The organism is Acerihabitans sp. TG2 (assembly GCF_035013185.1).
In the GTDB taxonomy this organism is placed as follows: domain Bacteria; phylum Pseudomonadota; class Gammaproteobacteria; order Enterobacterales; family Enterobacteriaceae; genus Acerihabitans.
Map to the genome: position 1 here is coordinate 57,672 of NZ_JAYGJO010000021.1, position 41,741 is coordinate 99,412.

The following is a 41,741-nucleotide window of genomic DNA, read 5'->3' on the forward strand; positions in this document are numbered from 1 at the left end:
GCAACAATGGAAATAGCCCGCCGGCCGCCGGTAGACGCCTGCTGGTCCACTTCACGGATTAGCCCCCGTTCGAGCAGTTGGCGGGTAATTTTTGTAATGCTGGCGGGCGCCAACTGACTTATATCGGCAATCTGGATGCGCGATATCGGACCGGATTGATCGATCAGGCGATATACTGCCGCGCTATTCAGTTGTTTGACCAGGTCAACATTTCCTATCGGGGCTTGTCCGCCTAGGGTCATAGCTTTGCCACTCACTCATTAAAAAACATCGTCGCCATTAACGATAGTTTTGGTTATCCGGTAATCCCGGTTAAACGCGGTCAGATTGGCAACCCTGCCCACCCTAATCACGCCCAGTTGTGATTCAATGCCCAACGCCTGGGCCGGATAGAGTGTTGCCATACGTAGCGCTTCATCCAGCGCAATACCGACGTGTTCGACGCTGTTACGTATTGCTTCAATCATCGTTAGCGCCGAGCCGCTAAGGGTGCCATTTTCATCCACGCACAAACCGTCACGATAGTATATTGTTTTACCGGCAAAAATGAACTGATCAATCGCGGGGTCGGCGCCAGCAGGGGCGGTAGCATCGGTAACCAGCAGCAGCTTTTCACCCTTGATGCGCTTGGCGTTGCGGATATTGGCATAATTGACGTGCAGCCCGTCGGCGATAACGCCGCAATAGAGTGCGGGCGTGTCGAATATGGCGCCGATAAGCCCTGGTTCACGACCGGACAGCGGTTGCATGGCGTTAAACAAGTGGGTGGCGATGCCGATACCGGCGGCGAATCCTATTTTGGCCTGATCGTAGGTTGCGCTGGAGTGGCCCGCCGAGACCAGAATGCCCGCTTGCGTCAGTTGGTGGATCACCGCAGCGTCGACCATTTCCGGCGCCAGGGTTATCTTGGCGATCACATCGGCATTGGCGCATAGATAATCGATCATCGCCGGTTCTGGGCGGCGCATCAATGCGGGATCGTGCGTGCCTTTTTTAATCGGATTCAGATATGGGCCTTCCAGATGCAGGCCCAGCGCCTGATGTTTATGCTGCGCTAAAAAAGCGCGCATCACATCTATCGCAAGGTGCATAAATTCATCGGTGCTGGTAATCAGGGTAGGTAAAAAACTGGTGCAGCCGGATTTTATGTTGGCGCGTTGCATGATTTCCAGTGTTTCAACCGACAATGCACCAAGCGAATCATTGAACTGCACGCCGCCGCAGCCGTTAAGCTGCAGGTCGATAAACCCTGGGGTCAGCGTCGCACCGGCTAAGTCACGTTGTTCAATACCCGCCGGCAATGCCGTCACCGGGCAGATCCGCTCAATAAGACCATCGGCAACCACTACCGCATGGTCATCAAGTACTTGATAACCGGTGTAAACCCGGCTATTGGTTAATGCGTACATCGTTTACTCCCGGTTATGTATTATGCTTTTATCTGCAGCGTTGCATCCGTCGCTTCCAGGTCGCGGAAGTATTTAACGGTTTTAATTTTTAGTTCCATTGTGGACGGCTCATCGCACACCATTACCGCTTTAGGATGGAGCTGCAGGCAACTTATGGTCCATAGATGATTGACGTTACCTTCAACTGCGGCTTGCAACGCTAGGGCTTTTTTGCGGCCAATGACCAGGATCATCACTTCTTCGGCATCCAACAAGGTGCCTACTCCGACCGTCAGGGCAAAACGCGGTACCTGCTCAATATCGTTATTAAAAAAACGCGAGTTGGCTAAGCGTGTTTCCTGGGTCAATGTCTTAATTCGGGTACGTGACGCCAAGGATGACGCGGGTTCATTAAAGGCGATATGTCCATCGTTGCCCACGCCGCCCATAAACAGATGGATTTTGCCGTAGGCGCGAATTTTTTCTTCATAGCGGCGGCATTCATCATCGATATCTGTCGCGTTGCCGTTCAACAGGTTGATGTTTTCTTTGGCGATATTAACATGATCGAAGAAGTTATGGTGCATAAAGGTCGAGTAACTTTCCGGATGATCGGTGGGCAGGCCGACGTATTCATCCATATTAAACGTCACCACATTTTCAAAGCTTACCTGGCCCGCTTTATGCATCAAAATAAGATATTTGTAGGCTTCCAGTGGCGTGCTGCCAGTAGGCAGACCAAGAATAAACGGACGTTCAGGGGTAGGGTTAAACGCAGTGATACGCTCAACAATATGTTGAGCAGCCCATTTGCCAACGTCGGCGGCGGTTTCTAAAGGAATCAGTCTCATATTTTGACCTCTTGTTCAGTTAAAAGCGGTTGCTAGGGACGGTATTAACCAGTATAGCGTCAGCATTGATAGCAAAAAATAGCCGGTTATAATTCTTCAGCCTCACGGCATAAGTATAGGTTGATTATTTGCGTTGCAAAATAAGTTTGACATAATTAGCAGGTAAAGTCACAAGTCATAGTGATTCATGGTGATAATAATCACAAATATCCACAATTAATTTGCGTAGAAAATTAATTGAAATACACTGCGTATGAGAGGTCTTCAGGCGCGATTTGACAGCAATCAACAGGTTAAACAGCCTAGGTTGCAGGTTGGATGAGCAAGGTTAATAGGGGAATCAAGGTGAGTATACTCAGTTATCTTCAGAAAATCGGCCGCGCATTGATGGTACCGGTGGCAACATTGCCCGCTGCCGCCATCCTGATGGGCATAGGGTATTGGATTGATCCGGTGGGCTGGGGGGGCAGCAGCGCGTTGGCCGCCTTCTTTATCAAAGCGGGATCGGCAATCATAGAAAACATGTCGGTGCTGTTCGCAGTTGGTGTCGCGTACGGTATGTCAAAAGATAAAGATGGCGCGGCGGCGTTATCCGGTCTGGTGGGTTTTTTGGTGGTGACCACGCTGTGCGCACCTGCGGCAGTGTCGATGATCCAACACATTCCTTTGGCCGATGTTCCGGCGGCCTTTGGCAAAATCAACAATCAGTTTGTTGGTATTCTGGTGGGGATAATCTCTGCCGAGTTGTACAATCGCTTTAGCCAGGTGGAATTGACCAAGGCGCTGTCGTTTTTTAGCGGGCGTCGTTTGGTGCCAATCCTGGTGTCTTTCGTCATGATCCTGGTCGCGTTTGTTCTGATGTATGTTTGGCCGCTGGTGTTTAATGGTCTGGTCTCTTTCGGCGAACATATTCAGCGGCTGGGTTCGGCTGGCGCAGGTATTTATGCCTTCTTCAATCGGTTGTTGATTCCGGTCGGGCTGCATCATGCACTCAACTCGGTCTTCTGGTTTGACGTGGCCGGGATTAACGACATTCCCAAATTCTTTGGTGGTCAACAGTCCATTGACGCGGGCACTGCCATCGTTGGCATTACCGGTCGTTATCAGGCAGGTTTCTTCCCGATCATGATGTTTGGTTTGCCCGGCGCAGCATTGGCTATTTATCATTGCGCCCGCCCGGAAAATAAAAGCAAGGTTGCCGGTATTATGTTGGCCGGGGCATTTGCCTCCTTTTTTACCGGCATCACCGAACCGCTGGAATTCTCGTTTATGTTTGTGGCGCCGGTGCTGTATTTTCTGCATGCCGTATTGACCGGTCTGTCGGTATTTATCGCCGCACAGATGCATTGGATGGCCGGCTTTGGCTTTAGTGCCGGTCTAGTCGATATGGTGCTCTCCTCGCGCAACCCTCTGGCGGTACACTGGTACATGTTGATTCCACAGGGCTTGGTGTTCTTTGTGATCTATTACGTGGTGTTCAGCTTCACCATCAAACGTTTCAACCTGTTAACCCCAGGGCGTGAACTGGCGGTCGCCGGTAATGAATTTGACGGCTACAATGTGGATATTGAACCGGCTACCACCGCTACCGGCAAAGCTGGCGAGACCCAGGCCTTGGCACGGCGTTATATCAGTGCTGTCGGCGGCTCTGACAATCTGACCGCTATCGATGCCTGTATTACCCGTCTGCGGTTAAATGTTAAAGACTCATCGCTGGTTAACGAATCTTTAGCCAAAAACCTGGGTGCCCAGGGTGTTATTCGTCTCAATAAAGAAAGTGTGCAGGTTATCGTGGGCACCCGCGCGGAAATTATCGCCGGCGCCATGCGCACCGTACTGGCTGAAGGGCCGGTAGCAGCGGCAACATCGGTTTCTCAAGCCGTGCCGGTGCAGCCTAAGGTTACACCAGCCACCAGCGAGCGGTCGCCGCACCCGGTGGTGGTGAGCCTAATATCCCCTATCAGCGGTGAGATAGTACCGCTCGATCAGGTACCTGACGCTGCCTTTGCCTCCAAAGCGGTAGGCGAAGGTCTCGCCATTCGCCCGACCGGTAAACAGGTGGTGTCGCCGGCCAGCGGCACGTTGGTAAAACTGTTTGGAACCCATCACGCCTTTTGCCTGGAAACCGACTCTGGTGCCGAAGTTATCGTGCATATCGGCATTGATACCGTTGAATTACAGGGCCGAGGTTTTACCGCCCTGGTGGAAGAGGGGAGCAAGGTTACCCAAGGACAACCGATCCTGGAACTGGATCTCGACTATCTTAACGCCAATGCCCGTTCGCTGATAAGTCCGGTAGTCATCAGTAATATGGATGAGTTTGGCACCATTGAGGCCCTCGCCAGCGGTACAGTGGTCGCCGGTGAGACCTTGTTACTGGAGCTTACCGCTAAATAAATTCACCCAGGCGGCCGATGCGGGTCGCCTGGAAATTTATGATGCCGTATTCCGGCGCGTTTCTCGCGGCGGAATGTTGTGGCTCGTTTGAGTTTCCACGCAGAATCCCTTCCCAGAGTGCCCCGTCAGCGGGGCACTTATGGTAATATACCCGTCATACTTCACGTTGCAGGTGCGTTGGCTGTCCTCGCTCACCCCAGTCACTTACCGATGTAAGCTCCTGGGTTTCGCTGCGTTGCCGCCTTCCTGCCACGGGAATTATTTAGGGTATTCCGTCATACTTCACGTTGCAGGTGCGTTGGCTGTCCTCGCTCACCCCAGTCACTTACCGATGTAAGCTCCTGGGTTTCGCTGTGTTGCCGCCTTCCTGCCACGCGAATTATTTAGGGTATTCCGTCATACTTCACGTTGCAGGTGCGTTAGCTGTACTCGGCCCGTCCCTGGGCCTCGCCCTTAGCGGGGCCGCGACAAGTCGCGTTCAAATCTGTTCCAGACAGATTTGTCCTCGCTCACCCCAGTCTTTTACTGGAGTAAGCTTATGGGGACGCTGGGGTTATGATAAGAAATTTTGCAAGTATCGGTTGTGCAGGACTCTGGCATGTTGGAACATATGAGCGATAAATGTCGTGCTTTCGCGTAGAGGAATAGAAATATGAGTGAGGCAGAAGCCCGCCCAACTAACTTTATTCGTCAAATTATTGACGAAGATTTGGCCTCGGGTAAGCACCATACGGTGCATACTCGTTTTCCGCCGGAACCAAACGGTTATTTACATATTGGTCATGCGAAAGCGATATGCCTGAATTTTGGTATCGCTCAGGACTACCATGGACAATGCAATTTGCGTTTTGACGATACCAATCCGGCAAAAGAAGATATCGAATTCGTCGATTCCATCAAGCAGGATGTTCAATGGTTAGGATTTACCTGGAGCGGTAACATTCATTACTCCTCTGACTATTTTGACCGTCTACATGACTATGCTGTGGAATTGATCAAGAAAGGATTAGCGTATGTGGACGAGCTTTCCCCTGACGCTATCCGGGAGTATCGCGGTAATCTGACGACACCTGGCAAAAACAGTCCATTTCGCGATCGTACCGTCGACGACAACCTGGCGTTGTTCACGATCATGCGCAACGGTGGCTTCTCAGAAGGTAGTGCCTGCCTGCGTGCCAAGATAGATATGGCCTCCTCGTTTATGGTCATGCGCGACCCGGTATTGTACCGGATCAAGTTCGCTGAACATCATCAGACCGGCAGTAAGTGGTGTATCTATCCGATGTACGATTTTACCCACTGTATTTCCGATGCTCTGGAAGGGATCACCCATTCTTTGTGTACCCTGGAGTTCCAGGATAATCGCCGGTTGTATGATTGGGTGCTGGATAACATTAGCATTGATTGCCATCCACACCAGTACGAGTTTTCCCGCCTCAATCTTGAATATGCCATCATGTCCAAGCGCAAGCTTACCCAGTTGGTGGCGGAACAGATCGTTGAAGGATGGGATGACCCGCGGATGCCAACCATTTCAGGTTTGCGACGTCGCGGTTATACCGCAGCGTCGATCCGCGAGTTTTGCCGGCGTATTGGCGTGACCAAACAGGACAACAACGTGGAAATCGCCGCGTTGGAAGCCTGTATCCGCGAAGATTTGAACGACAGTGCTCCTCGGGCAATGGCGGTTATTGATCCGCTCAGAGTGGTTATCGAGAATTTCCCCGTTGATGAGCAAGAGTTGGTGACCATGCCGACCCATCCTAATAAACCTGAGATGGGCCACCGTGAGGTTGCGTTCAGCCGTGAGATTTATATCGATCGCGCGGACTTTCGTGAAGAGGCCAACAAGCAATACAAACGGCTGGTGTTGGGCAAAGAAGTGCGCCTGCGCAATGCCTACGTGATCAAAGCGGATCGGGTGGAGAAAGATGCCCAAGGTGAAATCACCACCCTTTATTGCAGTTATGATCCTGAGACCCTAAGCAAAGATCCGGCGGATGGCCGCAAGGTCAAGGGTGTGATCCATTGGGTATCGGTCACGCATGGGGTTGCAGCTGAGTTTCGGTTATACGATCGGCTGTTTAGCGATGCCAATCCTGCTGCGGCGGAGGATTTTCTTTCGACGCTGAATCCGCAATCGCTGGTGATTAAGCAAGGTTTTGTGGAAGCCAGCGTCTTAAACGCAGAAATAGGCCAGCCGTACCAGTTTGAGCGTGAAGGCTATTTCTGTGCTGATAGTCGTTATTTCACCAAGCAGACGCCGGTGTTCAACCGCACCGTCGGCCTGCGAGATACCTGGACGAAAACCGGCGCCTGATGGCTGGTTACCTTCGTGCTAATACCAACGCTGCCGAGGCAGCGTTTTTTATGTGCGCTGGTCATGGCGCGTAGCGCCTTTGGGTATTTTGATCTGTGGCACTGGGATCGGTATATCCATTACAGCCAATAAGTTACGCGGTATCCGGGCGGTAGTATGCCGCGAACCTTACTCGGCCCGGTTGTCGCGCCAGCATAACGATACCCATATTCTGGCATTTGGCGCGCGGGTGGTGGGCTGTGGGTTAGCAAAAATGATCGTGGATAGCGGGTTGACGGCAGGATTTGAAGGGAAGCGGCACCAGCGACGGATTGATCTTATAAGTCAAATCGAACGCGAAGAAGAGGGTAACAACTAACAAAACGCCGCCTGGTTGCTGGTTGCCTGGCGGACGTTGGGATGATTGGCGTAGCCTTTTAAGTAAACAAGTTAAGCAAACAAGTTAAGCAAACAGGGTTACGTTTGAAGACCTGTTACTCTTGGGTGCTATTTAGCACATCTTTATGATCGTGCAGAGTTTCGTCTTCACGGCAGTTGCCGTCTTCACAATGTCCGTAAAGATATAAACTGTGGTTAGTCAGTTTGATATTGTGTTTTTTGGCGATATCACGCTGGCGCGCCTCAATGAATTCATCACGGAATTCGATCACTTTGCCACAGTCCAGACAGATCAAATGATCATGATGATATTGCTGGGTTAATTCAAAAACGGATTTACCGCCTTCAAAGTTATGGCGGGTGACGATACCGGCGTCATCAAACTGATTCAGTACACGATACACCGTAGCCAAGCCAATTTCTTCACCCATATCAATGAGTTTTTTGTAGAGATCCTCCGCACTGACGTGATGGCATTCCGGAGCTTGCAACACTTCCAGAATCTTCAGTCTGGGAAGGGTGACTTTCAGGCCGGCCTTCTTCAATGCAATATTATTGTCAGTCATGCGGGTATAGTCCTGTTACTTTGAGAATCTGATTGTAGGCTAACATAGCCTATAACATCGGTCGGCCCGAAAAATATGACGTCACCTCATTATAAGACTGCCTGTCCAAAATGAAAACTACGCCTTGTTAACCACTATAGCCCGTTTTGTGGGGCACATTTTGCAACATTTTAATGAAAAAGGCGAAACTGCTGCACTATTGTACCGCTTTGTGAGCGAAAGCTAAAAATTTGTATCTATTCATTCGACAGGGAGAACCTATCGACAAGTAAGACTGGCCGCCACAATGGATGACGGCCGACGTATTTTGTCAGTGCCGGATGATCAATTAACCGAGTTTCAATTCCTGGCTAATATGTTTAACCCAGCCATCAACACGTTCGTTGGTCAGTTCAGGCTGGCGATCTTCATCAATGGCCAGTCCGATAAAATGAGTGTCGTCCGCCAGCCCCTTTGAGGCTTCGAAATGATAACCTGCAGTCGGCCAGTGACCGATGATAGTGGCACCGTTCGGTTCGATAATGTCGCGGATAGTGCCCATGGCATCACAAAAATACTCTGCATAGTCTTCCTGGTCACCACATCCGAACAGGGCGACGGTTTTACCGGAGAAGTCAATTTCCTCAAGTGTAGGGAAAAAATCATCCCAGTCACACTGTGCTTCACCGTAATACCAGGTAGGGATGCCCAACAACAGCGTATCGAACCTTGCCAGATCTTCCTTACTGCTTTTGGCAATGTCATGAACTTCAGCAACGTCAGGCCCAAGTTGCTTCTGGATCATTTTGGCAATATTTTCGGTATTGCCGGTGTCACTGCCAAAAAAAATGCCTACAGTTGCCATGAATTTGAAAACCTCTTAAATATTAAGGATATGTTCTGTAATAGGATCATTTAGGTTCCCGGGCAATGATAGCAGACCATATCAACAGGAGGAACTCGTTCTGCCAGGGTTTTGTTGCAAAATCCGTCTCTTTAGGCGCGCAGTACCGACAAAGCGCGTCGCCGCCGGGCGGTAGTCGGTTACTCTTCCCGCTCGGCCGCTGCCTGTTGCCGCTCCAGCTCGGCCAGTAAAATCAATTCAATCAGTTCACTGCGCGACAGATTTTGCCGACAGGCCAACTCATTTAACGCATCCACCGCCTGGGCGTTGATTTTTAGTTCGACCCGGCGCAGGCCACGTACTTTATCTCGTCGCAGCTGGTTACGCTTGTTGATGCGCAACTGTTCATCGCGGGACAGTGGGTTGGTCTTCGGGCGGCCCGGACGTCGCTCATCAATAAACAAATCCAGGGTGGTGCGGTCCGTTTGTTCTTTTGCCATAGGTCATGAAGGGATTGTGCATCAAAAAGCGGGCGGGCAATGGCCGCGACGGCAAACCTGCTGCTGGTTTCACCGTTGGGGAACGATCACCCGTTACGTTATTTTCCCCGACTTCAGGCCTGGAAAAATAAATACCCTAAATAATTCGAGTAGCAAGAATGCGGTAACCTCAAACATCCCCAATGCGTACTGAGCGGCTGGGGGATGGCAAAATCAACGCACCTGCAACACAAACTATGACGGTACAGCGCGCCATGTTACCCCACCCCGACCTGATACGACAATAATAAACTCAAGCTTGTCCAGTGTACCGTCCATAACGGCCAACGAGGCTTACCGGTAGCTCATCATGTTACGCCTCTAATCCGTCCAAAAAACGCTCAATGGCGCGCAGCGTCGCTGCGGGTTTTTCCGCATGGACCCAGTGACCTGCACCGGCCACCACATGGGCCCGCGCCTGTGGAAACTGTCGTTGGATCGCACTTCGATAGCCATCGTCCAAATAAGCGGATTTTTCACCACGGACAAATAATACCGGGCCATTCCAGGGTGCCGATTCCCGCCAATTGATGAGCGCAGGGTAATTCTGCCATAGGGCCTCAAGGTTAAACCGCCATTCTCCCTGATGAAATGATTTCAGCAGAAATTGGATCGTGCCGGGATCGGCGATATCCTCGCGCATCAACGCTGCCGCTTCAGTCCGGTGGGTCACACCGGCGGCACTGACGTTGCGCAGTGCGGTGAACACATTGTCGTGATGGCGCTCGGCATAGGCCACCGGGGCCATATCAATGACCACCAGTGCGTGGATGCGTTCGCCAAGACGTGCGGACAATCTCATCGCCACCTTACCGCCCATGGAATGGCCTATCACAATACAGTTTTCCATGGCCAATTGGTCCAGCAAGGCCGCCACGTCACTGCTCATGGCATCATAACCGGCGTCGGCATCGTGAGGTGATAGCCCATGGTTGCGTAGATCAATTTGCAACGTGGTGTGGCGCTCTTGCAGTGGCCGGGCCAACACACCAAGATTATCCAGGCTGCCGAACAGACCGTGCAATAACACTACCGCTGGACTACCGTCGTCACGTAGGGCCGGTTGCAGACGATAATGTAATTTCATCATAATCCTCTTAACGACGGGAAAGTCAGTAAGCGTATCATGAGTTTCCACCCCTTGCGCCGCAAAAAAACGCCTTTGTCGGCCATCCTCGTCGGGGGTTAATCCGACTTTTTACACAAGTCCGCTACTAGCGCTATTCGCCGGAGCGGTTTAGCTTGTATAATCCTGTTGATTGATTTATGAGAAGAAAGCCCCGGGAAAAGATGAAAACTATTGAAGTCGACGAAGACCTGTACCGCTATATCGCTGGTCATACCCAACATATTGGCGAAAGCGCCTCGGATATTTTGCGCCGCATGCTCAAGTTTGACGCGCAAAACCGTAGCGTAGCTCAAGCCAAACCGGCGCAGCAACAGATGCAGCAACCGGAGCCGTCCCAACCGGATGCCGTCACGCCGCTGCGCGATCGGGTGAGGACGATGCGCGAGTTGTTGCTCTCCGATATCTATGCGGAACAGCGCAAGGCAGTCGATCGCTTTACGCTGGTGCTGACCACCCTATATCAGATCTCTCCCGCGCAGTTCGCTGAGGTGGCAGATCTCCTCCATGGCCGGACTCGCACCTATTTTGCCGCTGATGAACAGACACTTTTGCAAAATGGCAGCCATACTAAACCAAAGCAGGTGCCTGAAACGCCGTATTGGGTGATTACCAATACAAATACCGATCGTAAACGGAGCATGGTGGAACACATTATGCTGGCCATGCAGTTCCCGGTGGAACTGACGGATAAAGTTTGCGGTACCATTTGATCATTTAAATATATACCCTGAATAATTCGCGTTGCAGGAAAGCCAGCACACCAGCAACCTGAAGCATGACGGGTATAGCAGCCAAGGGAGAAGTACCGATGGCTAATAGCCCCCGCGCTGGGCAACCCGCCCAGCAAAGCGATTTAATTAATGTCGCGCAGTTGACCTCTCAGTACTATGTATTAAGTCCAGAACCGGGCAATCCAGCCCATGCGGTAAAATTCGGTACCTCGGGCCATCGTGGCAGCGCGGGGCGTCACAGTTTCAATGAAGCGCATATTCTGGCAATTAGCCAGGCGATAGCCGAACAGCGTCGTAGCCAGGGCATCACCGGGCCCTGTTATGTTGGCAAGGATACCCATGCTTTATCCGAACCGGCATTTATCTCCGTGTTAGAAGTGCTCAGCGCCAACGGCGTTGAGGTGATTATTCAGCAGGATAACGGTTTTACGCCGACGCCCGCGATCTCCAATGCGATCCTGACGCACAATCGTGCTGGTGCCCCCCAGGCTGATGGCATCGTGATCACTCCCTCCCATAATCCTCCAGAAGATGGTGGGATTAAATACAACCCACCTAACGGCGGACCGGCCGACACCAATCTGACCACGGTGATTGAAGAACGCGCCAACGTTCTGCTGGCCGAAGGTTTGCGCGGCGTGAAACGCCAGACACTGGATGCGGCTTGGCAAAGTGGACATATTCACGCACAGGATTTGGTTCAGGCGTACGTTGAAGGGCTGGCTGAGGTCGTGGATATGGCAGCCATTCAAAAAGCCGGGCTCAAGCTGGGAGTCGATCCTCTGGGCGGCTCAGGTATCGCCTACTGGCAGCGGATTGCGGAATTTTACCAGTTGGATTTGACGTTGGTAAATGAAGAGATTGATCAAACCTTCCGGTTTATGCATCTCGATCATGACGGCATTATCCGTATGGATTGCTCCTCGCCATGGGCCATGACCGGCCTGCTGGCGCTGCGTGATAAATTCGACCTGGCGTTGGCCAACGATCCAGACTACGACCGTCATGGCATCGTGACGCCTGCGGGGTTGATGAACCCCAACCATTTCCTGGCGGTAGCGATTAATTACCTCTTTCAGCACCGTCCGCAATGGGGCGCCGACGTGGCGGTGGGTAAAACCCTGGTATCAAGCGCGATGATTGACCGCGTGGTGGCTGATCTGGGGCGTCGACTGGTGGAGGTTCCGGTCGGATTTAAATGGTTTGTCGACGGTCTGTTTGACGGCAGCCTGGGTTTTGGCGGAGAAGAGAGCGCCGGCGCGTCGTTTTTGCGTTTTAACGGGCAGCCTTGGTCCACGGATAAGGACGGCATTATTATGTGCCTACTGGCCGCGGAAATTACGGCGGTTACCGGTAAAAACCCGCAGCAACATTATGATGAGCTAGCACAACGTTTTGGCGCGCCCAGCTATAACCGCATTCAGGCCTCTGCCACCCATGCCCAGAAAGCCATCCTGGGAAAACTGTCGCCGGACAGGGTCAGCGCCAGTACCCTGGCGGGTGACCCCATTACCGATCGCCTGACCGAAGCCCCGGGCAACGGTGCCTCTATTGGTGGCCTAAAGGTGATGACCAAGAATGGTTGGTTTGCGGCGAGGCCATCAGGCACCGAAGAAGCTTACAAAATCTATTGTGAGAGTTTCCTCGGCGCTGAACATCGTGCCCAAATTGAAAAAGAAGCGGTGGACATTGTCAATCAGGCGCTGGCAGGAGCTAAGTAACGCCCCATGCCGGACGGTCAGCGACAGTGTCAACCTACAACCGGCGGGCCCAATTTGGGCCGCCGGTTTTTTATTGATAATGACGTGCCGGCCCCGGATTAACCAAGAGCGACCATCAGCGCGCCGGCGGTAATTAACACCACCCCGGCACCGGCTATCAGCGACACTTTTTCCCCAAACAGGATCACGGCCATGATCACCGCAAACACCACACTGAGCTTATCGATGGGCGCCACTTGTGAAACATTGCCAAATTTAATCGCCATAAAATAAAATAACCATGACAGGGCGCCTGCCACTCCGCTCAGTACAATACATCCCAGGGCCTTTTTATCCGCGAGTATATCGCTGACCAAATGTATTTTTCCCTGTACCACCACCACTCCAATCAAAAAAACCGCCATCACCACCGACCGGATTGCGGTAGCACTGTTGGCGTCCAGGTGCTGCAAACCTATTTTGCCAAAAATCGCCACCAAAGAGGCTGTCAGGGCGGAAAGTAACGCATAAATCAGCCAAGTACTCATGAAAGATCTCCACCACGGATGTGCTACTGCAGAAAACGATATAATTCAGCCCGAGCAAACAAGACTACAACCTTAGTCGGCGGTAACCCAACGAATTTAAAGCATAAAACGATAACCAATGCCGGTTTCAGTGAGCAAATGGTTGGGTTGGGCTGGGTCGGACTCCAGTTTTTGCCGCAAATGGCCCATATAAATGCGCAGATAGTGGCTATGCTCCACCGCGTTAGGCCCCCATACCTCGCGTAGTAAGTGGCGCTGGGTCAATACTTTGCCTTGGTGGGCTATGAGCGTGGCCAGCAGGCGAAACTCAATCGGGGTCAGATGAAGCAGCTCTCCTTTCCGGCTCACTTGGCGGTTGACCAAATCGACGCTAATCGCGCCAAAACAGACCAACTGTGATTTTTCCTCGCCGCGCAGCGGGCGGCGCAGAGCCACGCGCACCCGTGCCAGCAGTTCGCCGATACCGAAGGGTTTGGTTAAATAATCATCCGCACCCGCATCTAGAGCATCGATTTTATCCTGTTCATCGCTTCTGGCCGATAAGACCAGGATACCGATGGCACTCCATTGGCGCAGATCGCGGATAAAATCCACGCCGTTGCCATCGGGCAGTCCGAGATCAAGTACGATAAGATCCGGTTTACGGGTGGCGGTTTCTATTAGACCATTGGCCATGTTTTCCGCATCAAAAACCCGATACCCCTCACGCTCCAAGGCTTGGCGGACAAAACGGCGAATGGCATCTTCATCTTCGATTATCAGGATATTGGCAGTCAACGTGCTCACGTTTCCTCCGTTTGCGCCAACTCTGGCGTGTAGTAGCGTACCGGCCAGGTACCCACCTCTTACAGTGGGATGCGCCCACCACGTTATACCTATTCTACTACCGTCCATTAAGTGCAAAAATAGCGGGGGTGATGGTGGCCCTGAACCTGCGACCCACCGTGGTCAATAATGGGATACAGCCTAGCGCAATCTGGTGCTTTTATCAGGAAAATAGCGCACTCTGCAGATCATCATTTATTCGCTGGTTGTCACCCAAGCCGGGGTGACTTAACTGGCGCGACTTATGAAAAAAACCGTCGATCGGTCAGAACCAGATCGTCTACGCTTTGCTAATGGATTATTGGAGGGCGAAGCATGAGCAATAAGATTCCTATCGGCATCAGCGCGTGCCTGATGGGTGAAAAGGTGCGTTTTGATGGGGGGCACCGGCGTTTGGCTTTCGCTATGGATGACCTGGCGCCTTTTGTCCATTTTGAGCCGATCTGTCCGGAAATGGCCATCGGTTTGCCCTCACCGCGCCCGGCGTTGCGGCTGGTCAAAGACCAAGAGGGCCAGATCGGCATGTACAGCGGAAAAAGTCCGGATGAACACGATCTTACCGAGGCCATGGTGACGTTTTCCGCGCGTCAAAGTCTGCAGTTGGCGCATTTATCCGGTTATATCGTCTGCGCTAAATCACCCAGCTGTGGTATGGAGCGGGTCAGGGTTTATGATCGAAGTGGTTCGCAAAAAAATGGCGTTGGGCTCTTTACTCAGGCGCTAATGCGACAACTGCCCTGGCTGCCGGTGGAGGAAAATGGTCGGTTAAACGATCCCGCACTACGGGAGAATTTCGTTGCCCGGGTGTTTACGCTATTTGAGTTCAATCAGCTCATGGCACAGCCGTTAACGCGCGGCGGATTAATGGCTTTTCATCGCTGCTACAAGCTGCTGCTGCTGGCCCATTCTCAGCCGTTGTATCGCCAACTTGGGCCATTTGTTGCAGCCATGGATCAATGGGACTCGTTGGAGCTGTTTGCCATGGAGTACCGTAACCGGCTGATGGCCCTGCTGGCCAACAGCGCCACGCGGCCAAATCACACCAACGTACTGATGCATGTGCAAGGTTATTTTCGTCGTCATCTGACGTTCAAACAGCGGCAAGAACTGGCGCTGTTGATTGACAGTTACCGGCAAGGACTACAGCCGCTGCTGGCGCCGATCACGTTGTTAAAGCACTATATGGCTGAATACCCGGACGCCTGGCTGGCACAACAACGCTATTTTGAACCTTATCCGGAAGCGTTGCGGTTGCGCTATGGTCATTAACATCAAGGAAGAGACAATGAAAACCCATCTTGTGTGGTTGCGTGCTGATCTGCGCGTGCATGATAACCCAGCGCTGTACGCTGCTTGCCGGGATCCTGGTGCCAGGGTACTGGCGGTCTATATCGCCACGCCAGCGCAATGGCAACAGCATGATATGGCGCCACGCCAGGCGGGTTTTATCCGTAACAATCTGCTGGTGCTAAGACAGTCATTAGCCCAGCGTGGCATACCGTTGCATTACCAGCAATGTGCCGACTTTCAGGCATCAGTCTCCTGGCTAGTGGACTTTTGCCGACAGCAACGGGTGGACGCGCTGTTTTACAACTATCAGTATGAACTTAATGAGCGCCAGCGCGACCTTGCTGTGGAGCGGGGGTTGGCCGGCGGTGTGCTGTGCCAAGGGTTTGACGATGGCGTACTGTTGCCGCCCGGTACGGTGCAAACTGGCGGCGGCATGTACCGGGTATTTACGCCATTTCGCAACGCATTTTTGCGCCGGCTTATTGACGCCGACCCGCAGTGTGTGCCGGCACCGCCATCGCGCGCGAGTACTCTCCCGGACATGACTGGGGAACTGACGCCGTTTGATTATCCAACCCAGGAGCCGGGTGATGATTATCCGGCTGGAGAGGCGGCGGCACTGTCGCGACTGCGCACTTTTTGCCATCAGCAGATGCAAGATTACCGCACGGCGCGAGATTTGCCGGCGTTAGATGCCACCAGTCAGCTTTCCGCTTACCTGGCAATCGGTGTGATCTCGCCTCGCCAATGTTATAACCGTCTGCGCCAGGCCTATCCTGACGTGCTGTCCGCTCCTGACAGCGGTGCGTTTACCTGGTTAAACGAACTGATTTGGCGCGATTTCTATCGTCATCTTATTGTCGCTTTCCCGGCATTGTGTCAACGACAACCGTTTATCCGCTGGACGCGTCACGTCGCGTGGCGGCGCGATGCCGAGCAGCTAAATGCCTGGCAACAAGGCCAGACCGGTTATCCTATTGTCGATGCTGCCATGAGGCAGCTCAACCATAGTGGTTGGATGCATAACCGGCTACGTATGATCACCGCCAGCTTTCTGGTGAAGGATCTGCTGATAGACTGGCGTGAAGGGGAACGCTATTTTATGTCTCGGCTGATTGACGGCGATTTTGCCGCCAATAATGGCGGATGGCAGTGGGCCGCGTCCACCGGCACCGATGCCGCGCCCTATTTTCGGATTTTTAATCCCACCACCCAGGGACGGCGCTTTGATCCGCAAGGGGTCTTTATCCGTAAGTGGTTGCCGGAATTATCCGTAGTGCCGGACACCTATGTGCACGAACCGCACCTTTGGCCGGATAAGGGCCACGATGGACTGGATTATCCGCATCCTATCGTGGATCATGGCCGCGCTCGCCTGTCTACCCTGGCGGCATATAAGACCGCGAAAGCCCTTGGGTAATCGAAGGTCGCAATAATAAAAAAATCATGGCTGAAATAAGGTTTTACCGTTATGCGTAACATTGATCTGGAACAACTCATCAACCAACAGCTTAATACCACCACTTTCCAAGACTATGCTCCCAACGGGCTGCAGGTCGAAGGTCGGACGGATGTCAAGCGTATCGTCACTGGCGTTACTGCGTGTCAGGCGCTGCTAGACGCCGCTGTGGCGAGGGGTGCCGATGCGGTATTAGTGCATCACGGCTATTTTTGGAAAGACGAGCCACCGTCGATTCGCGGAATGAAACAACGTCGGCTGAAAACCCTGTTAAACCATGATATTAACCTGTACGCGTGGCATCTTCCCCTGGATGCGCATCCCACCTTAGGCAATAATGCTCAGTTGGCCGCGTTGCTGGGTATCGACATTAAGGGACAATTGGTGCCGTTAGTCCCTTGGGGCGAATTCTCCCCGGCTATTGACCCGCTGGCGTTGCTTGAGCTTTTAGAAACGCGCTTGGAACGATCGGTCCTTCACTGCGGTGATAACGCCCCGAAGAAAATATCCCGACTGGCGTGGTGCACCGGTGGCGGCCAAAGTTTTATCGAACAGGCGGTCAAGGCCGGGGTGGATGCGTTTATCACCGGTGAGGTTTCTGAGCAAACGATTCATATCGCACGGGAGATGGGACTGCATTTTTACGCAGCCGGTCACCATGCGACCGAGCGTGGTGGTATCAAAGCGCTTGGGGAATGGTTGGCCAGGTTCCACGGTATGGATGTCACTTTTATTGATATTCCGAATCCAGCGTAATCCTGCTCACTATTACATTTTCCCGCTAAACGCATTACATTACCTGCAATACATCACCGGTTAACCAGATTTGTTTCTCAGGAGGCGGTATTGCAACGGGCTCGATGTTACTTATTGGGTGAAAGCACGGTCGTGCTTGAGCTAGAACCTCCCATCACCGTGGAGAGCCAACAGCGTATCTGGGGCCTTGCCGCGCGGATAGCGGACTACGAAGAGGTGCGGGAGGTCATTCCGGGTATGAATAACCTGACCGTTTTGCTGGCTAATCCACAGCGTTCGGCGCTGGATGCTATTGAGCGTTTGCAAAATTGGTGGGAAGAAAGCGAGGCTGTGGTTCCCGCGTCGCGCGAGGTGAATATCCCGGTGGTTTATGGGGGCGAGATGGGCCCGGATTTGACCTGGGTGGCGGACCATGCCGGCATGTCGACGCGTCAACTGGTAGAGTGCCATTCCAGCGTGACCTATGTGGTTTATTTTCTCGGTTTCCAACCGGGATTTCCTTATCTGGCCGGGCTGCCGGAAAGCATAACCGCACCGCGTCGTGCCGAACCCCGCCTGAGTGTGCCGGCCGGCTCGGTCGGTATTGGTGGCAAACAGACTGGCATTTATCCACTGGCGACGCCGGGAGGGTGGCAAATTATCGGACGGACCACGTTGGTGATGTTCGATCCGCGTAACGATCCACCCACGTTGCTATTGCCCGGTGATAACGTGCGCTTTGTGCCACAACGGGAGGGCATATGCTAAAGGTACTGCATGCCGGTATGATGACCGCCATTCAAGATGGCGGCCGTAACGGTTTTCGTCATCTCGGTATTAGTCTGGGTGGTGTGTTGGATCTTCCTGCCATGAAAACGGCTAATTTGCTGGTGGGCAATGACCAGGATGATGCGGTGCTGGAAATTACTCTCGGCCAATTCACTGCGCAAATAACCGCCCCTGGCTGGTTAGCACTGACCGGCGCCGATTGCCATGCGCTGCTCGATGGCAAACCATTGTGGACCGGTTGGCGTTTTCAAGTGCGTCCGGGGCAGACGATCACACTGGCAACACCAAAACATGGCATGCGCAGCTACTTGGCCGTTTCGGGTGGATTTGATGTGCCGAAGGTGCTGAATTCGCGCAGTACCGATCTTAACGGTGGTTTTGGCGGTTATCTGGGACGGAAAATCATGGAGGGCGACCTGCTGATTGCCGGTGAGTCCCGCACCATACTGTCCCGGCAAATCGGCATCAGGCAGCTGTTATTTGGCAATCGTGTGCGGGCGCTGCCCGGCCCGGAATATCGTGAATTCTCCGCTGATTCGCAAGAGGCCTTTTGGCGCTTGAGTTGGCAACTTAGCCCGCAGAGCAACCGCATGGGTTATCGGTTACAAGGCCGGGCGTTAAAGCGCAACACCGATCGTGAACTCTTTTCCCATGGGTTGTTGCCCGGAGTGGTGCAGGTACCCCATGGTGGCCAGCCGATTGTGCTGATGGCCGATGCCCAAACTACCGGTGGTTACCCGCGGATTGCCTGTGTTATCGCCGCTGATTTGTTTCATTTGGCACAAATTCGTCTGGGTGAGCCGATTCACTTTATCCACTGCACACTAGAAGAAGCCCACGCCGCCTGGCTTGAGCAAGCCCGCTATTTCGAGCAAATCGCCTGGCAGTTGGATCCTGCCAATCAGCCTGCCATCACCGCGTAAAAAAAAACGCCGCATTATGCGGCGTCAGACTGCTTACAAATGTGTCCCTGAACTAACGGCGGGTATGATGGGTAAGAAGAGTAAAGCGTAGTGCGCCAGGGATGGCGCGCACGAGCCTACATGGATGTATTCATGGCGTCTTTACGATCTTGCCCATCATGCCCGGCTTTGTCATCAAACTCAAAAAAACGCCGCATTATGCGGCGTTGACGTTTATACGGCAGTGGCAAACGGGCTATTTAATCTGTGAAACAAACTCGCGTTTATCATAACCAGTATAGAGCTGGCGTGGTCGGGCAATTTTGACCCCGTCATCATGCATCTCTTTCCAGTGGGCAATCCAGCCGACGGTACGCGCCATGGCGAAAATAACCGTAAACATGGTGGAAGGGATACCCATGGCTTTAAGAATGATGCCGGAATAAAAATCCACGTTCGGATAAAGCTTTTTCTCAATAAAGTAGGGGTCGTGCAAGGCGATGTGTTCAAGTTCCATGGCGACCGCCAGCAGATCGTCGGATAGCTTCAGCTCTTTTAACACTTCGTGGCACGTCTCGCGCATCACGGTAGCGCGCGGATCGTAGTTTTTATAAACCCGATGGCCGAAGCCCATCAAACGAAACGAGTCGTTTTTATCTTTGGCCCGTTCAATAAAGGCCGGTATATGTTCGACGCTGGATATTTCCTCCAACATACGCAGCGTGGCCTCGTTGGCACCGCCATGGGCCGGTCCCCACAAAGAGGCAATCCCGGCCGCGATGCAGGCAAACGGATTGGCGCCGGATGATCCGGCAGTGCGCACCGTGGAGGTGGACGCGTTTTGCTCATGATCGGCATGCAGAATCAATATTCGATCCATCGCACGTTCCAGGATTGGATTGATCACATACTCCTCGCACGGCGTGGAAAACATCATATGCAGGAAGTTGCCAGCATAAGAGAGATCGTTGCGGGGATACACAAAAGGCTGACCAATGGAATATTTATAACACATGGCGGCCACGGTCGGCATTTTAGACAATAAACGGAACGCTGCGATTTCGCGATGGCGTTCAACGTTTACATCCAGCGAATCATGATAGAACGCCGCCAACGCGCCGGTTACGCCACACAGTACCGCCATCGGATGGGAGTCGCGGCGAAAACCGTTAAACAGGCGTGTGATTTGCTCATGCACCATAGTGTGACGGGTCACTATGTCGCGGAATTCTTCGTATTGCTTCAGCGTTGGCGATTCGCCGTTCAATAGGATATAGCAAACTTCGAGAAAATTGGAATGCAGTGCCAGTTGATCAATAGGAAAACCACGGTGCAGTAAAATGCCTTCATCGCCGTCGATATAGGTAATTTTGGATTCACAGGACGCGGTGGAGGTGAAACCGGGATCGAAGGTGAAGTAGCCTTTACCACCCAGCTTACGGATATCAATTTCCTTTGCGCCGAGCGTTCCGGTCAATACATCGAGTTCAATCGGCGCTTCACCCGGTAGGTTCAGCGTTGCTTTATTGTCAGCCATTATAATCTCCTTAGCGCTTATATGATAAATCTTTGACCATAGGGTACCGACACGCCTGCGGGACCTTGCGCGTTTATTGTCAACCCATCGCTCCGGCTTAACGTCTCACCCAACATCTTTCTCGTCGCAGGTGCATTGGTTATGCGCTTTCACCCCAATCACTTACCTGAGTAATTTCATGGAGTTGTGTTACTTACCGCTAACCTGCAGCTCAAAATCTATAGGGTATCTGCAGGATACAGAGCTTAAGGATGGTGCAAGTTGTTCCCGGCGAGGATGAAAAAACGGCTTTCCTCGGTTATTAAAGATCTACAGGTATTAATTTTAGCCATTTATAAAGGCACCTTACCCCTTAAGAATAGGATGCGCCTCACACTGTTGCATAATCTTTGTCATGGCGGAAGTTTTCTATGCCAATAGTTCATCATTTATAGCATATTGGGTAGTTCACTTGTAATGAATATGTTGCTTTTTTGTCAATGTGGTTGTATGGAATTGGGGTAAATGTAAAATTCGTGAGCCAAGTCACTAAACGACCCAAATGTTACCAAACAAATTGTAGGGGAATTGTAATCATAATGTGAAAGCCATATACTTCCCTAAGGTCTCCGGAACCCCCTGTAGTAGGAGCACCCAGCGTTATTTAATGCGTCATTTAAGCACAAAGGATTGGTACTGTTGAGCACATGTCGCGTCATGGTTACCCGTTAACGCTGTCTGACCCACCCAGGACCGGAGGAAGGAAAAATAATAATAGCTGTGTGGGCAAAACCGTGAAAAAACAAAGGCCTGTCAACTTGGATCTGCAAACGATCCAGTTTCCCGTTACTGCGATAGCTTCTATTCTCCACCGCGTTAGCGGAGTCATCATGTTCATAGCCATCGGTATCCTGCTCTGGATATTGGGGCTTTCCCTTTCCTCCGCCGAAGGTTATATCCAAGCAACGGCTATCATGGATAGCTTCATCGTCAAGTTCATCATGTGGGGCATTTTGACCGCGCTGGCCTATCATGCCATCGGGGGTATTCGGCATATGCTGATGGATTTTGGCTACCTGGATGAGACATTAGCCGTGGGGAAATTATCGGCAAATGTTACATTTGTGATCACTATCGTGCTTTCAATTCTGGCGGGAGTACTCGTATGGTAAGCAATGCTTCGGCACTAGGACGTAATGGAGTGCATGAGTGGTTATTGGTTCGGGCTTCCGCCATCGTAATCTGCCTTTACATTCTTTATATGCTGGGATTTATCGTTTTTGCCGATAACCTTAATTATGAGATTTGGCGCGGTTTTTTTTCTTTACCCATGACGAAGGTCTTTACCCTGCTGACGCTGTTTTCCATCCTGGTGCATACCTGGATCGGCATGTGGCAGGTATTAACGGATTACATCAAACCGGTGGCGCTTCGGCTGTCATTGCAACTGGCTATAGTTATCGTGCTGTTGGTGTATTTTTTTTATGGAACTGTCGTGGTGTGGGGTGCATAAATGAGTTTGCCAGTAAGAGAATTTGATGCTGTGGTTATTGGTGCGGGTGGTGCGGGAATGCGCGCTGCGCTGCAGATTTCACAGATGGGCCTCTCCTGCGCCCTGGTTTCCAAAGTTTTCCCTACTCGTTCCCATACGGTTTCCGCACAGGGTGGTATCACTGTTGCCTTGGGTAATACCCATGAGGACGACTGGCAGTGGCATATGTATGACACCGTAAAAGGTTCCGATTATATCGGTGACCAGGATGCCATTGAGTATATGTGTAAAACCGGTCCGGAAGCGGTGTTGGAACTCGAACATATGGGGTTGCCATTTTCCCGCCTGGACGATGGACGCATTTATCAGCGTCCGTTCGGTGGTCAGTCGCGTAATTATGGCGGTGAACAGGCGGCGCGTACCGCCGCCGCCGCCGACCGTACCGGTCATGCGTTACTTCATACTCTTTATCAGCAGAACCTCAAAAACCACACCACTATTTTTTCCGAATGGTACGCGCTGGATTTGGTAAAAAACCAGGACGGTGCGTTTGTCGGTTGCACGGCGCTATGCATTGAGACCGGTGAAGTGGTCTATTTTAAGGCGCGGGCTACCATTCTGGCCACCGGCGGGGCCGGGCGTATCTATCAGTCCACCACCAATGCCCACATCAATACCGGCGACGGTATTGGCATGGCGCTGCGCGCCGGTGTGCCGGTACAGGATATGGAAATGTGGCAATTCCATCCCACTGGCATCGCTGGCGCGGGAGTGCTAGTCACCGAAGGTTGTCGTGGTGAAGGCGGTTACCTGCTTAATAAGGACGGTGAGCGTTTTATGGAACGCTACGCGCCCAATGCCAAGGACCTGGCAGGCCGCGATGTGGTCGCCCGCTCGATCATGATTGAAATTCGAGAAGGTCGCGGCTGCGATGGGCCTTTGGGGCCGCACGTCAAACTCAAGCTTGATCACCTAGGTAAAGACGTACTGGAGTCGAGGTTGCCAGGTATTCTGGAACTGTCGCGGACCTTTGCTCATGTGGATCCGGTGAAGGATCCGATCCCGGTTATCCCTACCTGTCACTATATGATGGGTGGCATCCCCACCAAAGTGACCGGACAGGTGATGACAGTCGATGCTCAGGGCAAGGATGTGGTTATGCCCGGCCTGTTCGCGGTAGGCGAAATTGCCTGCGTATCGGTACATGGCGCCAATCGCCTCGGCGGTAATTCTTTGCTCGATCTGATCGTGTTCGGCCGTTCTGCCGGTATGCATTTGCAGGAGTCGCTCACTGAGCAAGGGCCGTTCCGCGATGCCGGCGAAGACGACATCAACGCCGCGTTGGTGCGCTATAACCGCTGGGACAGCAACCGCACTGGCGAGAATCCGGTAGAAATACGCAAAGCCCTGCAGGCCTGCATGCAAAACAATTTCTCGGTGTTCCGGGAAGGTGATGCCATGGCCAAGGGGTTGGCAGAGTTAAAAACGATTCGCGAACGCCTAAATAACGCCCGTCTGGACGATACCTCCACCGAATTCAATACCCAGCGGGTGGAATGCCTGGAGCTCGATAATCTCATGGAAACTGCGTATTCCACTGCGATGGCCGCCAACTTCCGTACTGAAAGTCGTGGTGCGCACAGTCGCTTTGATTTTCCGGATCGTGACGATGCCAACTGGTTGTGCCATAGCCTTTATTTGCCTGAGAGCGACACCATGACCCGTCGAGAAGTCAATATGCAACCGACATTGCGCCCGGCATTCCCGCCGAAAGTGCGTACTTATTAAGGGCTGGGGGGGAAAGTGATGAAAGTTGAATTTTCGATTTACCGTTATAATCCTGATATTGATAACAAACCGCGTATGCAGGATTATCACTTAGAGATCGATGAAGGCCACGATCTGATGTTGCTGGACGCGTTAATCCAACTGAAAGAGCAGGATCCAACGCTGGCGTTTCGTCGTTCCTGTAGGGAAGGGGTCTGTGGTTCCGACGGCGTGAACATGAATGGAAAAAACGGACTGGCCTGCATTACCCCGGTGTCCACTCTGCGGAAAGGGGATAATAAAATTGTTATCCGCCCATTGCCGGGGTTACCGGTAGTGCGTGATTTGGTGGTGGACATGGGGCAGTTCTACGCCCAGTATGAAAAAATCAAGCCTTATCTATTGAATAATGGCAATAATCCGCCGGCGCGGGAGCATTTGCAAAGTCCACAGGAACGGGAAAAACTGGACGGGTTGTACGAATGTATCTTATGCGCCTGTTGTTCCACAGCATGTCCGTCATTCTGGTGGAATCCGGATAAGTTTATCGGCCCGGCCGGGCTTCTGGCGTCTTATCGTTTCCTCATTGATAGCCGCGACACGGAACGGGAAGGGCGTTTGGAGGATCTGAATGACGCGTTCAGCGTATTCCGCTGTCATAGCATCATGAATTGCGTCAACGTTTGTCCAAAAGGGCTGAATCCGACTAAGGCCATTGGGCATATTAAAAATATGCTGGTGCACCACAGTGCCTAAGTTGCGTGGTGTAACAGTTTAAGTTATCCATCCGGGGTGCGTCCTATCACCAAGCGGCGATGGACGTACCGAGACTTGCCTCGCAGACATTAGGCTGCGTCGAGGCTATAAAAACGCCAAGGCAATGGATAGCATAGGAAATCTTTGAAAACCGGTTAATCATGTCAGATCAGCCGCTTTTCAAAGGTTCCTTCGGTTCGGTTATTTACGCCGATTTGTGGGTAGGTAATACACCGGTTGAACCGCTTATATGTTGAAATAAACATGTTAACCACGGCGAAAACTGAGCTTAAACAGCTTAAGGGATCATAATGCAGAACGGCGCAATGAAGGCCTGGCTGGATTCCTCCTATCTGGCGGGGGCGAACCAGTCCTACATAGAGCAGCTCTATGAGGATTTTTTAACGGATCCTGACTCTGTTGACGATAGCTGGAGTACAGTATTTAAGCAGTTACCCACTTCTGGAGTCAGCCCCGACCAACTCCATTCCAAGACCCGGGACTATTTTCGGCGATTGGCTAAGGATGCAACGCGCTACACTTCTACGGTCAATGACCCGGATAACGATGCCAAGCAGGTTAAAGTCTTGCAGCTCATCAATGCGTTTCGCTTTCGCGGCCACCAGCATGCCAACCTCGATCCGCTGGGTTTATGGCAACAAGAAACCGTTCCTGATTTGAATCCGGCGTTCCATAACCTCACCGAAGCCGATTTCCAAGAGAGCTTTAACGTTGGTTCCTTTGCCATTGGCAAGGAAACCATGAAGCTTGCGGATCTCTACGATGCGTTGAAACAAACCTATTGTGGTTCAATCGGCGCTGAGTATATGCACATTACCAATACAGAAGAAAAACGCTGGATCCAACAGCATATCGAATCTGTGGTGGGGCAGCCGAGCTTTAGCCAGGATGAGAAACTGCGTTTTCTCAGCGAGTTGACGGCGGCTGAGGGCATCGAACGCTATTTGGGTGCCAAATTCCCGGGGGCCAAACGCTTTTCTCTGGAAGGCGGCGACGCGTTGATCCCCATGCTAAAAGAGATGGTTCGTTACGCAGGTAAAAACGGAACCCGCGAAGTGGTGCTGGGCATGGCGCACCGCGGTCGTTTAAACGTCCTTATCAACGTGCTCGGTAAGCTGCCGCAGGATCTGTTTGATGAGTTCGCGGGTAAGCACAAAGAGCATTTGGGGACCGGCGATGTGAAATATCATCAGGGTTTCTCATCCGATGTGGAAACCGATGGCGGCATTGTCCATCTGGCGCTGGCCTTTAACCCCTCTCACCTTGAGATCGTAAGCCCCGTGGTGGTGGGTTCCGTGCGTGCCCGTATCGATAGGCTCGGTGAACACAGTAGCAAAATGGTGCTGCCTATCACCCTGCATGGTGATGCGGCCATTAGTGGACAGGGCGTGGTGCAAGAAACGCTGAACATGTCCAAGGCGCGTGGCTACGACGTTGGCGGTACGGTACGCATTGTCGTGAACAACCAGGTGGGTTTTACTACCTCGAATCCTCACGACGCCCGCTCGACCCAATATTGCACCGACATCGCCAAAATGGTCCAGGCGCCGATTTTCCATGTCAACGCTGACGATCCTGAAGCCGTGGCGTTTGTCACCCGGGTTGCGCTGGATTTTCGCAATACCTTCAAACGCGACGTCATGATCGACCTGGTGTGCTATCGCCGCCACGGTCATAACGAAGCGGACGAGCCGAGCGCCACTCAGCCCCTGATGTATCACAAGATCAAAAAACACCCGACACCCCGAAAAATCTATGCCGATAGATTGGAGCGTGACGGCGTCGCCACGCTGGGGGACGCCACCGAAATGGTCAATGTATACCGTGATGCTCTGGATCGTGGCGAGTGTGTGGTGAAAGAGTGGCGGCCAATGAACATGCACTCCTTTACCTGGTCGCGTTTTCTTAATCATGACTGGGACGAGGCTTATCCCAGCGAGGTCGAACCCAAACGATTGCAGGAGTTGGCCCGGCGCATCAGTGAAGTGCCGGCCGGCGTGGAAATGCAGCCGCGGGTAGCCAAGATCTACCACGATCGTGCTCTGATGGCCGCCGGTACCAAACCGTTTGACTGGGGCGGTGCCGAAACCCTGGCCTACGCTACGTTGGTGGATGAAGGTGTGCCCATCCGGCTGTCTGGTGAAGATACCGCGCGCGGTACCTTCTTCCACCGACACGCCGTGGTGCATAATCAGAAGAATGGCTCAACCTATACGCCGTTGGCCCATGTGCACAACGGTCAGGGCACCTTCCGTGTGTGGGACTCGGTATTATCCGAAGAAGCGGTGCTGGCCTTTGAATACGGTTACGCCACTGCCGAACCACGGACTTTGGTGATCTGGGAAGCGCAGTTCGGTGATTTTGCTAACGGTGCGCAAGTGGTTATCGATCAGTTCATCAGTTCTGGTGAGCAAAAATGGGGCCGGATGTGTGGGCTGGTGATGCTGCTCCCCCACGGCTACGAAGGGCAGGGACCGGAGCACTCTTCAGCTCGGTTGGAACGCTACCTGCAACTTTGCGCAGAACAGAATATGCAGGTCTGTGTCCCTTCCACGCCAGCACAGGTCTACCATATGCTGCGGCGTCAGGCATTGCGCAATATGCGTCGGCCGCTGATCGTCATGTCGCCGAAATCTCTGCTGCGCCATCCTATGGCTATCTCGTCGTTTGAGGATTTGGCGCAGGGAGGGTTTATGCCCGCCATTGGCGAAATAGACCCGATTGATCCACAGGGAGTAAAGCGCGTCGTGATGTGTTCTGGTAAGGTTTATTATGATTTGTTGGATCAGCGCCGCAAAAACGGTCAACAGGACGTGGCTATTGTGCGTATCGAACAGCTTTATCCGTTCCCGCACCAGGCGGTACAGGAGGTTCTCAAGCCCTTCTCTCATGTACAAGACTTTGTCTGGTGCCAAGAGGAGCCGCTGAACCAGGGTGCTTGGTATTGCAGTCAACATCATCTGCGTGAAGTCATTGCTTTTGCAGCATCACTACGTTACGCGGGACGCCCGGCATCCGCTTCGCCGGCGGTTGGGTATTTGTCCGTGCACCAGACACAACAAAAAAATCTGGTCAATGACGCGCTGAACGTTAATTAAATATAAGGATAGATAATGAGTAGCGTAGATATTCTGGTTCCTGACCTTCCCGAATCCGTTGCCGATGCGACTGTCGCCACTTGGCATAAAAAGCCTGGCGACAGCGTTCAGCGCGATGAAGTGCTGGTTGAAATTGAAACCGACAAGGTGGTACTGGAAGTTCCTGCTACCGAAGCGGGTATATTGGAAGCACTGTTGGAGGACGAAGGCGCGACCGTGACGTCACGCCAGGTGCTTGGGCGGCTGCGTCCCGTCGACAGCACCGGTCAGGAAACCTCAGAAAAATCACAATCTAAGGAATCCACGCCTGCCCAGCGTTACACCGCCGGTCTGGAAGAACACCATACCGAAGCCATCAGCCCTGCCATTCGGCGTTTGATAGCGGAACATGACCTGAACGTGGAAGAAATCGTCGGCAGCGGCGTTGGCGGGCGTATCACTCGGGAAGACGTGGAAAAACACCTCGCCGGTAAAACGGTGAGCGCCGCTCCAGTTCCAGCTCCGGCCCCCTCCGCTGCACCGGCAGCGGCCAAAGCGTCGGTTCCGGCCTTGGGCGATCATACTGAAAAGCGTGTTCCAATGACCCGTTTGCGTAAACGCGTCGCCGAGCGTCTGCTGGAAGCCAAAAACAACACCGCCATGTTGACCACCTTTAATGAAGTCAACATGAAACCGATTATGGATTTACGCAAACAATATGGCGAGGTCTTTGAGAAACGCCATGGTATCCGCCTTGGTTTCATGTCTTTCTATATTAAAGCGGTAGTGGAAGCGTTAAAACGCTTCCCGGAAGTGAACGCCTCCATTGATGGCGAAGATGTGGTTTATCATAACTACTTTGATATCAGTATTGCCGTGTCCACTCCGCGCGGGCTGGTCACGCCGGTGCTACGTGATGTGGATGCCTTGGGTATGGGGGATGTGGAAAAATCCATCAAGGAACTGGCAGTAAAAGGACGTGATGGCAAACTAAAGGTGGAAGAACTGACCGGAGGTAACTTTACGATTACCAACGGCGGCGTTTTCGGTTCGTTAATGTCAACACCGATCATTAATCCTCCGCAAAGCGCGATCCTGGGCATGCATGCTATCAAGGACCGCCCTATGGCGGTTAATGGTCAGGTGGTTATCCTGCCGATGATGTATCTGGCGCTCTCTTACGACCATCGGTTGATCGACGGTAAAGAGTCGGTGAGTTTCCTGGTCACCGTGAAAGATATGCTAGAAGATCCGACCCGTCTGCTGCTTGACGTTTAGCGGATAACGGATACGGCTGCAGGGCCGTATCCGTCTTTAGTCTCAGGACGGCAACGCGACATTGCCGGCGTTTTATTGCCTTTGGCTAGAACCCTTTAATGGTGGCTATAGTACGCTGCCGTCGATACTCCAGACGAAGATGGAAACAACATCATGAACTTACATGAATATCAGGCAAAACAGCTGTTTGCTCGGTATGGTCTGCCTACCCCTACGGGTTTTGCATGTACCACGCCGCGGGAAGCGGAAGAATCCGCCTCCAAGATTGGCTCCGCCCCTTGGGTCGTGAAATGTCAGGTGCACGCCGGTGGTCGCGGTAAATCGGGTGGCGTCAAAGTGGTAAACACTAAAGATGAGATTCGCGCCTTTGCGGAAAATTGGCTGGGCAAGCGGCTGGTCACTTACCAGACCGACGCCTTGGGCCAACCGGTACACCAAATTCTGGTGGAAGCCGCAACCGATATCGACAAAGAACTTTATCTGGGTGCTGTGGTGGACCGTGGATCCCGGCGCGTGGTGTTTATGGCCTCTACCGAGGGTGGCGTGGAAATCGAGAAAGTCGCCGAACAGACGCCGCATTTGATCCACAAGGTGGCGCTTGATCCGCTGACCGGGCCACAACCGTTCCAGGGACGTGAACTGGCGTTCAAATTAGGACTGTCTGGTAAGCAGATCGGCCAGTTCACCAAAATTTTCATGGGATTGGCCACGCTGTTTCTTGAACGGGATCTGGCGCTGGTGGAGATTAACCCGCTGGTGATCACCCGCGAAGGCAATCTGATCTGCCTGGACGGCAAACTTAGCGCCGATGGCAACGCGTTGTTCCGTCAGCCTGAACTCCGCGAAATGCGCGATCCTAGCCAGGAGGATGCAAGGGAAGCTCAGGCGGCGCAATGGGAACTGAACTATGTAGCTCTGGACGGCAATATTGGTTGTATGGTTAACGGCGCCGGACTGGCCATGGGCACCATGGATATTGTGAAACTCCACGGCGGTTCGCCGGCCAACTTCTTGGATGTTGGCGGTGGTGCAACCAAAGAGCGGGTCACCGAGGCGTTTAAGATCATCTTGTCGGACGAAAATGTCAAAGCGGTGCTGGTGAATATCTTCGGCGGTATCGTGCGTTGCGATCTGATTGCCGAAGGCATTATCGGTGCGGTGGCGGAAGTGGGCGTTAACGTGCCGGTGGTGGTGCGTCTGGAAGGTAACAACGCTGAACTTGGCATCAAGACCTTGGCCGAAAGCGGCCTGAATATCATTGCCGCCACCAGTTTGACCGACGCGGCCCAACAAGCGGTAGCTGCGGTGGAGGGAAAATAATGTCCATTTTAATCGACAAGAATACCAAAGTCATTTGCCAGGGATTTACCGGCAGCCAGGGGAGTTTTCATTCCGAACAAGCACTGGCCTATGGCACGAAAATGGTCGGCGGCGTAACGCCGGGCAAAGGTGGTACCGAACATTTAGGGCTGCCGGTATTTAACACCGTGCGTGAAGCCGTGACAAAAACCGGTGCCACGGCATCAGTGATTTATGTTCCGGCACCGTTTTGCAAGGACTCGATCCTTGAAGCCATTGACGCGGGCATCGAGCTGATTATTTGCATTACGGAAGGCATCCCCACACTCGATATGCTGGTGGTGAAGGCTAAGCTGGAACAAACCAGTGTGCGCATGATTGGCCCTAATTGCCCAGGGGTGATCACCCCTGGGGAATGCAAAATTGGCATTATGCCTGGTCATATTCATCAGCCTGGTCGTATAGGCATTGTATCGCGTTCAGGGACCTTGACCTATGAAGCGGTAAAACAGACCACCGACACCGGGCTTGGCCAGTCAAGCTGCGTAGGTATTGGCGGCGATCCTATTCCAGGTTCCAATTTCATCGATATCCTTAAGCTGTTTGAGCAAGACCCACAAACCGAGGCTATCGTGATGATTGGTGAAATCGGCGGCAGCGCGGAAGAAGAAGCGGCTGCTTACATCAAGGAGCACGTGACTAAACCGGTAGTGGGTTATATTGCCGGTGTTACCGCGCCGAAAGGCAAGCGTATGGGACACGCCGGGGCGATTATCGCCGGAGGTAAAGGTACGGCGGATGAGAAATTCGCTGCGCTGGAAGCCGCAGGAGTCAAAACGGTGCGCAGCTTGGCGGATATCGGGCAGGCACTGAAAGCGCTGCTGGTGTAACACCGCCACCGCTTTTAGCTTGCGGGTGGGACGGTATAGCGCGGCATAGGAACACACGGCCAGGTTTGGCGCGGTGGTTCTTAGGCCGCGTTTTTTTTTGCGAGAGACAGCCTTAATGGGTGGGGCTAAGCGTTTACCGTATTTTTCGTTTATGTTAACTGTTGGTTAAATTATCAAACGTACCCCATTAATTTTAAATAAAAACCCTTTTTGCAATAACCCACACAGATCGTTCGAACTTTCGAGAAAATAATAGCGCCGTAACAATTAAAAAATATCATCAGCTGATATTTTTCTTTTTGGGTAATTTAGCGATCTTATTAATTACACTTTTTTAACATCGAACACATTGAGGTTGAAATATATTATATTTTTTAACAAAAGTCGCTGAAAGTTGCGCTAAATCAATGATTTTTTGTGGTGAATTATGCTCAAATTTGTAGAAATTGCGCTAGCGCAATTTCTACTTTACTGCTTTTTAATGTCGGTTTTGATCATGACACCAATTCTTAACCGGAGTCACGAAAAAAGATATTTATCCCGAGTAATTTGAGGGGTACTATATGCACAGCTCTACCAGGAAAGTGATGTTTTATTAAAATCCGCCTTTGGTTTTTCCGTGCTAACGCGTTAGCGCTGTTTTTTTTACGGAACGGTCCTAGGTCAGGAACAATTATAAACTCTTTATTATTCACCGCGGGTTGTTGCGTCGCTTTGTCACATTGAAGCGCCAGATTACCGCACGTGGGAGCTATCTCGCGAGGAGCAAGGGGTCAACATGTTTGATGTCGTCGAACTGTCCAGATTGCAGTTTGCCTTAACTGCGATGTACCATTTTCTGTTTGTCCCACTCACCCTGGGTATGGCCTTTTTATTGGCCATTATGGAAACGGTCTACGTCCTGTCAGGCAAACAAATTTATAAAGATATGACCAAATTCTGGGGCAAGTTGTTTGGTATAAACTTCGCTCTGGGTGTGGCCACCGGCCTGACCATGGAGTTCCAATTCGGGACTAACTGGTCTTATTTTTCCCACTATGTCGGCGACATTTTCGGCGCCCCTCTGGCCATTGAAGGCCTGATGGCCTTCTTCCTGGAATCGACCTTTGTTGGCTTGTTTTTCTTCGGGTGGGATCGTCTGAGTAAAACACAGCATTTAACCGTGACCTGGATGGTGGCGTTAGGCTCTAACCTTTCCGCACTCTGGATTCTGGTGGCCAATGGTTGGATGCAAAATCCCATCGCGTCTGATTTCAATTACGAAACCATGCGTATGGAAATGGTCAGCTTTGCTGATCTCGTGCTCAATCCGGTGGCGCAGGTTAAATTCGTGCATACCGTGGCTGCGGGTTACTGCACCGGTGCCATGTTCGTACTCGGTATTAGCTCCTACTATCTGCTTAAAGGACGTGATGTGGCTTTCGCCCGCCGTTCTTACGCCATCGCGGCAGCCTTCGGCATGGCGGCAGTGCTGTCGGTGATCGTTCTGGGTGATGAATCCGGCTACGAAATGGGTGATGTGCAGAAAACCAAGTTGGCGGCAATCGAGGCGGAGTGGGATACCCAGCCGGCGCCTGCTGCATTTACCCTGTTCGGCATTCCCAATCAGGCAACGCAGCGCAACAACTTCGCCATCCAGATCCCATTCGCCCTGGGGATTATCGCCACCCGCTCGCTTGATGGGCAGGTGACAGGTCTTAAGGATTTGCTGGCCCAGCACCAGATTCGTATCCGTAATGGCATGAAAGCCTATGCGCTACTGCAGCAGTTGCGTAGCGGCGATGCTGATCCGGCGGTGCGCAGCAAGTTTGAGCAGGTCAAGAAAGACCTGGGTTACGGGTTGCTGCTCAAACGTTATACCAATGACGTGGCAAACGCCACTGAGGCACAGATTCAGAGCGCAACTAACGACTCAATACCACGAGTGGCTCCACTGTACTTCTCCTTCCGTATTATGGTTGCGGGCGGCGTACTGATGCTCATCATCATTTCCATGTCCTTCTGGAGCGTAATACGTAACCGTATTGGCCAAAAACGCTGGTTGCATAAAGCGGCACTGTATGGCATTCCCATTCCCTGGATTGCCATTGAGGCCGGTTGGTTTGTCGCGGAATATGGTCGTCAGCCTTGGGCTATTGGTGAAATATTACCTACCGCAGTGGCCAATTCCAGCCTGACCGCCGGTGATATCCTGTTCTCCATGGGCTTGATCTGCGGGTTATACACCCTGTTCCTGGTGGCTGAGATGTACCTGATGTTTAAATACGCGCGCTTGGGACCAAGCAGCCTGAAAACCGGTCGTTATCATTTCGAACAGCCGACGCTCACCGCGCAGAAAGCACATTAACAGGAGACCGAGCCATGTTTGATTATGAAGTATTACGCTTTATCTGGTGGGTGCTGATTGGTGTCCTGCTGATAGGCTTTGCGGTGACCGACGGTTTTGATATGGGTGTCGGTATGCTGATGCGTATTATTGGACGCAACGATACCGAGCGACGCATCATGATCAACGCCTTCGCCCCGCACTGGGAAGGCAATCAGGTGTGGTTGATCACCGCCGGCGGCGCGTTGTTTGCCGCCTGGCCAACCGTCTATGCTGCTGCGTTCTCCGGTTTTTATGTCGCGATGATACTGGTGCTGGCCTCGCTGTTTTTTCGTCCGGTGGGTCTGGAATACCGGGCGAAAATCGACGATAACCGCTGGCGTAACGTTTGTGACTGGGGCATTTTTGCCGGCAGTTTTATTCCTCCAGTGGTGATCGGTGTGGCGTTCGGCAACCTGTTGCAGGGCGTGCCTTTCCATATGGATGAATACCTGCGCGTATTCTACACAGGTAACTTTTTCCAACTACTGAACCCGTTTGGTCTGTTGGCTGGGATCGTTAGCCTGGGAATGTTCCTGACGATAGGGGCTACTTATCTGCAAATGCGTACCAGTGGCGATTTGCTGGTGCGTGCCCGCACCGCGGCTCAGGTGTGTGCTTTATTAACCATGGTGACCTTTCTGTTGGCCGGCGTGTGGTTGGTTAAAGGCATTGATGGGTTCACCATTACCTCGGTGATGGATCTTAACGCGCCATCGAATCCGTTAAATAAAGAAGTGGTACATCAGGCTGGTGCCTGGATGGCTAATTATCACAACTATCCGATACTGTGGATCGTGCCGGCACTGGGCGTGCTATTGCCGTTGCTCACTATCCTGTGTTCCCGGCTACGCCACGGTGCCTGGGCATTTATTTTCGCCTCGTTGACCATTGCCTGTGTGATCTTGACCGCTGGCATCACCATGTTCCCGTTCATTATGCCTTCAAGCACCATGCCTGAAGCCAGCCTGACGGTATGGGATGCGACCTCGAGTTTGTTGACCCTACAGGTGATGACTCTGGTGGCTGCGGTGTTTGTGCCTATCGTCCTGCTCTACACCTTCTGGTGCTACTACAAGATGTATGGTCGCATCACTAAAGAGCACATTGAACAAAACACGCATTCGTTGTACTGAGAAAGGAGCTGAAAATGTGGTATTTCGCCTGGATCCTTGGAACGCTGCTCGCCTGCGCCTTTGGTATCATTACCGCTCTGGCGCTGGAGCATCATGAAGACAGCAAAATTGCTGATAACACCACAGGGCAAGACCTGAATTGATTAAATCCTTAATCGATTATCTCTATCGCCTTACCGACAAGAGCCCTCTACGGGCTCTTTCCCTGCTGATGGCGCTGGTACTGGCCGGTTGCGTGTTCTGGGCGCCTGCGCGTTTCGCCACACAAACCAGCTCGTTGGCTGTTTGGCACAATCTGCTTATCGTGTGGGCAGTGTGCGCTGGGGTGGTGCATGGCGTCGGCTTCTATCCCCGACGCCTGGGCTGGCGGCTGTTTTTCCTGCCGCCACTGGCGATGTTGGTACTGGTTTGCGCGCTGATCTACGCCTTTATCTGACGGCCAGGGTTACAACATTCTGGCCGCTATTGCGAGTGCTAATAGATTGTGCAAATCGATAGTGCGAATCGATAGGCAAAATCAATAGTGTGACAAAGGCAGTAGCATAATTATTTTCATTCCCCCTAGGTAATTCATTCCCAACGTGACACGTCTTGCGTATAGTAAGCACCGTTGTTTTGCGTTGTTGGGATCTTGGGATCTACAGTGAGTAATACGTTATTCCGATGGCCGGTGCGGGTGTATTTTGAAGACACGGACGCCGGTGGTGTGGTCTATCATGCACGCTACGTGGTTTTTTTTGAAAGGGCACGTACCGAGATGCTACGCCAGCATAATTTCCATCAACAGGCTTTACTGAGCGCTAAGGTTGCGTTCGTGGTAAAGCGTATCACGGTGGACTATCTCGCCTCAGCGCGTCTGGACGATTTGCTGCAAGTAGAAAGTGAAATCGTTTCAATGCGCGGTGCCTCTTTGACTTTTGCGCAACGCATCCTGAACGCTGAAGGGCAACTTCTCAGCCAGGCGGATGTTTTGATAGCCTGTATTGATCCACACCAAATGAAGCCAATCGCGCTTCCTAAGTCTATTGTCGCGGAGTTCAAGCAGTGACTGACATGAACATTTTTGATCTGTTCCTGAAAGCTAGCTTTCTGGTTAAACTGATCATGTTGATTTTGATGTGCTTTTCCATTGCATCCTGGGCGATTATCATCCAGCGCACCCGTATTTTAAACACGGCCACCCGCGAGGCAGAGGCCTTCGAGGACAAATTCTGGTCCGGTATCGAACTGTCACGCCTGTATCAGGAAAGTCAGACTCGCCGTGATACCCTGACGGGAACGGAGCAAATTTTCTACTCCGGTTTTAAAGAATTCGCCCGTTTGCATCGCGCCAACAGCCATGCGCCTGAGGCCGTGGTTGAAGGTGCCTCGCGCGCCATGCGCATCTCCATGAACCGCGAGCTGGAAGCCCTTGAAACCCACATTCCTTTTTTGGGAACCGTGGGTTCCATCAGCCCTTATATCGGTTTGTTCGGTACGGTGTGGGGCATCATGCACGCCTTTATTGGTCTGGGCGCGGTAAAGCAGGCAACGCTGCAAATGGTTGCCCCTGGTATCGCCGAAGCGCTGATTGCCACCGCGATCGGCCTGTTCGCCGCCATCCCCGCAGTCATGGCCTTCAATCGGCTAAGCCAGCGGGTGAATAAGCTTGATCAGAATTACGACAACTTTACCGAAGAGTTCATCGCCATCCTGCATCGTCAGGCCTTCGCCAGCGATAGCGCTAAGTAAGAAGGAGGGGAGAACATGGCCCGGAGACGTGGTCGAAATCAAATCAAGTCAGAGATAAACATCGTTCCTTTGCTCGACGTGTTGTTGGTATTGGTGTTGATTTTTATGGCAACCGCGCCGATTATTACCCAAAGCGTCGAGGTAGATTTGCCGGATGCAACGGACTCGAAAGCGGTAAGTAGCGATGATAATCCGCCGGTGATCGTTGAAGTGTCGGGTGTAGGCCAGTACAGCCTGGTGGTGGATCATAACCGTATGGAACAGTTGCCGCCGGAGCAGGTGGTAGCCGAGGCGCGGTCACGAATAACGGCCAATCCAAAAACGATATTTCTGATCGGTGGCGCCAAAGATGTGCCTTATGATGAAATTATCAAGGCGCTGAATTTGTTGCATCAGGCCGGCGTTAAGTCGGTTGGTCTGATGACGCAGCCTATTTAACGGCATGCTGATCATGTGCGCTTTATCTGGCAAACCTGTTTTTGGGAATCGATTGTGGTAAAGGCAACCGAACAGAACGATAAGCTTAAACGTGCCATTATTATCTCGATTGTTCTGCATATTCTCCTGATCGGCTTGCTGGTCTGGAGTTCTTACACGCAGACACTTGAATCTAGTGGCGGCGGAGGAGGCGGCTCGTCCATCGACGCTGTAATGGTCGATCCCGGTGCCGTGGTACAGCAATATAACCGTCAGCAGCAGCAGCAGACTGATGCCCAGCGTGCGTCGCAGCAGCGTGAAAAGCAGGCGCAGCAGCAAGCAGAAGAACTGCAACAAAAGCAGGCGGCTGAACAGCAGCGCTTAAAAGAATTGGAAAAAGAGCGGTTGGCGGCGCAAGACGCTGCCCAACAGCAGAAACAGCAGCTGGCGGAGCAGCAAAAGCAAGCGGCTGAGCAGCAAAAACAGGCTGAAGCTGCCGCCCAGCAGGCCAAGGAGCAGCAGAAGCAGGCGGAAGCCGCTGCGGCTCAGGCCAAGGCTGAAGCTGCACAGCAGGCTAAATCTGCCGCTGAGGCCAAAAAACAGGCCGAGGCCGAAGCCAGCAAACAGGCGGCCGCCGCAGCCGCTGAGGCTAAAAAACAGGCTGAGCAAGCGGCCAAAGCTAAAGCGGTAGAGGAGGCCAAAAAAGCTGCAGCGGCACAAGCCACCGAAGCTAAAGCCGAAGCCGCCAAAGCCGCCGCAGCAGAAAAAGCCACTGCAGCCAAAGCCGCGGCAGCTGAAAAAGCTGCTGCCGCCAAAGCTGCTGCCGCAGAAGAAAAAGCGACCGCAGCCGCTGAGGCCAAAGCCGAAGCAGCCAAGGAAAAAGCCGCAGCAGCGGCTGAAGCTAAAGCCGAGGCTGCCAAGGAAAAGGCCGCCGGTGCCAAAGCTGCGGCAGCTGCGAAGAAAGCCGCAGCTGCAGCGGCCGCCAAGCAGTCGAATGAAGTTGATGATCTGCTCGGTGGGTTAACCGACTCGAAAAACGCGCCCAAAGCGGGCGGCGGACCCAGTGGTGGCAGCAAACCTAAGGGGAAGGGCAACAGCAAGGAGAGTGGGGCGTCGGGAGCTGATATCAGCAGTTATGGCAACCAAGTGAAGGCGGCTATAGAAGCGAAGTTTTATAACGATCCGGCGTTTAATGGTAAAACCTGTACTTTGCGTTTGAAATTAGCGTCAGATGGTATGGTGATTTCCGTGTCTTCTGAAGGCGGCGATCCCGCCCTTTGCCAAGCGGCGATTTCTGCCGCGAAGCTGGCAAAAATACCTAAACCGCCTAGCCAGGCAGTCTATGAGGTGTTTAAAAATGCGCCGATAGATTTTAAACCGCAATAATGGGTAAAGAAGTCAAAATATTGCGGTGAACGATTAAGAAGTAGACTATGTTATCTAGCTAGCATTTGTGGTTTTATTTAAGTGGTTTAGTTAAAATTCTGCTAATTTATCGGGGCGTATCGCCTTGGTATGGGAGATGAAATGAAGCAGGCATTTCGAGTAGCGCTAGGAATATTAGTATTATGGGCCTCCGTGTTGCATGCGGAAGTGCGAATAGAGATCACCCAGGGTGTGGATACCGCACGCCCGATTGGTGTGGTCCCGTTTAAATGGGCGGGTCCTGGCGCAGCGCCGGAAGACGTCGGTGCGATTGTCGCAGCGGATTTACGCAATAGCGGCAAGTTTAATCCGCTGGATGTCGCGCGTCTGCCGCAACAGCCAACTACGGCAGCGGAGGTGACGCCGGCGGCGTGGACCGCACTTGGCATTGACGCGGTGGTCGTGGGGCAGGTACAGCCTAGCGCTGACGGTGGTTATGTGGTTTCATACCAGTTAGTGGATACCTCGGGCACCCCGGGCGCCGTACTGGCGCAGAACCAATTTAAAGTCACCAAACAATGGCTGCGTTATGCCGCGCATACCGCCAGCGATGGTGTCTTTGAAAAATTGACCGGAATCAAGGGCGCGTTCCGCACCCGCATCGCTTATGTGGTGCAAACCAACGGTGGGCAGTATCCGTATGAACTGCGCGTGGCGGATTATGATGGCTACAATCAGTTTGTCGTCCATCGCTCACCTGAGCCGCTGATGTCTCCGGCTTGGTCACCTGACGGTAGCAAACTGGCCTATGTGACCTTCGAAAGCGGTCGTTCCGCCTTGGTGGTACAAACCCTGGCCAATAGCAGCGTCCGTCAGATTGCCAGTTTCCCGCGTCATAACGGTGCGCCGGCTTTCTCACCGGACGGTACTAAACTGGCTTTCGCGTTGTCCAAGTCGGGTAGTTTAAATCTTTATGTGATGAATTTGGCTTCCGGCCAGATCACGCAAGTGACCGATGGCCGAAGCAATAATACGGAGCCGACCTGGTTCCCGGACAGCCAAACCCTGGCCTACACCTCGGATCAGGGTGGTCGTCCACAAGTGTACAAAATCGGTATTAATGGCGGTACTCCGCAGCGTCTGACCTGGGAAGGTAACCAGAATCAGGATGCGGATGTGAGTGCGGACGGGAAATTTCTGGTCATGGTCAGCTCTGCTAACGGCGCTCAGCATATCGCAAAACAAGATCTGGCAACGGGAGCCGTGCAAGTTTTATCGGCCACGTTCCTGGATGAAACGCCAAGCCTCGCACCCAATGGCACCATGGTAATCTACAGCTCTACTCAAGGGATGGGATCCGTGTTACAGCTGGTTTCGACCGATGGGCGTTTCAAAGCGCGTCTTCCGGCGACTGATGGACAGGTAAAATTTCCTGCCTGGTCTCCGTATCTGTGATGCATGTGTAAATGTGTATGGCAAACTATAAAAGGAAAATGAGATGCAACTGAACAAAGTGCTAAAAGGGCTGATGTTGGCATTGCCGGTTCTGGCTATCGCCGCGTGTAGTTCCCACAAAAGCGCAAATAATGGTGCTGATTCGGCCATGGGCGCTGGCACTGGTACTGAAAATGCTGGCAGCAATGCGTCGTCTGAAGAACAGGCTCGCCTGCAGATGCAAGAGCTACAGAAGAACAATATCGTTTACTTTGATCTTGATAAGTACGACATCCGTTCTGATTTCGCTCAAATGCTGGATGCGCATGCTAACTTCCTACGCAGTAACCCGTCCTACAAAGTGACTGTTGAAGGTCATGCGGATGAACGTGGTACTCCGGAATATAACATCGCCCTGGGCGAACGTCGTGCCAATGCCGTGAAGATGTACCTTCAGGGTAAAGGCGTTAACGCCGATCAAATCTCTATCGTTTCTTACGGTAAAGAAAAACCGGCTGTACTGGGTCATGACGAAGCGGCTTATGCCAAAAACCGTCGCGCCGTACTGGTATACTAAGAGAATTGCATGAGCGGTAACTTCAGGCACTATGTGTTAAGTCTGTCGTTGCTGGTTGGCGTAGCGGCCCCTTGGGCCGCTACCGCCCAAGCGCCAATCAGTAATGTGGGCTCCGGCTCGGTGGAAGACCGAGTCACTCAACTTGAGCGTATAACTAACGCTCACGCCCAGCTATTAACCCAAATTCAGCAACAAATCGCCGGCAATCAGAATGATATTGATTCTTTACGGGGTCAAATCCAGGAAAATCAGTATCAGCTTACGCAAATTGTCGATCGACAAAAACAGCTCTATCAGCAAATTGACAGCCTCAGCAAGGGTGGGCAGGATGCGCCTGCGGCCGCTGGTGCTGATAACAGCTCCTCTACCCCTGCTAGCGGTGGTGATGCTTCTTCAGCAGCGGCAGCCCCTGCCGCGGCGGTTGGCAGCAGCACTGGTGATGCGAACACTGATTACAACGCGGCGGTGGATCTGGTACTGGTGAAAAAACAGTACGATCAGGGTATCACTGCATTTACGAATTTCATAAAACGTTACCCCGATTCAACGTATCAACCCAATGCGAATTATTGGCTTGGTCAGCTGTATTATAACAAGGGTAAAAAAGACGACGCGGCATACTATTTTGCCTTGGTCGTTAAAAATTATCCTAAGTCGCCGAAAAGCGCTGAGGCGCTGTTCAAAATTGGGTTGATCATGCAGGAAAAAGGCCAGACCGACAAAGCCAAGGCCGTTTACCAGCAAGTTGTTAAATTATATCCCAACACAGAATCCGCTAAGCAAGCGCAAAAAAAACTGGCTAGTCTTTAAACCATCCAGGCCTTAAATGAGGTATAAATTACCGAATTTAGGCCTGAATGCTCGAAGATCAAGCAGTTGAATCCTATTGTGGGAGATTTAGGTTGCGCAGAATATTATTGTCAGTAATATATGCCGCCGTTGCCAAGGGAAAACGTTTATCCATCGGTGATGAGTAAAAATGAATCAAAGTAGTACATAGCAAAAAGTAACGCAGCGGATATTAGGGTCGTTAGCTCAGTTGGTAGAGCAGTTGACTTTTAATCAATTGGTCGCAGGTTCGAATCCTGCACGACCCACCATCTTATCCGATGCCTTCGTAATACCCCCTCTATGGGTCGTTAGCTCAGTTGGTAGAGCAGTTGACTTTTAATCAATTGGTCGCAGGTTCGAATCCTGCACGACCCACCATTTTCAAAAAATGCGTACAACATAAAATCCTAGAACGAACT

38 protein-coding genes, 2 tRNA genes and 1 pseudogene (1 of these 41 only partly in view) are annotated in these 41,741 nt (G+C 52.2%); 31 read left to right on the plus strand and 10 right to left on the minus strand.

What is annotated here, in order from left to right:
• The 3 genes in view from nagC to nagB are tightly spaced (at most 20 nt apart) and all read right to left on the minus strand, a layout consistent with a single transcriptional unit that may run on beyond the window.
• Window positions 1–242: the 5' portion of a DNA-binding transcriptional regulator NagC gene (nagC, locus tag SJI19_RS17310; RefSeq protein ID WP_323479516.1), read on the minus strand. The gene continues 982 nt to the left of window position 1, outside the view; only the first 242 of its 1,224 coding nucleotides appear in the window; the start codon lies at window positions 240–242; its stop codon lies beyond the left edge, outside the window.
• An 18-nt stretch (window positions 243–260) separates the two neighbouring features.
• Window positions 261–1,409, minus strand: a complete 1,149-nt coding sequence (nagA, locus tag SJI19_RS17315; RefSeq protein ID WP_323479517.1) for an N-acetylglucosamine-6-phosphate deacetylase — start codon at window positions 1,407–1,409, stop codon at window positions 261–263.
• 20 nt (window positions 1,410–1,429) lie between these two features.
• Complete coding sequence (gene nagB / locus SJI19_RS17320; protein ID WP_323479518.1) at window positions 1,430–2,239, minus strand: glucosamine-6-phosphate deaminase; 810 nt, start codon at window positions 2,237–2,239, stop codon at window positions 1,430–1,432.
• A 345-nt stretch (window positions 2,240–2,584) separates the two neighbouring features.
• Here nagB and nagE point away from each other — a divergent pair, with 345 nt between their 5' ends.
• The 3 genes and pseudogenes from nagE to SJI19_RS17335 all read left to right on the plus strand — a co-directional run.
• Window positions 2,585–4,636 carry an N-acetylglucosamine-specific PTS transporter subunit IIBC gene (gene nagE / locus SJI19_RS17325; protein WP_323479519.1) on the plus strand — a complete coding sequence of 684 codons (2,052 nt, stop codon included), beginning with the start codon at window positions 2,585–2,587 and terminating at the stop codon, window positions 4,634–4,636.
• 652 nt (window positions 4,637–5,288) lie between these two features.
• Entirely contained in the window at window positions 5,289–6,956 is a 1,668-nt protein-coding gene (gene glnS, locus SJI19_RS17330) for a glutamine--tRNA ligase (protein WP_323479520.1), read from the plus strand.
• Between the two features lie 82 nt (window positions 6,957–7,038).
• Window positions 7,039–7,314: pseudogene (locus tag SJI19_RS17335) on the plus strand (RpiB/LacA/LacB family sugar-phosphate isomerase); the annotation flags it as partial.
• Window positions 7,315–7,429: 115 nt separating this feature from the next.
• Here the strand turns inward: SJI19_RS17335 and fur are convergent.
• The 4 genes from fur to SJI19_RS17355 all read right to left on the minus strand — a co-directional run bounded on the left by fur (window position 7,430) and on the right by SJI19_RS17355 (window position 10,349).
• Window positions 7,430–7,900 (minus strand): ferric iron uptake transcriptional regulator, encoded by a 471-nt coding sequence (fur, locus tag SJI19_RS17340; RefSeq protein ID WP_323479521.1) that lies wholly within the window; start codon window positions 7,898–7,900, stop codon window positions 7,430–7,432.
• A gap of 328 nt (window positions 7,901–8,228) precedes the next feature.
• Window positions 8,229–8,744: a flavodoxin FldA gene (gene fldA, locus SJI19_RS17345; protein ID WP_323479522.1), complete on the minus strand. Its 516-nt coding sequence runs from the start codon at window positions 8,742–8,744 to the stop codon at window positions 8,229–8,231.
• A 179-nt stretch (window positions 8,745–8,923) separates the two neighbouring features.
• Complete coding sequence (gene ybfE, locus SJI19_RS17350) at window positions 8,924–9,223, minus strand: LexA regulated protein (protein WP_323479523.1); 300 nt, start codon at window positions 9,221–9,223, stop codon at window positions 8,924–8,926.
• A 352-nt stretch (window positions 9,224–9,575) separates the two neighbouring features.
• Window positions 9,576–10,349: an alpha/beta fold hydrolase gene (locus tag SJI19_RS17355; protein WP_323479558.1), complete on the minus strand. Its 774-nt coding sequence runs from the start codon at window positions 10,347–10,349 to the stop codon at window positions 9,576–9,578.
• A gap of 203 nt (window positions 10,350–10,552) precedes the next feature.
• Here SJI19_RS17355 and seqA point away from each other — a divergent pair, with 203 nt between their 5' ends.
• Together seqA and pgm are read left to right on the plus strand one after the other, a co-directional pair.
• Window positions 10,553–11,101: a replication initiation negative regulator SeqA gene (gene seqA, locus SJI19_RS17360; protein ID WP_323479524.1), complete on the plus strand. Its 549-nt coding sequence runs from the start codon at window positions 10,553–10,555 to the stop codon at window positions 11,099–11,101.
• Window positions 11,102–11,199: 98 nt separating this feature from the next.
• Window positions 11,200–12,843, plus strand: a complete 1,644-nt coding sequence (gene pgm / locus SJI19_RS17365; protein WP_323479525.1) for a phosphoglucomutase (alpha-D-glucose-1,6-bisphosphate-dependent) — start codon at window positions 11,200–11,202, stop codon at window positions 12,841–12,843.
• 98 nt (window positions 12,844–12,941) lie between these two features.
• On the opposite strand, the gene SJI19_RS17370 is transcribed toward pgm, so the two are convergent.
• Window positions 12,942–13,370, minus strand: a complete 429-nt coding sequence (locus SJI19_RS17370; protein ID WP_323479526.1) for an EamA family transporter — start codon at window positions 13,368–13,370, stop codon at window positions 12,942–12,944.
• Window positions 13,371–13,466: 96 nt separating this feature from the next.
• On the minus strand, window positions 13,467–14,147 hold the full coding sequence (gene kdpE, locus SJI19_RS17375; protein WP_416347559.1) for a two-component system response regulator KdpE: 681 nt from the start codon (window positions 14,145–14,147) through the stop codon (window positions 13,467–13,469).
• A gap of 363 nt (window positions 14,148–14,510) precedes the next feature.
• Here kdpE and SJI19_RS17380 point away from each other — a divergent pair, with 363 nt between their 5' ends.
• From SJI19_RS17380 to pxpC, 5 genes are all read left to right on the plus strand, one after another.
• Window positions 14,511–15,464: a 2-thiouracil desulfurase family protein gene (locus SJI19_RS17380; protein WP_323479528.1), complete on the plus strand. Its 954-nt coding sequence runs from the start codon at window positions 14,511–14,513 to the stop codon at window positions 15,462–15,464.
• Between the two features lie 16 nt (window positions 15,465–15,480).
• Window positions 15,481–16,905 carry a deoxyribodipyrimidine photo-lyase gene (gene phrB, locus SJI19_RS17385; protein ID WP_323479529.1) on the plus strand — a complete coding sequence of 475 codons (1,425 nt, stop codon included), beginning with the start codon at window positions 15,481–15,483 and terminating at the stop codon, window positions 16,903–16,905.
• A 51-nt stretch (window positions 16,906–16,956) separates the two neighbouring features.
• The gene (locus tag SJI19_RS17390) at window positions 16,957–17,700 is read left to right on the plus strand and encodes a type 2 GTP cyclohydrolase I (protein ID WP_323479530.1); all 744 of its coding nucleotides are present in this window, start codon (window positions 16,957–16,959) and stop codon (window positions 17,698–17,700) included.
• 90 nt (window positions 17,701–17,790) lie between these two features.
• On the plus strand, window positions 17,791–18,447 hold the full coding sequence (gene pxpB / locus SJI19_RS17395; protein WP_323479531.1) for a 5-oxoprolinase subunit PxpB: 657 nt from the start codon (window positions 17,791–17,793) through the stop codon (window positions 18,445–18,447).
• Complete coding sequence (pxpC, locus tag SJI19_RS17400) at window positions 18,441–19,391, plus strand: 5-oxoprolinase subunit PxpC (RefSeq protein ID WP_323479532.1); 951 nt, start codon at window positions 18,441–18,443, stop codon at window positions 19,389–19,391. Before pxpB ends, pxpC begins: the two co-directional genes overlap by 7 nt.
• Window positions 19,392–19,626: 235 nt before the next feature.
• On the opposite strand, the gene SJI19_RS17405 is transcribed toward pxpC, so the two are convergent.
• On the minus strand, window positions 19,627–20,907 hold the full coding sequence (locus SJI19_RS17405) for a citrate synthase (protein ID WP_323479533.1): 1,281 nt from the start codon (window positions 20,905–20,907) through the stop codon (window positions 19,627–19,629).
• 761 nt (window positions 20,908–21,668) lie between these two features.
• Between SJI19_RS17405 and sdhC the strand changes: the two genes are divergently transcribed.
• The 21 genes from sdhC to SJI19_RS17510 all read left to right on the plus strand — a co-directional run bounded on the left by sdhC (window position 21,669) and on the right by SJI19_RS17510 (window position 41,700).
• Complete coding sequence (gene sdhC, locus SJI19_RS17410) at window positions 21,669–22,058, plus strand: succinate dehydrogenase cytochrome b556 subunit (protein WP_323479534.1); 390 nt, start codon at window positions 21,669–21,671, stop codon at window positions 22,056–22,058.
• Entirely contained in the window at window positions 22,052–22,399 is a 348-nt protein-coding gene (gene sdhD / locus SJI19_RS17415) for a succinate dehydrogenase membrane anchor subunit (protein WP_323479535.1), read from the plus strand. The genes sdhC and sdhD overlap by 7 nt, the downstream gene beginning before the upstream one ends.
• Window positions 22,400–24,166 (plus strand): succinate dehydrogenase flavoprotein subunit, encoded by a 1,767-nt coding sequence (gene sdhA / locus SJI19_RS17420; protein ID WP_323479536.1) that lies wholly within the window; start codon window positions 22,400–22,402, stop codon window positions 24,164–24,166. It begins immediately after the preceding gene.
• Window positions 24,167–24,184: 18 nt separating this feature from the next.
• Entirely contained in the window at window positions 24,185–24,901 is a 717-nt protein-coding gene (locus SJI19_RS17425) for a succinate dehydrogenase iron-sulfur subunit (protein WP_323479537.1), read from the plus strand.
• A 311-nt stretch (window positions 24,902–25,212) separates the two neighbouring features.
• Window positions 25,213–28,020, plus strand: a complete 2,808-nt coding sequence (gene sucA, locus SJI19_RS17430; RefSeq protein ID WP_323479538.1) for a 2-oxoglutarate dehydrogenase E1 component — start codon at window positions 25,213–25,215, stop codon at window positions 28,018–28,020.
• Between the two features lie 15 nt (window positions 28,021–28,035).
• Window positions 28,036–29,277, plus strand: a complete 1,242-nt coding sequence (odhB, locus tag SJI19_RS17435) for a 2-oxoglutarate dehydrogenase complex dihydrolipoyllysine-residue succinyltransferase (RefSeq protein ID WP_323479539.1) — start codon at window positions 28,036–28,038, stop codon at window positions 29,275–29,277.
• A 153-nt stretch (window positions 29,278–29,430) separates the two neighbouring features.
• Window positions 29,431–30,597, plus strand: a complete 1,167-nt coding sequence (gene sucC, locus SJI19_RS17440; protein ID WP_323479540.1) for an ADP-forming succinate--CoA ligase subunit beta — start codon at window positions 29,431–29,433, stop codon at window positions 30,595–30,597.
• Entirely contained in the window at window positions 30,597–31,466 is an 870-nt protein-coding gene (gene sucD, locus SJI19_RS17445) for a succinate--CoA ligase subunit alpha (protein ID WP_323479541.1), read from the plus strand. The genes sucC and sucD overlap by 1 nt, the downstream gene beginning before the upstream one ends.
• 778 nt (window positions 31,467–32,244) lie before the next feature.
• Window positions 32,245–33,813, plus strand: coding sequence for a cytochrome ubiquinol oxidase subunit I (cydA, locus tag SJI19_RS17450; RefSeq protein ID WP_323479542.1), 1,569 nt, complete (start codon window positions 32,245–32,247; stop codon window positions 33,811–33,813).
• A 14-nt stretch (window positions 33,814–33,827) separates the two neighbouring features.
• Window positions 33,828–34,967 (plus strand): cytochrome d ubiquinol oxidase subunit II, encoded by a 1,140-nt coding sequence (cydB, locus tag SJI19_RS17455; protein WP_323479543.1) that lies wholly within the window; start codon window positions 33,828–33,830, stop codon window positions 34,965–34,967.
• A gap of 14 nt (window positions 34,968–34,981) precedes the next feature.
• A complete protein-coding gene (gene cydX / locus SJI19_RS17460; protein WP_323479544.1) occupies window positions 34,982–35,110 on the plus strand; it encodes a cytochrome bd-I oxidase subunit CydX in 129 nt (42 codons plus the stop codon).
• Entirely contained in the window at window positions 35,110–35,403 is a 294-nt protein-coding gene (gene ybgE / locus SJI19_RS17465) for a cyd operon protein YbgE (protein WP_323479559.1), read from the plus strand. Before cydX ends, ybgE begins: the two co-directional genes overlap by 1 nt.
• A 207-nt stretch (window positions 35,404–35,610) precedes the next feature.
• The gene (gene ybgC, locus SJI19_RS17470) at window positions 35,611–36,015 is read left to right on the plus strand and encodes a tol-pal system-associated acyl-CoA thioesterase (protein ID WP_323479545.1); all 405 of its coding nucleotides are present in this window, start codon (window positions 35,611–35,613) and stop codon (window positions 36,013–36,015) included.
• The gene (gene tolQ, locus SJI19_RS17475) at window positions 36,012–36,698 is read left to right on the plus strand and encodes a Tol-Pal system protein TolQ (protein WP_323479546.1); all 687 of its coding nucleotides are present in this window, start codon (window positions 36,012–36,014) and stop codon (window positions 36,696–36,698) included. The genes ybgC and tolQ overlap by 4 nt, the downstream gene beginning before the upstream one ends.
• 15 nt (window positions 36,699–36,713) lie before the next feature.
• A complete protein-coding gene (tolR, locus tag SJI19_RS17480) occupies window positions 36,714–37,136 on the plus strand; it encodes a colicin uptake protein TolR (RefSeq protein ID WP_323479547.1) in 423 nt (140 codons plus the stop codon).
• A gap of 54 nt (window positions 37,137–37,190) precedes the next feature.
• Window positions 37,191–38,501: a cell envelope integrity protein TolA gene (gene tolA / locus SJI19_RS17485; protein ID WP_323479548.1), complete on the plus strand. Its 1,311-nt coding sequence runs from the start codon at window positions 37,191–37,193 to the stop codon at window positions 38,499–38,501.
• Between the two features lie 141 nt (window positions 38,502–38,642).
• Window positions 38,643–39,935: a Tol-Pal system beta propeller repeat protein TolB gene (gene tolB, locus SJI19_RS17490; protein ID WP_323479549.1), complete on the plus strand. Its 1,293-nt coding sequence runs from the start codon at window positions 38,643–38,645 to the stop codon at window positions 39,933–39,935.
• Between the two features lie 43 nt (window positions 39,936–39,978).
• Window positions 39,979–40,491 carry a peptidoglycan-associated lipoprotein Pal gene (pal, locus tag SJI19_RS17495; RefSeq protein WP_323479550.1) on the plus strand — a complete coding sequence of 171 codons (513 nt, stop codon included), beginning with the start codon at window positions 39,979–39,981 and terminating at the stop codon, window positions 40,489–40,491.
• A gap of 9 nt (window positions 40,492–40,500) precedes the next feature.
• A complete protein-coding gene (cpoB, locus tag SJI19_RS17500; protein WP_323479551.1) occupies window positions 40,501–41,301 on the plus strand; it encodes a cell division protein CpoB in 801 nt (266 codons plus the stop codon).
• A gap of 214 nt (window positions 41,302–41,515) precedes the next feature.
• A tRNA-Lys gene (locus SJI19_RS17505) sits at window positions 41,516–41,591 on the plus strand.
• A 33-nt stretch (window positions 41,592–41,624) separates the two neighbouring features.
• Window positions 41,625–41,700: transfer RNA gene (locus tag SJI19_RS17510), tRNA-Lys, on the plus strand.
• Window positions 41,701–41,741 lie beyond the last annotated feature (41 nt).

Excerpts from the sequence above, each read along its gene's own strand:
- nagB (WP_323479518.1), bottom strand. The coding sequence starts at position 2,239 with ATGAGACTGATTCCTTTAGAAACCGCCGCCGACGTTGGCAAATGGGCT.
- SJI19_RS17355 (WP_323479558.1), bottom strand. The coding sequence starts at position 10,349 with ATGAAATTACATTATCGTCTGCAACCGGCCCTACGTGACGACGGTAGT.
- fldA (WP_323479522.1), bottom strand. The coding sequence starts at position 8,744 with ATGGCAACTGTAGGCATTTTTTTTGGCAGTGACACCGGCAATACCGAA.
- pxpC (WP_323479532.1), top strand. The coding sequence starts at position 18,441 with ATGCTAAAGGTACTGCATGCCGGTATGATGACCGCCATTCAAGATGGC.
- tolB (WP_323479549.1), top strand. The coding sequence starts at position 38,643 with ATGAAGCAGGCATTTCGAGTAGCGCTAGGAATATTAGTATTATGGGCC.
- sucA (WP_323479538.1), top strand. The coding sequence starts at position 25,213 with ATGCAGAACGGCGCAATGAAGGCCTGGCTGGATTCCTCCTATCTGGCG.
- sucD (WP_323479541.1), top strand. The coding sequence starts at position 30,597 with ATGTCCATTTTAATCGACAAGAATACCAAAGTCATTTGCCAGGGATTT.
- glnS (WP_323479520.1), top strand. The coding sequence starts at position 5,289 with ATGAGTGAGGCAGAAGCCCGCCCAACTAACTTTATTCGTCAAATTATT.
- tolR (WP_323479547.1), top strand. The coding sequence starts at position 36,714 with ATGGCCCGGAGACGTGGTCGAAATCAAATCAAGTCAGAGATAAACATC.
- ybfE (WP_323479523.1), bottom strand. The coding sequence starts at position 9,223 with ATGGCAAAAGAACAAACGGACCGCACCACCCTGGATTTGTTTATTGAT.
- sdhD (WP_323479535.1), top strand. The coding sequence starts at position 22,052 with ATGGTAAGCAATGCTTCGGCACTAGGACGTAATGGAGTGCATGAGTGG.
- cydX (WP_323479544.1), top strand. The coding sequence starts at position 34,982 with ATGTGGTATTTCGCCTGGATCCTTGGAACGCTGCTCGCCTGCGCCTTT.
- cydB (WP_323479543.1), top strand. The coding sequence starts at position 33,828 with ATGTTTGATTATGAAGTATTACGCTTTATCTGGTGGGTGCTGATTGGT.
- cydA (WP_323479542.1), top strand. The coding sequence starts at position 32,245 with ATGTTTGATGTCGTCGAACTGTCCAGATTGCAGTTTGCCTTAACTGCG.
- SJI19_RS17370 (WP_323479526.1), bottom strand. The coding sequence starts at position 13,370 with ATGAGTACTTGGCTGATTTATGCGTTACTTTCCGCCCTGACAGCCTCT.
- pal (WP_323479550.1), top strand. The coding sequence starts at position 39,979 with ATGCAACTGAACAAAGTGCTAAAAGGGCTGATGTTGGCATTGCCGGTT.
- sdhA (WP_323479536.1), top strand. The coding sequence starts at position 22,400 with ATGAGTTTGCCAGTAAGAGAATTTGATGCTGTGGTTATTGGTGCGGGT.
- SJI19_RS17425 (WP_323479537.1), top strand. The coding sequence starts at position 24,185 with ATGAAAGTTGAATTTTCGATTTACCGTTATAATCCTGATATTGATAAC.
- sucC (WP_323479540.1), top strand. The coding sequence starts at position 29,431 with ATGAACTTACATGAATATCAGGCAAAACAGCTGTTTGCTCGGTATGGT.
- nagA (WP_323479517.1), bottom strand. The coding sequence starts at position 1,409 with ATGTACGCATTAACCAATAGCCGGGTTTACACCGGTTATCAAGTACTT.
- fur (WP_323479521.1), bottom strand. The coding sequence starts at position 7,900 with ATGACTGACAATAATATTGCATTGAAGAAGGCCGGCCTGAAAGTCACC.
- SJI19_RS17390 (WP_323479530.1), top strand. The coding sequence starts at position 16,957 with ATGCGTAACATTGATCTGGAACAACTCATCAACCAACAGCTTAATACC.
- phrB (WP_323479529.1), top strand. The coding sequence starts at position 15,481 with ATGAAAACCCATCTTGTGTGGTTGCGTGCTGATCTGCGCGTGCATGAT.
- pgm (WP_323479525.1), top strand. The coding sequence starts at position 11,200 with ATGGCTAATAGCCCCCGCGCTGGGCAACCCGCCCAGCAAAGCGATTTA.
- odhB (WP_323479539.1), top strand. The coding sequence starts at position 28,036 with ATGAGTAGCGTAGATATTCTGGTTCCTGACCTTCCCGAATCCGTTGCC.
- seqA (WP_323479524.1), top strand. The coding sequence starts at position 10,553 with ATGAAAACTATTGAAGTCGACGAAGACCTGTACCGCTATATCGCTGGT.
- SJI19_RS17380 (WP_323479528.1), top strand. The coding sequence starts at position 14,511 with ATGAGCAATAAGATTCCTATCGGCATCAGCGCGTGCCTGATGGGTGAA.
- SJI19_RS17405 (WP_323479533.1), bottom strand. The coding sequence starts at position 20,907 with ATGGCTGACAATAAAGCAACGCTGAACCTACCGGGTGAAGCGCCGATT.
- cpoB (WP_323479551.1), top strand. The coding sequence starts at position 40,501 with ATGAGCGGTAACTTCAGGCACTATGTGTTAAGTCTGTCGTTGCTGGTT.